Raw genomic sequence first — 57301 nt, 5'->3', positions numbered from 1 at the left:
CGCAGCACCAAGCCTGCCGCAGGCAGCGGCTTCGCCGACGCATCTGTCGCCCCCGCAGTCCCACGCCGTGGACCCCGTGCCGCCCGACCGGCCATACGAACCACTGCCCGAGCCCTACCGCGGACGGCTCGCCACCATCTGCGCCACCGCCAACCACAACCTCTTCGCCGAAGCCGGCCGCGCCGCCGATCAACTACTCGCAGAGCTGTCCGCCCAATTCGGCCCGAACCACCTCTACACCCTGGCGGTCGGCCTCGTACGCGCTGACATCGCCTGGCTCAGCCACGACTTCCAATACGGCCTGAAGAGTTGGGTCTTCATGGCTCGGGCGTGGCACCTCCACCTCGGGCCCCAGCACAGCACCACCGTTCGCGCCGTCGGCAACGCACTCGGCTGCTGGCGTCGACTTCAACCCACCGAAGCAGCCGAATCAGCCCCCTACATGGTCACGTTTCTCCACGACGTCGAATTCCCAGACGGCGAGGAGGCGGTGCGGACCATCAACCGGCGGGCGCGAAGAATCGCCCTGGCCAAGTAGCCGACAAATAGGGATACTTGACCCATGGATCCCATCCGTCGCGGCCGTGCCGTCCTCTTCTTCCTGCCGTACCTCCTTGTCGTCTCCGGAGCCCTTGCCGCGTCAAAGGCCGCTGGCGCGCCCGGAGGTACCGGCGCTGCCTTCGGGGCTCTGGGAGTGGCCGCTATCGGTGCGTTCTGGGCTTGGCGACGCGGCCGGCGAAGCGGCTTCTGACGGCTCACGCCGAAACGACCGTCATGCCCTTGCGTGGGCCAACAGGCACGCACACGGCTGATGTACGTCAGACGATGAACTCGCAGATCATCCGCGCATTTTCAGCGAGTTCGAGCATTTCCTCGATCTCGTTCGCCTCCACAACCGGATACCCATAGATCCAGGGGCCAGCGCCGCCACCGCGTGGGAGGTAGCCGTTGTACGACACGCGCCGTACGCGAACGAGACGGTCGTTCCGCTGTTGTCTCCAGAGGCTGCGGACGTGAGATCACCATCGTGCGGTGGGCCGAAGGGATCCGGCGGCCACCGCGCGTCGGGCCAGATCACCAGGCTGACTGTGCTGGTGCATTTGCCGAGTCCTGCGCAGTACTGAAGGAGTAAGCGGATCCTGCGGGCGCCCGCCAAAGAGACGCGTCAGCGTCGGCTACGCGGCGGGACGTCCTGGCCGGGCCAGGGTCAGGAGTTGCTCGGCGGCCTGCTCCCATGTCGTGTCGGCGTCGCTGCTGCCTGCGGCTGCCTCCAACTCGGCCACGATGGCGGCGCCTTGGGGGTAGTGGCCGAGGGTCAGGTCCAGCCAGACCAGGCTCAGCCGTTCGTCGGCAATGGGGTCGCGGGCCCCCACTACGGTGTAGGCCGCCCATGCGGCTCGCATGACACCGGCGTCGCGGGCGGGCAGGACGCCGCCGACGGCACGCAATCGGGCACCGGCCTTCTGTACAGCGGCCAACGAGGCCGCGTCAGCCAGTGCCGACGAATTCACTGCGGTTGTCATGAGGTCGATTTCTGCCAGCTCGTGCCACAGGGCCCACCGTGTACGGATCGACTCGCCGGCATCTGGTGACGCGGGACCTTCAATACATCCGTGGGCAAGGAAGAGGTGGGAGGTTTCTGTGCTGGCGCCACGAGCGGTGGCGACGCTGCCGAGTGGGTACAGCCAGGTGGCCGTTAGGCCGGTTTCTTCGGCGAGTTCACGGCGCGCGGCGTCGGCGGGCGCCTCGCGGTCGTCGACTAGGCCACCAGGTTAACTCGACCGTGCGCCGGAGATGCCGGCCCAGTAGTACACCGTCCGGCCCGGAAAGGATGATGCCGACGCCGAGTGCCGCGTGTGCTATGGGGGGTCGGGTGGTGCGCGGGCGGGACGTGACGCGTACGGGGCGGCGGACCTGGAAGAGCCGGTAGGAGGCGTGGTTGTCCTCTTCCGGGGCGTCGAGGATGGTGATGGTCTCCACCCTCAGCCCGTTCTGGACCAGCAGGTCCTCCCACAGTTCGGGCGTGAGGACCCACATCTGGACGGTCAGTTCCGGGCCGTCGGCCAGACGCAAGGTTTCTGGCCGCGGGACGAGCGCGGTGGAGGGGCCATCGCCGTGGGAGTTGGTGTGCAGGACGGTGAAGCACAGCCTGCCGCCAGGTTTGAGCGCCGCGCTCAGGGCGGGCAGCAGCCGGTGCGGGTCGATGTAGGGAACGGAGTGGACGGAGTAGACCACGTCGTACGGGGCTGCGGCGTGCAGGTGCTCGACGGCGTCCGCGAGCACCACGTTCAGACCAGGCAGCGCGTCGTAACGGGCGTGGGCGCGTTCGATCTGCGTGGGTGAGGAATCGACGGCGTCCACGAGTGCGCCGTGGTCGCGGGCGAGGTGGGCGGCGTGCCGGGCAGGCCCGCACCCGAGGTCCAGCACCCGCCGGCCTTCGAGGTCACCGAGGATCGCGGTACCCGGCCCGGTGCCTCCGGGGCCCCAGTCGATCTGCACCACCTCCGCCAGTGGTGTACCGCGCTGGAGATGGTGGCGGCCGTAGGCGGTCCACGTCTCGGTGTTGGTCTCCTCGGGCGTCATCGCGTCGTCCTCCCCGTCAGCTTCGACCAGACGAAGCCCGGCTGCAGCTGCCCGGCGTCTGGCTCACGTCGTTCGGTCGTCATCACAGTTCCTTCGGGAAGGGGAAATCCGAGATGGGTGCGAAAGCGGGTGCCGCTCCGCCGCATGACGGGGCGGCACCCGGGCGGTCAGCGGTCTTGTGACAGGGCGAGAAGCCGCGCGAAGGTTCCGCCGCCAGCGGCGAGGTTCTCGTAGGTGCCGTGCTCGGTGATCCGGCCCTCCTCCATCACGACGATCTCGTCAGCGATCTTGGTGTTCTCCAGCCGGTGCGTCACCACGATCGTGATGCGGTCCGCCGCCATGGCTTTGAGCGTCTCGAACGCCCGGTGCTCGCCTTCCGGGTCGACCTGGGAGGTCGGCTCGTCCATGATCAGCAGCTCCGGGAGCCGGTGCAGACCTCGGGCGCACGCGACCCGCTGCCACTGTCCGCCGGACAGTTCCACCCCGCTGAAGATCTCCCGCGCCAGCAGGGTGTCGAGCTGGTCGGGCAGGTCCTCGACCGCCTCGCGCAGTCCGACGGCCTCGATCGCCTCCCACACCGGCACGTCGCCGCCGGGACGGGGCTGGCCGAGGTTGACGTTCTCCCGCAGCCGTAGCGGCCACTGCGCGAAGACCTGTGGGACCAGGCCGGTTAGCGCCCACACGATGTCCGGGTCCACTTTGGCGAGGTCGGTTCCGTTCCAGGTCACCGTGCCCTTGTCGGCCAGGAGGATCCCGGCGAGCAGGCGGGTCAGGGTGGTCTTGCCGGAGCCGTTGACTCCGACCAGCGCCAGGATCTGCCCGCGCCGCAGGGTCAGCGATACCCCGTCGACGGCCGGCTTGTCCTTGCCCGGGTAGCGGTACACCGCCTCCTGCACACGGACCTCGTCGATTGGCGCCTGAACGGTCAACTCGCCGCGGTGTGGGGCCTTTTCCTGGGCTTCATCGAGGAAGGTAGTCATGTCGCCGAGGTAGAGGCTGGTGTGGAAGACCGCGGCGGCGCTGCGGACCAGCTGGGTCAGCGCGCCCAGGGTTGTCCGCACGGCGAAGACCGCGGTCGCGGCGATCGCCACCGCGATCTGGCTGGTGGCCGCCAGCCAGTACAGTGCCGCCCAGGTGGCCACCAGGAACAGCCCGCCGCACGCCGCCGACCCCAGGCTGATCCGCAAGATTCGAGGAGCCGCGGCCAGTGAGCGCTCGTCCGCCTGCTGCGACAGGGTCCGGTACCAGTACAGCAGGTAGCTGGCCATCGAGTTGGCGCGGACCTCGTCCCCGTACTTCGGGCTCGTCGCCCACCAGCGCATCATCCCCCGGGCGTTGCGGTTGGCGATGTTCGCGTAGTGGATCTCGTAGTCCACGCGCGCGGTGAGCACCGAGCCGACGCCAGCCGGGAGGACGGCCAGCAACAGGAACGGCAGCAGCCGCCAGTCCAGCACTGCCAGGACCCCGCACGCTGTGACCAGCTGGATCAGCGAGGACATCAGCTGCTGGGCGTCGGCGACCATCACGTGGGTGCGGATCACGCCCATCTCGGCGGCTTCCTGCCGGTCGTGGAACCCGTCCTCGCTGTGGGCGGCGGCCTCCACCCGGCACACCGAGGAGACCAGCGTCGTGTCGGCCTCCGTGGTCAGCTTCGGTGTGATGCGCCGGTCACCGTAGGCCGAGACCGCACTCGCGGTACGCGACAAGGAGGCCATCACCGCGACGAGGATCAGCGCCGGCAGCGCCTGGTGCAGCCGCTCCTGCACACTGCCGTCCCCGAGGAGCGAGCGCATGACCTGCGACGTGGCGGTCAGCTGTCCGGCCGCCGCGAGGCCGACCGTCATCTGGCAGACCAGCAGCAGGACGATCGCCGCCCGGTCGACCGCCCACGACATGCCCGCGATCCGTTTCATCACCGACGGGATCCGGGCACACAACGCGCGGAACGACACCCCGTCCATGGGGTTGACCGAGTACTGCCCGGTGTACTTGATCTCCGCGGGCGCAGGCGGCGTAACCGTCTTCCCTGCGGCGTCGGTCGCGGGCCGGGAGCCCTGCGCAGGCACGGTCGGCTGCGTCATGACGCGCGCCCGTTCGCCGTCACGGTGAGGGTGGTGTACAGCCGCCCGACGGTGAAACTTCCCAGGACCTCCCGGGTATAGGGGTGGCAGTCCGGGGGCGGGCTTCCGGGATCGATCCACAAGACTGCGTCATGCTTGCCGGGCTCGGCGTTGTGAGCCTCGCCCTGCCAGCGCTGTGCCGTGAACACTGTCCCGATCACCCGCACACCATCCGTGTCCAGGTAGTGCACCAGCTGGCAGAACTCCAGGTCCTCGGGCGCGACGCGGACACCAGTTTCTTCGGCGAGCTCACGCTGTGCCCCCTCGTCCACGAACTCGCCAGCCTCCAACTTGCCTCCGACGATCGTGACTTGATTCGGAGAGGTCTTGGACGTCGCGTTGTGCCGCACCGCCAGGACTCGGCCGTCAGCGCGTACCAGGAGAACCATCACGTTCACCGGACTCGTGTACAGATCGCTCACGCGGTCGGCACCTCCAGCCGGGCCAGCGTCGCCCGCCCGCGCTCGACGATCTCGTGGTCTCCGTTGGGTACGCCCCAGGAGATGGCGCTCGCCGCGTCCAGCGCGGACAGGCAGCGCAGTGCTCGTTCCTCCTCGCTGGTAAGTCCGCGGCCGTACCCGTTCCAGAACGCCTGCTCCAGGTCGGGGCGCCCGACCCAGGGGCCGCAGGCGAGAAGGACGACGTCGGCGACTGCGGCGTGCGGGCGGGCCCGTTCAAGGTCCACAGCCCCGAACACGCTGGGCACGCGGCTGGTATCCAGCAGCCAGTTGCGGGCCTGGAAGTCGCCGTGGATGTATGCGGCGGGCAGTGGCCCGATCCGGCCGAGTTCGGTGGCGTGCTGCCGGACAGTTCGCTGTTCCTCAGCGCTGATCAGATCCCCGGCCCGTTCCAGGTGCTTGTCGGCACCGGCGGCGGCCCGGGTGATCTCGGTGGCGGCGTCCTTGCGGTCCTGGACCGATAGGTCGCCGGGGCCGCCGTGGAAGCGCCGCAGCCAGTTTCCGGCGTGGCGGTGCAGTGCGCGCTCGCCGCCGGGGGCGAGGGAGAGCGACTTCACTGGGAGGCCGGGGACGAGTGAGAGGAGCAGCGCCTGCTGGTGCGCGTCGGCTCCCCTAAGCAAGGGGACGGTGCCTGGTTCCAGACCGGGTGCCACTTCGCGCAGGGCGCGCGTCTCTCGACCAAAGGACGTCGGGTTCGGGGACAACTTCGCGAAGGCCCGACCGGTGTCATAGGTCAGTTCCCACACACGGGAGTTGGGGCGGTCGTGGGAGACGTTGCGTTCGGACACGGGGCCGACGATGCCCTGGGCCCATTCCCGCAGCGCGGGTGGAATCGGAGCGGTGACGCTCATGCCCCCCACCTCGGTTCCGGGCGTGACGTATCCGCGATGCCGGCCGAGGCGCTGTCGCGCATCGTCACCAGGGATCGAGCAGCAGTCGCCCGGACGACCCCGGGCTGTCCAGGGAGAGGATGGGCGGTGCCGAGGGTGGGATTCATGGAGTCTCCTTAGGTTGACCGGACGAGAGAGCGAGAAGCGTGCCGGTGGCGGCGCGGACGGCGGCTACCAGCACGCATCACCAACAGCGCGGCCCGTAGGCCGGATTGGGGATGACTGATGATGACCGGGACAACGAGCCGGCCACCGCTTTCGAACACGCGTGTTTGAGTCGCATCCGTGCCGTGTAATCCCGGGGCATGTAGGTCGCGCACCCCCGTGTTGCGGGACCGGCGGGGGCGTCGGCCGTGGCCGAATCGCCGCGAACCGATGCCCCCGTGGCCCACCGGGACGGGGCGCATCGTCGGACTAGGGCGGCGTCCGCGGGGAGCGCGGTTTGTGTAAGAGGCGGCGGTAGGGGCGCCCGTGCCCAGATCGTGCGGTGTTGCCGGGCCTCTTTGCCATGCTTCGTCCCGGTCATGCGGCGGTGCTCAGCATCTGCTGCACCGCAGGGAGGCTGAAGTGGGCGATGAGGAGAGCGTGGTCGGTCACCCGTCGTACGTCTTTGGTGTTGATGACCTCGACGCGCAGGAGCGCTTGATTCCAGTCGGGGGTACCGAGGATCCAGTCGATGCGCTGCGGGGGGCCTTGGTCCGTGCGTCGCAGGCTGGCGGTGGCGGCCAGGGCGTCCTTCTGCTTCAGGACGGTGCCCGCGTGGTGGGCGAAGTCGGTGAAGACCGCTTTCGGGCCGCCGGTGAGGATCTCGCTCGGCTGGGTGTCGGAGACTCGTTTGCCGTCCCGTTCGATGGTGCGGTGCTGGAAGTGAACGGGGTCTTCGACCTGGGCCCAGTCGAGGAGTTCGGCGGTCTCGTCCGCTGTGCGGTGGGGGTAGCTGTTGGCGTCCATGCCGATCAGGGCGGTGCGGCCGTGGTCAGCGAGCGTGGTGAGCCTGCGGGCCTCCGTCGCACGCAGGGAGGGATCGAAGTGGCACAGATGGCCCGACGCCAGGTCGATCAGCTTGGGGCAGCCTCGCAGGCGGACTTGCACATGGCAGATCCGTTTCCACGGAAGGTCGTGATCGGTGTGGGCTTTGATCTGGAAGACACGGGGATCAACTATCACCCCGGTCGGATTGCGGCTGCGGCCCTCGCTCGGCTCGGCCATGAAGGGGAACAGCCCTCCGAGCGCCTCCGCCTCCGCGAAGAGGTCGCGCTTGCCGTGCTCCCAGGCGCCGGTCAGCTCCTGTCGGAACACGATGTGCGGCTTGTATGCGGCCAGGATGCGGTTCGACAGGCCGCCGTCGCCGCGGGCGTTGTGCTCCTTGTTCCAGGACGCCACGCACAGCGTGCCGCTGTTGATTGTCAAGGGAGCTCCTTCGTGCTGGTCCGGGACGGCGATCGGTGCAGCGGGGCCGGGGTGGCGGGTGGCCCATCCAGCGGGTTCGCGGCGGCGGACTGCTGATGGCCGGCGAGCAGGGACGGCACGGAGAGCCAGGAGGCACCGCCGTCGCTCCTGGTGATCTGCTGGCGGACTACTCACGGTGGTGCTCCGCGTCGTGCCAGAGGGGATCGATTCGTGCCAGTCGCCGCTGCGCAGCGGCTGGGAGCTTCCCCTGCCGGAATTTCTTGCGCTGCTGGTAGAGCCAGGCGTACAGCACACCGGGGCCACGCACGTTGAGGTGGCCGTGGGCGGTGCGGAACCGTGCGAGTTCGGCGCAGCGGGTGTCCCAGCGCTCCTGGGCGGGGTCCCAGGGGAAGCCAATGGCATCGAGCAGCTTCTCGTGCTCGGAAGACAGGGTGCCTTTGCGCCTGGCGCTGCGCTGGCTCTTCAGCCACGAGGCGACCTTGACGCCGTCGGTAATGGTGAGGTCATGGGGGACAGCCCAATGACCGTGTTCGGCGTGAAAGATCTTGAGCGTGTCGTAGGTGTTGCGCCAGGCGGCGTCTCGTCGGTCGGTGAAGTCGATGCCGACGGCCTTCATCAGCTTGATCTGCCACGGTGCGAGCCGGCCGCCGCGCTGGGCGACGCGCTGGTTCTCCAGCCAGACAGCCTCCGGATCGCCCGCCGGAAGGCGCAGCAGGCTCCCGCGGCGGTCGTAGACCGTCTTCAGTTCGCGGTAGCGGCGCATCCACCGGTCCTGTGCACCGTCCCAGGGGAAGCCGATCGCATCCAGCTGCGCGATGCGCGTATCCGAGACTTTGCCCTTGCGGCGCTGGGTGCGCTGGTTTTTGCACCAGTGCAGGACGACCACGCCGTGGGGGGTGAGGACGCTCTCGTCGAAAACGAAGTGGCCCTGTTCCTCAGCGAGGCGCTTGACCTCCTCGAAGGTGGCCGTCCAGGACGCGCGTTGCTGGTCCCAGACGATGCCGAGCTTCTCCAGCAAAGCCCGACGCTGTGGGTCCAGGCTCCCGCTGTTGTAGGCGACGCGCTGTTTGGTCCACCAAGCTCCCAGCCGTAGCCCCGCAGGGGTGCTCCAGTCGACGGGGATGTCGGCGTTGCCCTGGGACTGCTGGTAGGCGACGGCGGCGCCGTAGTACTCGTCCCAGGAGCTGGTGGAGGTGCGCACGGTCTGCACCGTGATCGCGTCGGCGAACCCGGGCGGGACAGGAACCCCGTCGATCCTCAGCCACTCCGGCATCCCTAGGAGATCCCCCTCGCCAGCAGTCTCCGCCGCGGGGTCGTGGTCGTGGCTGTCGCGGTCCGCTCCTGCGCGGCGGGTCCCGAGTGCCTGTCGCGTCTGGGCCAGGCGATGGCTGAGGCCGTCGTCGTGCGCGCACAGGGCCCGCACCACCTGCCACACGGGAGCGTATGCGGAGGTGTCCAGGGCGGTTTCGGGGTCCTCGCCGGGCCGGAGGAGGACGGGCACGATGACGGACGCGGTCTTGGGCCCGGGGTGGCGGCTACGCCGCAGGGCACGGCCGACGGCCTGGATGCAGTCAATGGCCGAGCCGCGGTTGTCGACGAAGGCGATGGAGTCCACGGCCGGCACGTCGATGCCTTCGCCGAGGCACTTCGCGTTGGTGATCACTATGAGCGAGCTGTCCTCGGTGCGCATCTGGTCGAGGGTCTGCCGACGTCCGGCCAGGGGCTGCTGGCCGTGGACGTGGCCGACCGACAGGTTCGCGGGACGCTCCGGCGGTTCCAGGTGCGCGACGGCGTGCGGCAGCGTGTCGGCGAACCAGCGCGCCGAGTCGACCCGATTGTGGAACGTGATCATCCTGCGCAGCCCGTACGTGTGGGCGGCGCGCAGGAGGGCGATCTGCGTGGCGAGTACTGCGGGCGATATCGCGGTGCGCCCGCTCTGGTAGAAGTCGCCTTCCTGGCTGCTGGCAGCGGCGCGCACCTGTTCGTCCGTGACGACCGGCACGATGATGCGGTAGTCGGCCAGCAGCCCCAGGGCGATCGCGCGGGAGAATCCCAGGCGGTAGGCCACCTCGCCGTAGATCTTGGTGTCGTCCATGCTGACGGCGTCTTCGCTCGCCCCGGTGATGATCTTCGGGGTGGCCGTCAGGTATAGCCGGCGCGCGGCGGGGATGAAGACGTTGCTGTGGATCATGCCGGATGCCTTGTCCGCCCGGCCGGCACTGCGGTGAGCCTCGTCAGCGATGATCAGGTCCCACATGGGCACGCGGTGCGCATCATGGGCTGAGGCGATCACCGGCAGGCTGGCGTAGGTGGCCGCGACCGTGACGCGGCCCGGCCCGGCGGTCAGGCGGGCGAGGTCTGCGGCGCTGGTTGTCACGGCAGCGTGCTGCGCGTGCAGTTCCGGTTGATGATCACGCAGGACGTCCTTGTCGGAGCACACCGCGACGACCCGGCCCAGTCCGGTGTGACCGAGGACGTCCCGCCATTCCCGGAGCGTCTGAGTGATCAGTTCCAGGAAGGGCACGACGATCAGGACGCGGTTGACCGCTGACCGTTCGGCCAGAGCTCCGACAGTGGCCGCCGCGGTTCGTGTTTTCCCGGTACCGCACGCCATGACGGCAGTGGCGCGTTCGGCGTCGCCGCACGCCATGACCAAGGCGTCAACGGCTTCTTGTTGGTGAGGCCACAGAGGGGGCCCTGGCATAGTCAACAACGCTTTCTCTGAAACGGACGACGTTCGGGGGGCAAGGTGGGGTTACGGTTGGCCGGGCAGCCGGTCCGCGGCCGCACACACGGCATCGGCGAGGTGCAGGCGCGCTTCAGCGTCGTCCAGGCGGATCGCGTGCCACAGGTCCTCAAGGGCGGCCAGGAGGGCGAAGTCGCCGAGCCAGAATCGCTCCAGTTCATCCAGGGGCCGGCCGTATCCTCGGGCGAAGGCGTCCTGCAGAGCGGGCCGGTCGGTCCACAGCAGCGACGGCCGGGCGAAATCGACCACGGTGGCCAGCAGTTGCGAGCGAGTGAACCCGGTCAGGGCCAAGGACCGTGTGGGACGCTGCCACCGCCAGGCCCCGGATCCGAACGACCCGTGGCAGAAAGCGAACGGCAGCTGCGACAGCGCCTCCCGCAGGACGGCCAGGCGGCGCCGGATGACCGCACGACGTCCGGCCAGCACCGGAGAATCGATCCGTTCCAGCACCCGGTCGATGTGGTCGATGTACCGCAGGGTGTTCGCGGCGGCCTGAGCCTGCCGGTCGCCAGCCCCGAGTGTGCTCTCGTGCAGTCTGCGCAGCAGCTGCCCGGCCTGCTCGTGGACGGATTCCTTCAGGTGAAGGCCCTTGTCCGGAGTGTCGTCCACGCGTTCGCCGCGTGGCTCACGCGTCAGCAGCGCCCGCAGTCTGGGGTCGAACCCGACCATGCGTGGCGCAAGTCCGGCGTCAAGCCGACTGATGGCGTGCCGGTATGCGGTCACCTCGCGCTGGAGGTCGCCGTGGGTCCGGGGAATCCGCAGCTCGATGATCCCTTCCGGCGAGGACATCCGCCAAGAGCGGGCACCGGAAACGTCGTTGGGCAGTGCCCATGCCTGGTGGCGTCCTATGTGATTGTTGATCCAGGTGGCCAACTCCGGCGGGATCGGCGCCGCGTCCTTCTGCACGTTTCGGTCTGATTCGGTCGGGCCGGGTGCCGGGACAGCCGGGCTGCTGGCAGGGCTTCGGCGTGCGGATACCGCCGACGGCTGCGGAGGCGTGGCGGGCAGGAGGATGCCGGTGCCCGTAGCGGTCATGTGGAACGGAGGCAGGCCGGACAACGGACTGGAGGGAAAGCGCGGAGAGACGGCGTAGCAGGTCACCGCCTCCACCAGCACGGCGTGAGCGGCGAGTTGGCACCGGTTGTCCGCGCGCAACGCGAAGGCCAGCCGCGTAACGCTGGTGAGTACTGGGGCGACGTCACACTGGAGCCGGGCCGCGATACGCGGTCCGTTCAGCCCGGCGACGATCAGATCGAGGACCTGCTGATCGTCCTCGTCCACGTGGGGCGGTGTGCTGGGCGCTCCGGGCAGGTGGTCGCGCGTGACCAGACCGTACACGGTGCCGAGGGCAGCGAGGTGCTCGCTGTTGTCCGCCGCGAGCACGTGGCACAGTCGCCGCCTTCGCGTGTCGGTCTTGGTCGTGCTGCTGAAGGTGACGTCGGCGATGTCGATGCGCCGCCGACCGGCGGCGATCAGACGCAGGATGCTCAGGTCCTCCTCTTCCAAGAGGACCGGTGCACCGGCGGCCGGTGCCGCTGGATGGGGTGGATCGGCGGACAGGTTGTCGAGGTTTTCGCAGGCTAGGGGCATGAGTTTTCGCTGTCAGGAGGTTCCGGTGAGGTTGGACGGCAGGCTTGACGAAGGGGGCCAGCTCCGCCCGCGACGGGGGGCGCGGACGGAACTGGCGGACCAGGGCCGGACAGCTCTGGCGGAGACATGGATCAGGCAGTGAGAGCGAAGCGGGCACGGTAGAGATCGACGACCATGTCGAGGTCGTACGTCACCACTACCGTGTGGTGATCGCTCAGGCCCTTCATGTCGGCGACCTCGACGTGCACCACGGCGGGCAACAGCCAGTCGGTGGTGCAGACGCGGTCCACGCGGTGGGCCGGTCCGTGCGTGTCGCACTCGTCGACGGTCGGCGCGACAGCCGCCAGACCGGGACCGCCGGGCAGCAGTGCGGCGTGCCGGGCGACGTCCTCCAGCCCGGCGGTCAGCAGGATCCGGTCCGGACGAGAGTCCATCACCCGCTCTCCGGATGCGGTCTCGTAGCTGCGGTGTGCCCGGTGTGGCGGGTCCTTGATCTCCTCCAGCCGGGGAATCGCCAGCTCGCCGGGAACCAGTCGGTCGGGGTCGACATAGCTGTTGGTGTCCATGCCGAGCGCGAGCACGGGGAGCTTCCGCTTCCTCGGGCCGTGTTCACTCTCGTAGGTCTCGACGCGGTCGGCGAACCGCGTCAGGTCCTCGGCCTCGGTCCACCGCTTGGTGGGTGAGTTGTAGGACAGGTGGGCGCAGCCCACCACCATGTCGACGTCCCGTGTACCGCACACTCGGAGGGTCATGGCGGTGGGGTGCAGGAGCCAGCCGGGCCACTCGGTGTCCCACAGAGTGATCTGTTCAAATACCTCGGGGTCGTAGTACAGGGCGGTGGCGTGCTTGCCCGGGCCGAGGTCGCCGACGAGCTTCGTGATGCTCTTGGACTCGCCGAACAGGGTGGATCCGCGCCCTGTTGGGGCATAGCCGAAGGTCTCCTGACGGCACAGGATCGTCGGGCGCAGCCCGGCCAACCGCTGCTGCATGGCCAGCCACGTCGCGTGGTCACCATTGCCGTTGAGTTCAAAGTTGCTGCTGACGACCGTGATGTGCCGAGGCATGGGCATGGCCTTCCTTGGAGTTGCGGGCGGGTACGGAGCTGTGATCGATCAGGACGGCGAGGGCCTTTGCCGCCAACAGCCAGCGATGGGAGTGGCAGGAGTGAGCTTTGGCACGGTGCAGTAGGTGATTGACTCGGAGGGAGGACTGTTCAGGCACAGGCGTTGTCCACTGGCTGCGTTCGCTGTACCTGCCGCAGGAGGTCGAGGAGATCGGTAGCCTGCCGGTGTGACTTCTGAGGCATCTGCACCGGACGTGTCCACTGACCTTGCGCTCCTGGTAAAGGCGTACGGCCTGGGCCAGGTCCACGAGGTGCGCTACTTGACCGAGGGCCTGATGAATCGCAACTGGCGCGTCTCCACGGCGCGTGGCGATTTCGCGCTCAAACAGATCCTTGACGTCTCGCTGCCCCTGGCACGGCGCAACCTGGCGGTCGTGGCCGCGCTTGCGAAGGCGGGTGTGCCGGCTGCCACGGCCACGCCGACGATGGCCGGGGAGTTCGTCTTTGAGACCGATGACCGCGGCTACGCCCTGTTCCCGTGGGTGGAGGGCGAGCACATCGCCGGGACCGACCTGACCGAGGAGCAGGTGTACGCGCTCGGCGCCGTGCTCGGCCGCATCCACGGGGCTCTCAATGAGGTCGGGCAGGAGCTGCTGCCGGTGAAGCCCGCTGGCCTGACCGCCTCGGTGGCCAGCCTGGAGAAGGCGCGCTCCGAGGCGGAGCGCTTCCTGGCGCTGGCTGCGGCAGACGGCAGCGGTTTCGCCCGGGAGGTGACTGGCTTTGTGCAGCAGCGCCTGGTGCTCCTCGACAAGTACGCCGGCCAGCGGCCGACCAGCGACAAGCCGCTCGGTCCGTTCGGCTGGCGGCACGGAGACTTCCAGCACCTGAACGTGAAGTGGCACGAGGGCCGGATCAGCGCGGTGCTGGACTGGGACCGGATCAGGGTCGGCTCGTTCGTTGAGGAGGTTGCCCGCTCGGCGACCCTGCTCTTTGGACGCGAGCAGGGTGACTTGGACCTGGCCCGGGTGACCGTCTTCGTCCACGGCTACCGGTCCGTGCGCCCTCTGACCGATGAGGACCTCACGGACGCGGTGCTGCGCCTGTGGTGGAAGCGGATGTGCGACTACTGGCACCTGGAGTTCCATTACGACCGCGGCGATCACTCGTGTGATCACCTGTTCCTCTCGGCTTCGCTGTTCTTGGAGTGGTGGACGAGTCACTTCGACGAGGTCCAGGCGGCATTCGTGGCCTAGAACCGGATCAGCGCGCGCACGCCGGCACGCTCCGCGGCGTCCCCGAGCGCGTCGTTGATGCCCTTCAAGGGCCGTGTCGAGGTGATCAGCGGCTCGGCGTGCAGCACGCCGCGCAGCAGCATGTCGGCGTAGCGGGGGATGTCGGCCTGGGTCCGTACGGAGCCCATCACGGTGCCGGAAAGGGAACGGCCTGCGCGAAGGAGGCGGCCGGGCACGCTGATGTCGGTGTCGGCCGGCACCATGCCGATGATGGTGGCCCGCCCGCCCGGGGCGAGGCAGTGGAAAGCCTGCTCGGCGGTGTCGATCGAGCCGACGGCTTCGATCGCGTGATCCACGCCGATGCCGGTGAGTTCCTTGATGTCGGCGGCCGTGGCCACGCTGGCGAGCACCGTGTCGGTGGCGCCGAGCTCCTGGGCTATGGCAAGGCGGTGCTGGTGTTCGTCGACCGCGATGATGCGGGAGGCCCCGGCGATCCGTGCGCCCTGGATGGCGCCCAGGCCGACACCGCCGGTGCCGATGACGGCGACGGTGGAGCCCGGAGCGGGCCGGTTGACGTTGAAGACGGTGGCCAGTCCGGTGGTCAGACAGCACGAGAGCAGCGCTGCGGCCTCGAACGAGATGCCGCCGGGCAGCGGGACGAGGGCGTGTGCGTCGACGACCATGAGTTCGGCGAAGGCCGAGACGCCCAGGTACTGGCGGATCGGCTTGCCGCCCAGCCGCATCCGCTGGTGCTGGCGCTGTTTGGCCGATGGGTCGGTGCAGTAGACCATCGCGCCGCTGAGGCAGGCGGCGCACTGGCCGCAGAACGTCTGGTCGCAGACGATGACCCGGTCCCCGGGGGCCACGGTGGTGACGCCCGCGCCGACGGCTGCGACGGTGCCGCTGGCCTCGTGTCCGAGCACGGTGGGGGTGGGGTAGGGGAACGCGCCGAGGGCGAAGTGGAGATCGGTGCCGCAGATCCCGGCGGCGGCGGTGCGCACCAGGACCTCGCCGGGCTGAGGCTCGGTGAGCTGGATGTCGCGGATCTCCAGGGGCTGGCCGGGGGCCGGCAGGACGGCGGCCTGGCAGGTGATGGTCACGCAGATCTCCTTGGAGAGGGCGGTCAGGGGTTGAGGTGCCGGTTGAGGATGTCGGCGAGCGTGCGGCCGACGGCGTGCATGTAGTCGGCTGCGGCCACCATGGGCACTTTGATCACCAGGGTCTGTCGGCGGGCGCGGTAGTAGTGGGGCAGCGCGTCAGGCTCCGGCGGGGCATACGGGGACAGACGGACGTGCGGCCACAACTGCCGCAACAGATCCGGCTGTTGGAAGAGGGGGGCTTTGACCCAGTCGTCGTACATCGGCCGCAGCGGGATACCAGCGGAGGCAGCCGCGGCGCGCAGGGCCTGCGGCTCGCTGAGCGGTTCGGTGACCGTGAGCGGCGTTCCGTACCAGCCGCGTCGGGTGCCGTCGGCCAACTCGGGCGCCGTGATGGGGGCTTTGCGGTCGGCGAGCGTGCTGGTGAGGACGGCCAGGTTGGTCTCGGCCACGCACGCGCGTTCAGCCAGGGTGCGCAGCTGCTCGCGGGCGATGAGCGCGGAGAGCACCGGCATCCGGAACTTGTAGCCGGCTCCGGTCTGGGCGAGCGGTCGCAGGTCGGGTAGGGAGAGTTCGGCTTGCAGGCGGTGGGGATGGTGGCCCAGGGTGAGGGCGCGTTCGTAGACGGCGCGGGTGCTGGTGGTCAGGATGCCGCCCTCGCCACCGGAGACGGATTTGGCGTCCTGGAGGCTGAAGCAGCCGGCCGCACCGAGGGAGCCGGCCGGGCGGCCGAGATAGAGAGCCCCGTGCGCGTGCGAGTCGTCCTCGACCAGGGCGACTGGCTCATCGATATGGCCGAGTGCGTCCATCGGCGCGGGGATGCCCCAGGCGTGCGTCACGACCGCTGCCGAACAGCCCGGTGCTGCCGCGGCCAGGGCGGCGGGCGCCAGGTTCACTCCGTTCGGTTCCACATCGCAGAAGACCGGGAAGCTCCCGGCGTGCAGCGTCGCGGTGAGCGCCGAGATCCAGGTCATCGGCGAGACGGCGATCCCGGCCTCCGGGTGGGCGCCGGTGGCGTGCAGAGCCGCGTGCAGTGCGGACGTCCCGGAGTTGAACGCCAGCGCGTAGCGGGCCCCGGTCAGGTCGGTGAAGGCGTCCTCCAGCGACTGGATCGCCGGGCCCCGGTTGGTATCGGAGAGGCGCCCGGAACGGAGCCGCTCCACGACCGCCGACTCGGCGGCGGCGTACTTGTTCTCGCGAGGAAAGGGCAGTCCGACCAGCCCTGTTGAAGTATCAGGCATGATCGTCTCCCTGCCGCTGGTCGCGGACGGGGACGGGGTGCTTGACAGCCGCCTCCGGGGTCTTGTGCAAGTGGTGGGGCGAGGCTCCCGGCGGCAGCTCGGCGGAGAGATAGAAGATGTGCAGTTCCTCGGCGACGTCGAGGACGTCGTGCTCCAGCCCGGGGGCTGTGTACAGGATGTCGCCGGCCTCGACCTGGTGGGCAACGTCGCCGATGAGTACGGTGCCGCGGCCCGCGGCAACGAACCAGAACTCGGCGAACTCGTGGTAATGGCGGTCGAATCGGGCGGTGCCGTCGGCGCGGATGACGAACTTGCCCGCGGCGGAGGCCGGGCAGGTCTCGGGGCGGTTGCCCCCCGTGAGTTTCTGGCGGTCGCGGGTACGGATCAGGGTCATCGGGGAACTCCTTGAGGACCGGGCGACGTACGCGTCGCGGAAAGCTGAAGAATGCGCGGCACGAGACGGGGCTGGCCGGCGGCGAGGTCCTGGAGATCGGCGGCGATCTGATGTCCGCGCAGGGTCACCAGGTCCTCCTGACCACGGGAGGCGTGGAAGGCGAGCAGGAACAGGGCGATGCGCACCCGGTACACGGCCAGGACGGTCCGCTGATGCTTCTCCGGCGGGTGGGTGAAGTAGGTGCTCGCGAGGGCTTCGGTCAGGTAGCCGGGCTCTTGGAGGCTCCAGCCGGCCACGTCCGCCAGTGGATCGCCGCCGCGGACGCTTTCCAGGTCGATGACGCCGGTGATGGTCGTGTCGGTGTGCAGGACGTGGCGGGCGGTCCAGTCACCGTGCAGCAGGCGGGCGGACACCCCGGCAACCAGCGGTGCTCGCACACGCAGGGCGGTCGTCACCACGGGTGTCAGGGCGTGCAGCAGGCCGTGGCCCGAGTCTTGGGAGGGCGTGCGCAGCAGCCAGGCTTCGATGCTGGTGTGCTCGACCGATCCGTCCGCTCTTAGTCGCCCGTACCCGGTGACCGGCACGCTGTGGATGCGGCGCAGGATCATCCCAGCCTGCTCAGCGGCACGGACGGCCACCGCTCGGTCCGTCGTCGAACCGAGGGGTCGGCCCGGGCAGAGGGTCTCCACCGCGAAGTCATCGGTCTGCCACAGGGATACCGGCACGGGAACATTGGCGGCAGCAAGCTCTGTGGCGGCCCAGGCGGCGATGGCATACCGGGGAATCCGGCCGGGCACCGGCACCTTCACGATCAGCTCCCGGCCGTTCGCGCCCTCGACGCGGAAGGCATGGTTGTCCACCCCTCCCGTCAGCGGCACGGGGCGACAACCGGGAGCGGCCAGCCCGTCGGCCACCAACCTGTCCAACGTGGCCTGGAGTTCAGTAGGCGGTGGGAGGTCACTGGGCTGCATCGAGGGCCTCCGGCAGCGGGTCTGGTAGGTCGACAGGGCACGGACGGGCGAGGGAGGCGGAGCGAAGTGCCCCGTCCAGCAGGGCGATCGAGCCGAGGTTTTGTTCGGCGGCCAGCTCCGGGCAGGAGCCGCCGTGTAGCACGTCGACCATGGTCTTGATGACGAGCTGATAGCCCGCGGGCGCCTGCGGTAAGGGCTCCTGACTCTCGGGGAGTTCGCCGATGGCACCGTGGGTCAGCTGGTTCTCGCCGTCCCACGCAATGGCGAGGTCCGTGCCGACGGCGCCCCATCGACCGCTTGCGGGGGTGTGCAGGCCGCCGGAGGTGTAGCCACCGCGGTAAGAGAACACGGAGCCGTCGGTGAAGCGGAGCAGCAGGGTGGCCAGCGCGCAATGGGCGCCCTGGTGGGGCAGTGGGACCTCTGCGGCCTGGATGTCGAGGGCGGCGGCCGGGATGAGCCTGCGTATCTGGTCGAAGGCGTGGATGGCCAGATCGGTCAGGACGGGCCGGCGCATCCGCGTGCGGAAGCCCGGCCGGTGGAGCGTGACCAGGGTGTCGGCGGTGACGGCCCACGGCCCGGTGCCGGCGCGGACGGCGTCGCGGAAGGCAAGGAAGCTCGGGTCCATCGCCCGGTTCTGCATCACCAGAAGGTGCCGCCCGGCAGACCGGGCCTGGTGCACCAGGCCTGTCGCCTCGCGCAGGCTGACAGCGAGGGGCTTCTCGGTCAGCACGTGCAGACCGGCATCGAGCGCGGCAGCGGACACGGCGGCGTGACGGGCGGGCGGGGTGAGGTTCACCACCGCGTCCAGGCCCGCGATCTCCAACGCCTGCTGCCAGCCGGTCAGCCGGGGCACGGTCAGCTGATAGCGGCGGGCAAGACGCTCAGCGGCATCCGAATCCGGGTCGGCCAGCGCCCCGATGGTGATGCGCGGGTCGTCGGCCAGCGTGCGCACCCAGCGCGAAGCGATCAGCCCGCAGCCAAGAACGGCGACCTTCATGCCGCCCTCCTTGCCGTGGGCCCGGAGGGCCCGGGGCCCTCCGGAGGATGGCCCGCTGCGCGTCGGGCCTGCTGGATGTGCCGAACAGCGCGGGGTACCAGGGCGGCGGTCGGCGGCGTGGAGTCCAGCCAGATGCAGCGCGGAGTGAGCGGCGAAGCGAAGTGCGCGTTGAAATGCCGTGCGAAATCGGGGGCGTAGAAGATGGGCGGCATCCCCGGCCGTTTGGCCGCCCGCACCGCGAGAACGTCCGGGCTTGTGTGAAGCAGCAGGGTGAGGGCGGGAAGCAGGGGACGGGCGTCCAGAATGAGCTGGCGCGCCTGGCTGATGATCGGGTAGCCGTGGAGTTCGGCCACTGCGTGGGCATGAGCGAGGAGCGTGTCGACCGTCCGGTCGAAGATCACGTCGCGCCCCTGGGCGTGCGCCTCCTCGGCTCGCCGACGCCGTATCTGCTCGACCTCCAGGAGGATGTGGAGGCCGGCGAGCTGCTCGTCTGCCGACGGTGCAACCGGAGCGGGCAGCAGAGCCGGGTCGGGGGCGGTGTGGTAGTAGCAGGGCACGACGAGCGGGTCGTCGAGGACTTGGGCCAGGGCGCGGGCCAGGGAGGATTTCCCGGCACAGCTGACGCCTTCAATGCCGATAATCACCGTGCCTCCCGTGACGGTGCAGAGGGGGTGCCGCCCGAGGTCAGGCGCCGGTTGGTCTTGGGGGCCATCGCCCGTTCGGCACCGGGGCGTGCCGGGGGGTGGACGAAGGCGAGCGCGGGCCCGGCACTGCTGACGAGATAGGCCAGCAGCAGTTCGAAGCTCGCCTGCGCCCGCTCGCACGGACTGAGCAACCGGCCCTCAGCGGCGGCGAGTTGACCGATGGGGGTGACCAGGCCCAGCCAGAGGGCGGTGGCAGCCGTCGCCCTCATCGGCAGGCGGGTCGAGGGCCGCAACAGCAGATACAGGCACGTGACGGTGGCAGGGGTGCGGGCCAGCCACGTCGCTCCCCGGTACCACCCCGCCGCGAGTGCCGTCGCGCGCCGAGCCGGAGTGCCACGGCCGCAGCGAGTCGACTCAGCCCAGCAGGCGGAGTAGTCGAGGTAGTTGGCGAACCAGCGCCGTCCCTGCTCCAACAGCGTGCGGGCGTCCTCTGGCCCGGGCGCGGTGGCGGTGTGGTCCACGACGTGCACCGGCACGTGCTCGACGGTGGCCCGGAAGCCGAAGGGGAGGTCGTCCAGCACCGTGTAGGTGGGCAGTCCGTCGAGCTCACCGAAGACATCCAGACGGACCCACAGGCCGTGGCCGACCGTCTGGGCCAGAGCGCCGCCACCGGCCAGCATCCGCACCGGCCCGTGTCCGCCGAGGACGGCCCGGGTGTAGCGGCGGAAGGCGGGGATCTCACGGCGCAGGGTCCACAGCGTCTGCAGACGGGCCGCTCCCAGGCACAGGGCGCGCTCCCAACGGTGCGGGCTCGCCCCCGAGCTGGTGAACCGGGCGGACTGCTGGACCACTCCGGGCAGGCTCCCCTGCCGCGCCGCGTACTCGACGATGCTCGCCCAGGTCCGCTCAATCAGTTCCGGGCCGGGCCGGGAGTCGATGTCGTAGACCGCCAGGTAGGCCGGCTCCGGGGTGCGGGGCAGCCCGGCTGCGGCCTGGTTGACCTGGGCGGCCTTGCGTCCGGTGCCGGTGTAGTGGACGTGCCGGATCGGCAGCGCCGCAAGGGCGGGATCGGCGAGGACCGCATCAACGACCTGGTCGGTGGTCGCCACGCTATCCAGTGCTCCGGCCACCTCCTGGGCGCTGACCGGGCCGGGCCGCTGAAGGCGGCACCGTACGGCCCGCAGCTCGTCGTCGGCCAGCTCCGGGAACATGCCGGCGGCCATGGCGTGCGGCTGACGGACACTGCGCGCGGCGATCTGCTCGGCTATCAGGATCCGTTCGGCGCGCTCACGGGCGGTGGTCACCAAGGTCAACGTTGAGCCTGGCCACTGCTTCAAGAGGGGAACGAACCAGTCCACCGCGGCACGGATGTGCGGCTGCTCGCGGAGCACGGGGACGACGAAGTGGACGATGCCCGCGACCATCTCCTCCTCGGGCGGGGCGGGCTGGTCGACGGTCGCCAGGGTGCGGCGCATCGCGCACAGTCCCGCCGTATGCCGTACCGCTGCGGCCACCGCCACGGCGCCGGCCGCACAGCGCATGATCCGGCGGGGGTTCATCGGTCCTCCCCGGGCGCGAAGGCAGGCATGTGCCGCAGGTAGAGGTCGCCGAGCCGGCCGCCGGGGTAGTTGGCCTGCCAGGGCTTCAGCGGGCCCGCGAAGTGCACGATCGAGGCCGTCTGCTCGTCCTCCAGCAACGTGGCCAGCGGCATGGCGGGCTCGGCGTGGTGGACGAAGTCGGGCTGGGCCGCAAGCGGGGAGAGCGCGAAGGTGTTCCACGTCCGCTCCAGGCGCAGCCACTGGTCGTCGGCCGCCCAGTTCAGCGCGCACTGGTCCCAGAACCGCACGTGCTCTGGGCGCTCGTGGAGGAAGCGCCGGGCCTGCTCGAACAGCCGCTGCTCACGGCAGGCCGCCAGATCCAGCAGCATCACCCCGCTGTTGAAGTACTCGCGCGCGCCGTCCAGGCCCAGCCGGTCCCATCCGGGCAGCGCGATCCCGCCCCCGAGGAGAGGGTTCTGCGGGTCGCGTACGGCCGCCAGCGCGAAGCCGTGCAGATCCTGTCGCAGCAGCGGTCGGAGACTGCGCAGGACGAGCACGTCGCTGTCGAGGTAGAGCGCCCGCGCATCGTCGACCAGTTCCGGGATGGACAGCCGCAGATACACCGCGCCGCTGATCCATCCCGAGACAGGGAAGCCGGCCGAGGCCGGGGCGGGCAGCTGGCGCAGGTCCATGCTCAGTCCGAGGCGGTCGGCCTGGCGGCGGAGGGAGTCCTGTCCGTGGGCGGAGAGGTCCTCGTGCAGCACGATCAGACGCAGATCGGCAAGGTCGTCCAGGTGAGCCGCGGCGAGGGACTGCATGACAATCCCCAGCGGGAGCAGGTAATGGTCGTCGACACCGCACACGATCGGCGGCAACGTCTCCGTGGGGCTCACCGGGCATCGCCCGCCAACGCCGGGCCCGCCGTGGCCGCGCGGGCGGCGTCGATCGTGCGGGACAGCCCCGCCGACAGGTCCACCAGGGGTGTCCAGCCCAGCGCTTGCCGAGCGCGGGTGATGTCCGGGCAACGGCGTCGCGGATCGTCCGCGGGCAGCGGCGTGTGGGTGATCGAAGACGCCGATCCGGTCAACTCCCGGATCATGTCGGCCAGCTGCAGCACGGTGATTTCGTGGGGGTTGCCGATGTTCACCGGCTCCCGCTCCCCGCTTGTGGCCAGGGCCAGCAGCCCGCTGACGGTGTCGTCGACGAAGCACAGCGACCTCGTCTGACTGCCGTCCCCGGCAACCGTCAGCGGCTGGCCGGCCAGGGCCTGCGCGATGAAGGTCGGCACCACCCGGCCGTCGTACGGCCGCATCCGCGGACCATAGGTGTTGAAGATCCGCACGATGGCCGTGTCCACCTGCGCGGTCCGGCCGAACGCCGCTGTCAGGGCCTCGGCGTAGCGCTTGGCCTCGTCGTACACGCTGCGCGGGCCGACCGGGTTGACGTTGCCCCAGTAGCTCTCCCGCTGTGGATGCTCCAGCGGGTCCCCGTACACCTCGGAGGTGGAGGCCACCACGATGCGCGCCTGCTTCTGCGCGGCCAGGGTCAGCGCGTTCAGGGTGCCGGCGGAACCGGTCACGAGCGTCCGCACCGGCTGCTTGCCGTAGTCCAGGGGCGAGGCGGGCGAGGCGAGATGGAACACGTAGTCGACCTGCCCGGAGACGTGGAAAGGCAACGTCACGTCGTGGAGCAGCAGTTCGAACGCGTCGGCTTCGTCGAGCGCGGCAAGGTTCTCCCCCCGGCCAGTCGAGAGATCATCCACGCCCACCACGTGTGAGCCGTAGGCGATCAGGCGCTCGCAAAGATGGGAGCCGAGGAAGCCTGCGGCCCCGGTCACCACGGTCCGGCTGCTGCGGAGCGCGACAGCCTGCGCCGGAGTACACCCGTCGTTGGGGAGTGGCATGGTGCTGGGCATCCTGTTCAACTCCTCACGGTTACAGGGGAATGCGTGCGCGATGCGGGGTGGAAGGTGCTCAGCCAGGCGTCGGCGATGTGATGTCGCAGGTCGGCGGAGAGTTCGTAGAAGCCCGGCGGGTGCGCAACGTTCACCAACTGGGTGAGCGCGAGCAACATCTCGGCCTGGACCAGGTGGATCGACGGGCCCAGGGCGGAGCCGTGCAGGAAGTTCACGGCGTTGCCCTCGTTGAGGAGGTGGAAGCTGCCGCCGCGGTGTCGGTAGCGCGTGATGTGCTCAGCGACCGGTTCGCCCGTGAACGCCTCGGCCATGCCGGTCAGGTCGAGTTCGTCGTCGGCCGAGGTCACGCTCGCCACGTACGCGCCCTCGCGTAGCAGTCGCATGTCGGCCGTGGTCAGGCAGCGGTCGCCGGTGGCGCAGAACACCAATTCGGCTTCCGCGAGGGCGTCGTGGAGCCGTGCCGCCGGGTAGCCCGCGCTGAGTGCGTTGACCAGGCGTATGGGATTGCGCTCGACCACGGTCACGGGAACGCGGCGGCCGTGCAGCGCGTCGGCGATGCTGGAGCCGATCTTCCCGTAGCCGATCACACAGGTCTGGCGGCCGGTCAGCACCTCACCCGTGCTGCGCAGCAGCGCTTCGGTGGAGAACACGATGCTCTCGCCGACGCCCCGGTCCTCCGCCTCCTTCAGCGGGCTGCGGGCCACGTTGTAAACGGCACACGGCGGCTTGTCGAGCGACTCGTAGCGACGCAGCCCGTTCTCGGTGTCCTCGACCACGCCCAGGATCTGGCCGGAGAAGCCCGTACAAGCCCTTGCCAGGCCGGGAGCGAAGTAGCCGCCCACGTCGAGGGGAACCACCGGCTGGCCGCCTGCCCGCAACTCCAGGTACTCCAGCAACGCCTCCGGCCGGGTCAGTTCGCTGCGGCTGAGGTCGTCACAGCGGGTCAGCCCTTCCAGCGGTTGGCGGATCGACTGCTGTACCGAGTTGGGCTTGGGAACCACGGAGGCCAGCGTCGAAATACGGCGCAGCGACTGGAGGAACGTCGGCTGGCTCGGCAGCAGATGGGCGACCAGAAGGGAGGTGACCTGCCTCGTCGGCGAGGCGGCTTCCAACACGGTGTCGAAGAACGCCTCCACGGGATTCGCGGCCATCGCGACTGAGGCACCTCGCTGGAGAACGGCTCTCTGCAACGGCGGGTGGCCGGAACGGCCTTGCCGTCCATGGGTAATGGATGCGATGCCGAGCGCAGGCGCGAGTTGATCGTCCAAGGCGTGCCCTTCTGGGGTAGTGGTCTGCCTGTGCCATCCGTGATCGGAGGCCGCGTGGCACTCCGCGCCGGGAGACGGTCCGCCCCTGTGCCGCAGAACCCCACGCACGGCGAGCACAGGGACGGGTGTCCGGGTCGGCCGCCGGTTTCCCGGATCACCGACTATCCGGGGTACTAGCAACCGGCCGGCCGGACCCGTGCACGGCACTGTGGACTCACGGGGGATGCCGTGCACGGGAGTCATAGGAGGACGCCGACTTACGAGTTGAAGCTGATCAAGGGGTGGGAGACCGCAGTGACCTGACCGAGAACACCGGCATCACCCAAGGTGGTGCAGTTGGTGTCGTGCATGGGCAGCTGTCGCACGGTCAGCAGGGCTCCGGAGAGCAGGGCCCGGCGGGTGGGCGGGTCGAGCATGACCCTGAGGACAAGGGGACTGGTGTGCTCCTCAGTGTTGTCAGCGGCGAGGAGCGGGCATCCAACGTGTTGCAGGGGAGGGATCTGCGGGCCGTTCGTGTCGCCAGTGAGGATGCGGTACGAGCGGGGAAGGCCAGGGTCAGCCGAGATGAGCCCTTTCTCTTCCAGCTGTTTGAGCTGGTAGGCGATGGAGGACGTGCTCCTTAGTCCCACCGCGTCGCCGATCTCCCGCATGGAGGGCGGGTATCCCCTCACCTGCACTGACTGCCGCAAGAATTGGAAGATCCGCAGTTGCCGATCTGTCAGTTGTAAATCCAGCGCGACGGCAGCGTCTTCATCGGACGCGACGGCAGCGTCCTCGGGGGCCGGAGCCGGACTCCCGTTGGGTGTCGGCAGATCATCGTTCGTCATGGGTGTCCTGGACTGTTCGTGTGGTGGGTGGGTCAGTGCTCGAAGGGACGGACGACGGTGGCTCCGGCCGTGGGGGTGTCGGAGACACGAGGTTGCGGCTAGGTGCTCGGGCCAGCGGCCGAGGCCGCGCTGAGGACGGCTCTGGCCAGGTGGATGCGCTGGAATTCGCCGGTGCCGGCGGGCGCGTAGGTGTGCTGGATGTCCCGTATCAGGCGTTGGAGCGGGTAGTCGGGATCGAGGGCGTTGGCGCCGTGGAGTTCCATGGCGTCCTGGCTCGACTGCATGGCCCATGCGTGGTTGCTGTACTTGGCGTTGACAAGTTCGGCATCGCAGTCGATGCCTTGGTCGAGGAGATGGGCGGCGTGGTAGAGGAGGACGCGGGCGGCGTGCAGCCGGTGCGTGATCGCGCCGAGACGGTCCTGGAGGACGGGCAGATCGAGCAGAGTCGCTCCGTAGCGGGGCCGAGCCTTGAGGAAGCTGGTGGTCAGGCTCATGACCGCGTCGTGTATGCCGAGGCTGACGGCGGCCAGGTTCGGCCGTCCGTACCTGATGCTGCTGCGCTGGGCGACCTCCATACCCTGTCCGACCTCGCCGAGGACCTGGTCGGCTGAGACGCGGACTTGGTCGAGGTCGAGCCGGCCCGCAGAAAATCCCCGCAGTCCGTGCCCCGCTCGGTACGGCGTCACGTTCACTCCCGGCAGGTCGTTGGCGACGAGGAAGGCGGTCAGGGCCTGCGAGGGGCTGTCATCCACTTCGCCGGTGCGGGCGACGACGACGTGCAGGTCCGCGATGTGCAGGTTGCCGATGTGGGCCTTGCTCCCGGTGATCACCCACTCGTCCCCGTCCCGCTCGGCGACCGCATCCATCCCGCCGATGTGACCGCCCGCCGTTGGTTCGGTGACTGCGATCGACATCAGCACCGATCCGTCAGCGACCCGTGGCAGCCACTGTGTTTTCTGCTCGTGGGTGCCGAAGTGGTCCAGTGCGCCGACGGGGATGAGGGTGGCCTGGAGGATCGCCCCCGCGGCGGCGGACATCACGGAGATCCTGTGGATCAGGATCGTCTTGGCGACGTGCCCGAGCTCCATTCCGCCGTAGGCGGCGGGCACGGTCACCCCGAACCAGCCGCGTTCGCCCATCAGCTGCGCCAGGCGCCGGTCGAACTTGCTCGTCGAGTGCTCCAGACGCGGTACGCGCGGCCCGACGTACTGATCGGCGAACAACTCTGTTTCCTGCCACAGCAGTTCATGGCGGGGAGTGAGGTAGGGGCGGAGCGTCTCGGGGGGTGGGGTGGGTGTGGCGGGCATGGTCGTCTCCCTCTCCCCGTGTGGGGTCGCAAGGCGGGGCGCGGCCGGTACCGCGGGGTGTGGGGGTCCCGGGTAGGCGGCAGATCAGGAGGCGGGCTGCGGGATCTTGAGGATGTCGGCGACGACCCGGCTGCCGTCTTGGGTGATGGCCTGGAGCCGGGCCGCGTCGTTCAAGGTGCGTGGTTCGGGGTCGATGAGGCAGACGGTGACCAGGACGAGGCCGGTGACGGCGTCGATGACCGGGCTGCCGAAGTAGCTCTGGATGCCGATGGCATCCACGACGTGGTTGCTCTGGAATCGGGGGGAGGCGGCGACGTCCCACAGGGGCAGGCCCCGTCTGCGCTGCACGACTTCGGGGCAGTAGCCGTGGCCGCGGCTCATGGTGCGGCCGACGATGGGGTAGCCGGCATCGGGTGCCGGATTGTGCATGCCGAGGAACGTCTGCTCTTCGCCGAACGCGTTCGCCATGGAGTAGAGGAAGCCGCTGCGCTGGGCGATGTCGTCGGCGACATCGTCGAGGTACTCCTGGGCTTCCAGCGGGATGCCCAGTTCGCTGAACCGGCGCAGACGGACTTCCATCTCCGCGACTTCGGTTTCCGGGTCATCGGTGAAGGTCTCGATCTGGCGTTGTGTGCTGCCGGGGCCCGGGAGGGGCGAAGCCAGGCGATGGCTGCTGGGGAAATGGGTCATCAGGCGTCCAGGAGGGCAGAGTTGGCGGATGCGACGGTCGCGGCGTACTCGGCCAGGGTGATCAGGACCCGGGCCACGGAGTCGGCGTTGCGGGCGTCGCAGAACAGGACCGGCACCTGTGTGTCCACGGCGAAAGCCTCGCGGACCTCGTCCGGGGGACGGCGCCTGGTCCCCGGGAACACGTTGATGGCGATGACGAAGGGCAGGCCGCGCTGTTCGAAGAAGTCGACCGCGGGGAAGCTCGACTTCAGCCGGCGGGTGTCGGCCAGGACCACAGCGCCGTGCGCCCCTTCGGACAGGTCATGCCAGAAGTCCCAGAAGCGGGGCTGTCCGGGAGTGCCGAAGAGATACAGCTCCACCGGTGTGGGAGCGTCCCAGCCGACACGGCCGAAGTCGAAGGCGACCGTGGTGGTCGTCTTGTCCTCGATACCCGCCAGGCTGTCGATGGCCGTGCTTTGCGCGGTGAGCACTTCCTCCGTGCGCAGCGGGGTGATGTCGCTGACGGAGCCGATGGCGGTGGTCTTGCCGACGCCGAAGCCTCCGGCGATGAGCAGTTTGGCGATCGCCCTGGCCGGTTGCGGGGATGGGGTCATGACGTCACCCGGCCTTCGCAGTCGCTTTGGGGTGCCTCCGCTTGAGACCGGCAACGACCGCATGGAGCAGCTGCAGGTCGCTGTTCCCGCTCCCCCTCTCCGGCAGGGACACGGCCAGGACGCCTGCGTCGATCAAGTCGGAGACGAGGACCCCCACCAAGGTCACGGGCAGGCCCAGGGTGCCGGCCAGCTCGACGAGCGGACGGTGCCGCTGACGGCACAACTCCACAAGCCGAACGCTCTCCTCGGACAGCCCCGGCCTGGGTGCGCGACGCCCCAGCTCCAGGACGGCGTGGAGGCTGAGCGTGTGACGGGCGTGGGTGACGCCGTTGGTCACCGCATACAGCCGGACGATGCTGGTCGTCTCGTCCAAGGCCTCGGTCTGCGATGAGTCTTGGCCTGTCGGGGAGTTCACGCGACACCGTCGACCTGACCCAGCAAGCGGATCGGGGTGGTCATGAACGGGGCGAACCGCTGCACCATGCGCCCCGTCTCGTAGGCGACCTGGCCCATGTTCGCGTCCGTGGCGGCCAGCACGAGCAGCACAGTCGCGACGCTCTTGCCGGAATCGGTGAACGCGTTGCCGACCCCGGCCTCGGTGAGGAGGAACAGGCTGTCGCTCCGCTCGATGAGGAGCTGCTGTACTGGCCGCTTGTCTCCCGTCGGCCCGGTGGTCCCCTTTGCCAGGGACATCAATCCCGAGGCCGCCGCAGCCAGTTCATCAAGCCAGTCGATGTCGGCCTTGGAGGTCATGTGCGAGGGGTGGACCTGCTTGATGCCGTCGCGTGAGGCCAGCACCGCGTGCGTGACGCCGGTGGTGTCCTTCACGAACTCGTCGAGCAGGCCGGTCATCTGCTCCCTGGTCTTCTCAAGGGAGTGCGCTGAGGTTGACGTAGTCACGTCATTAGTCATGGCGGAGAACTCCACGCAAAGTAGTGGGGGGTCAGGAATGAGGGGTCGGGGGCGTGCCGGGGCTAGGTTCTGTGCCGATCCCGGCACGGAGGCCCTCACGCCAGTCGGCCACGTTCTGGGGGTTCGCAGCCGTGGCCGGCGCGGCAGGCTCGTTGGTCACGCTGGCAGGCATCGGTCTGGTCACAGGGGTCCGTCGAGGCAGCGGGTCCGAATCCGCGAGGACGGGCTGTGCTGCGGGGCCGTCCTCGCTCGGTGCGGGGGGCGCGGCGCCTGCGTACGCCAGTTGCGGAGCGGGGGGCGCTGCGGTGGGGACCGTGATGGTGCCGACCGTGGGGGTGACGGCGAGGAGGTACTGCCGGGGGATGACGACGTGGGCGGTGGTGCCGCCCATCTTGTTCATCTCCAGCCAGACCTTCAGGCCGTACCTCGCGGCGATCTTCGAAGTGGTGATCAGACCGAAGTTCCCGTCACGGACCTGGCCCGCGACATCGGCCTCCTCCGGGTGGGCGAGGAGATGATTCAGCCGCTCCCGCTTGGCCGGGGCCATCAGGTGACTGGCCCGGTCCTCCACCTCGATCAGCAGGCCCTGTGCCACTTCTTGAGCGCGGACGGTGACCTTGGTCGCGGCACTGGAGTGCTCCAGACCGTTGTCGATCAGCTCGGCGAGCAGGTGAGTGATGTCAGGGTGGATGTGCGCAGGCAGTGCGAATCTGTTGCCGACGTCACCCGGAACCGTGTCGACGCGCTCGTATTTGACCACCTCGGACTTCGCTCCGCGCAGCACGATGGCCACTGGCATGGAGGACCGTGTCTCGCGAAGCGACTGGCCGCCCAGGACGACGGACACGCTCTCCACCATGCGGCGCAGCCGCGTCGCGAGGTGGTCGATCCGGAAGCATCGGTGCAGCAGCACCGCATCCTCCGTCGACATCTGCAGGAGCGTCATGTGCTCCAACAAGGCACCGATCAGCCCGTGTTGGCGCCGCGTCAAAGCCCGATGCATCGCGACGAGCACCGCCGCCTGAGACTCGTCGTGCGTCCGTTGCAGACTGAACGCACCCTGCACCTGCAAGTTACCGATCAGCGCGATGACTTCCTCAACCGGATCGTCGCCAGCTGGCTGAGGCTCGGGAGGGAGCGGCGGCCGGGTGCCTTTGCACAGCTGATCCGCCGTCCAGATCATGGTCTGTTCAGCCGCGCCCACGGCTTCCTTGATCTGCTCGAACTCGGCAATGCGGCGCTGCTGAAGCGAAACAGCCACGGCCCGTATTCGTAGGCAGCCCGCTAACCCGGCGATGACCACGCTGCCACCGAGCGCCAACGCGAGCCGCATGATCGTGAACTCGTACAGCCACGCGGCCAAGAGCGTCACACTCCACGAGGCAACGAGACACAACAGCGGTACGGCCAGCACACCAGTAAGTTCGTCGAGGAGGTAGCGGTCCACCCGTGGGCGGCGGTCTCGTCTGCGGCGATGGGTGACCGGGCGGGTGGGGGGCACACGGTCGGACATTTGGGAAAGTCCTCAATAGTCGATTTGAAAAGGTTAAATAGGTGCATTAACTACCTTTCAGGCCTGCATCAGCCGAATCTGTGCCTGGATGGACTTTCCGCCACCGATGGGCGAAGCGTCCCAATCGATGTCGCATCCCAAAGCACGGATGAGACCCAGCCCCGTCTTCCCTTCCTCAGCCACAGCGGCTTCGTATCCGCCGAACTCAGGGCTCGGGTCCGTCACCTCGATAAGGAGTTCCTCGTCTTCACCGATGACCAAGGCGAGCGTTACTTCACCAGTGCCAACGTGTTTCACCGCGTTGCACACCAGTTCCGTGACCACCCTGGCGGCGATCGATCGATTGCCAGCCCACGCCGCCATAGCCAAGGTCGTGCGCGTGTGCAGGCGAGCTAGCCGGGGGGTGCCTGGCTCCATGAGCCACGTTCTCGCCCATCGCTGAGGGCGGACCGGAACGCATCCTTGAGTAGTTGCCTGCTCCCAGGTAGGGCCCGACGGGGATGGCACGTGCGGGATCATTGGGGAGGCTCCCGCCATACGCGATCGCTGTGTGATGAGCTGAGCGGCACCTCGCACCAAGCAACTGCCCCGTCCTCGGAGAATCCCCAGGACCCGCCCAACTCTTGGGTGACGAAGGCCTTGACCAGAAACAGGCCGCGGCCACTCTCGTTCATCGGGCCGACGGATCGCGGCCGGGGAGCGGCCGAAGGAGACCAGTCGTGTACCTCAATCCGAACGTGTCCGTCGGATTTCAGACGGCCGCGTAGTCCGAACGCTTCGGCCTGGGCGTGCAGGATGGCATTGGTGCAGAGCTCGGACACCACGAGCAGTACGAGGTCGGCCCGCTCGCCCTCCATCCCGCACAGAAGCTTCAGCCACACTCCGGTGAGGCGACGGACGTGCCCAACGTAGGACGGGTCGGCTTCCACAGCGGTGTCGAAGACTGGGAGCACGGTCGTTGGTGCTTCCACTGCGGAGTGCGGGGACGCCTCCAACAGGCTGGTCAGCCCGGTATCGGCAGCTCCGAAGAGCATGGGGACTCCCTACTTACGGCCGGGTTCGGGCGTGCACCCGCTGTTTGATGGGGCGAGAGAGCACAAGAGAGCTGCGCGACGATTGCGCTGCAACGGCGGGCGCCGGAGGAAAGGGGCGTCTATACCGACCAAGGCGGGGGCATTCGCGGCGTCAGCGAGGGCGAGCCGGCGCATGCGGTCGCCCGCTGTCCGGCGCGGGGCAGTCATGACGCCGCCTCCGCAGTCGGAGCTGACTCGGCCGAACGGCTCGGGTAGAGCACCGCGCCGATCTCCTCGTAGAAGCTCTCCGTCTGTTCAGCGGTGAGGACGAGCGCCACTACTTCTACGGTCTCCGCTCCGCTCATCACGGTGAGCGGAATGGCAATGCGGCCAGCCTGCGTGTGGTGTATCGGTCGGCCCTCCGCACGCTCGACCCACAGGGCGGGCAGAGGCGCAGCGGAGGACTTGGCTCGGAGGTGACCCTTCGTCATAACGCTTTAACGTAGGGCCATTTGACAAGATCACCCCTGAATGCGATTCAGGGCTGATTGGGATTCAGGGTCAGGAACAGAAATTCAGGGTGCCCCACGGATCACGCGGCGATCCCGAGGTGAGTGGCCACCGCCCTCAAGTCGTCCCGGAACAAGGGCTTCTCCCTCTTCAATAGATCGGTCACCGCCTCCCTGACCAGGGGAGAGAACACGATCTCCTCCGGCGACTGCTGCCGGAGCTTGGTCAGCACGTGCACCGTGGCGTAGTCGTCGCGTGCGATGCGGTTGCAGTTCATGACCTCGATCAAGTACCGGGTCCGGCGCTCCAGTGGCAGTTCCGGATTGATCTCTACAGTGTCGGCCAGGCGCAGAGCCTCGCTCGCGTTGCCTTCTTCGGCGGTCAGATGCACCTCGTGCATGGATACGTTCGTCGGCCCGAAGCACGTGTGCCAGTGGTTGCGGTCCCCACCTACGCGCGCAGCCGCCGCCTTCGCGCCGCGGTAGAGGTCCCATGCGACGGGGCCCTTCGCGGCGCGTACGGCGGCGACCGCCGCCTGAAGGTGCAGCGCGCCGTACGCCGACCAGTGCTCGGCGGGCGAGTCGTCGGTGGGCGCACAACTAGCGATCGTCTGGCGTGCGAGCTCCACGCTGTCGTGCACCTCGCCGACCGATGTGAGGACACAAGAGAGGCTCCAGGCTGCGGCCGCCATGAGGGCCGGGTCTCCGGTGTTGTCGGCAAGCGACAGACCGCGGTCAGCGGCGATCCGAGCAAGGGTCGGCTCGCCGACGCGACGCAGCCAAATCTGGTGGAGACCGTAGAGGCTGATGAGCTGACGAAGCGCCACCTGCTCCTCGTTGCCGCTCGCATCGCGCAAGACCGCGTGCCCTTGACGCAGGAGCACTGGCAGGCGGGCTCCGACGTCTTGGTACCGCCCCTTGGCCTGCGTCTCGTAGACCTTCCACGCGTCGTCGACAGAATCCGTGAAGTCCTGGACACTCACTGCTCCCACCGTGTTGGGCAGCAGTGAGGACGGTAGGGACAGGGCGCTTCGGATCTCGGGAACGTGCTCGTGCTCCGAGTCCAAGCCAGCGCCGACGCTGGACAGGAAGCCGCCCGTCAGATCCTCCAGCTCACAGCGGAGCACCCGCTTGAGCTCGAAGAGCAATGAGAGCTTGTCGATCGGGATCTGCTCATGCTCTACCTTGTAGACCCAGTTCTCCGAGCGGCCGATCAGCTCTCCAAGACCCTTCTGCGACAGGCCTCGTCGCTCGCGAAAGTACTTGACTCGCATACCGATGGTGAGCAACTCGCGTGCATTAAACATGAATTGACCTGTTCTCCGCGTGGGTTGGGCACTCAGATCAAGCGTAGGCCCGTTCGCCGTCCTGAAGGGGAGTACTCGAAGTCTCTCCCCCGTACTGCAGCCCGATACTCGACTGCGTCTGATTGCCTGATGATGGGCAACTCACGGTGATTTTTCATAGATTGACCCGTTATCCACGTGGGTTGGCGCTCAGATCAAGCGTAGGTCTGCACTCCGTCCAGAAGGGGGGATACTGGGTGTCTCTCCCCCTCCGGGAGGGTGCTCAAGGTCCCTCACCAGACCGGCGGGGAGACCGCCTTACGACGTGCGTCTCGCAAGGAGCCCCTTTGTCCTCCTCCTACCGCGGCCTGATCCTCGACTTCGGCGGAGTCCTCACCACGCGAATGCGGCTCAACGGCGAGGCCTTCGAACGCTCCGAAGGACTTGAGCCTGGCGCCTACTTTCACGCCCTCAACGAGAACCCTGAAGGCGTGCGTGTCTACTCTGCGCTCGAAGTCGGTAAGGCTACCCAGGAGGACTGGAACCGGGTCATCGGCGGGATCCTCGGCATCGACTCCACCGACCTCATGCGCCGAGCACTGGCGAACCTTAGGCCGGAACCGGCCATCGTGGCGGCCACGGAGAAGGCTCGTGCCACTGGGATTAGGGTCGCGATGTTGTCGAACAGCTTCGGCTTGACTCCTTACAATCCGTACGAGGCGCTCGGCATGTGGGAGGACGCGTTCGACGCGGTGATCCTGTCCGAGCGGGAGGGCGTGCGCAAGCCGTCGCCGGCCATCTACCTACGAGCACTGGCTGAATTGGGGTTGTCCGGGCCCGAGTGCGTCTTCGTCGACGACCACGCCGAAAACCTTCCACCAGCCGAGGCGCTCGGGATCCGTACCATCCACCACACGACCGATCCCGAGGCCACCGCGACTCAGCTTGATGCACTTCTGGCGCGTGCGGCTGCCTAGGGCCCGTCCGGTGGGTCGGTGACGATCTGAAGATCGACTTCCACCCAACTGCAGAACCGTCGGCGACGACGCCCAGCACGTTTCTGCCGAACGGCGGAACGCACACCGGGTGCTGGCCTCAAGCGCATGACCCCGGCCAGCCAGTCGGGACATCGCGCTCATGAGATCGATGGCAGAGACCGTCCAGCAGGCCCTGCAAGGTGCGCTGGCCGGTCGAAACACGGTCAGCATCCGCAGCACCCTGATCGAGATGCTGGAACGAGGTCTCAGCGGCCCACAAGGCGGCCCGCAGGATCGCCGAGGACGGGGACGCGGCCCTCATCTCTCTACTTCCTGACCAGGCCGGCGCCAACGCCTACGGGTCGCGGGGCTACAAGTCGGGCCTCGAACTACTTGACCGTGAACGAGAAGATCATCAAGGATTTACCCTGCCGCGTCGAGCTTGCCACAGAGAAATAGGACGCGATCATCGACGAAGGCATGCGGCTTACTCAGGAGAAGATCGCAAGCGACCCATTGCTAAAGTGCGCTGCGTGCGCCCACCTGCCGCGACGTCGAGAAGCCGGCGACCGCTCTAATCGCGGAGCCACGCGGAACTCAGGAAACGAATTCCTCTTCCAGGAGAGTCGCGATCTCCCTGTCATATCCTTCAGGTGTGGTTACCAGTTGCCTACCTGTTGCGGCTTTCGACAGCCCGAAGTACGCCTCTATGTGCGCCAGAGGCTCTCCGTTCCTCACTGCTGCTATTGCGGCTCGGCGTAGATCGGACACCGTTACATCGAGACCAGCTTCTCGCGTCCGCACCCGAAAAAGTCGCGATAGTGAATAGGAATTCCTAGCCGTCTGCAATCCCAATAGCAGTGGTTCATCCGGCTCGGCCTGCGCCACCGCCAGCTGAGCGTCGACAGCATCGGCGGCAGTTGCTGCTACTCGAATATCCCGAACTCGCCGCCTCCCTCGTATCGTCACGCGGGGTTCGGTGCCTGAGGACCAGTCCCCAACAAGAAGCCCCGTCACCTCCCCCTCCGTAGTCCAGAAAGCAGCAATAGCGAAGATGCCGCATATAGAAGTTGGTCGCTTCGGGTGCTCTGAAGGGCGGCTCGCGCGACCGTTATAGGTAGGAGGGGATTCTGCTCTGCTTTGCTCGTTGTCATGTCGCGACCCTAGCTTGTTTGCGTCACCGAGCGATAGCGAATCCGAGCTTGATGTCTTTCAAATTACGCGCCCTCCCCTTTCGCTCCCTGCTGCTCAGCCGGCCAGCCAGGTACCTGAGGCGTGCCCCATGGAGGTGCAGCCTCCACCGCTGACGGCCTACGCGGGCGGCGTAGGCCGCACCTCCAATCTGACCCCGCCACACCCTCTCCCTCGCAGTCGCATCGACTTTCATCTACAAGCGTTTACGGCAAAAGCTAGCTAAACGGGCTAAATAGGACTCTAGATGCCTGTTGCATCATGCTCGACTGGGTTACCGTCTACCTCGATCATCTACACCTGTTGATGGCGTGGCGACGGTGCTCCCATGCGTGATGCCTGCGCCGGGCCCGTCCATCCAGGGGGAGGACCGCTAGGTAAAGGGAGGCGTGATCTTGTCGGACTACGGGTTGGTGCACAGGTGGTTTCCCGACTCGGATTCATTCGCAGTATCGGTCTCGGTACGGCCATGATGAAAGCGGGAAAGGCTTCCGAAGCCCCTTCTTTTAATTCACCAGACCGATATATGATGCCCCGTGAGGTGGAACGCCGGCTTGGCATTTCGCCTTCGACGCGGCGGCGGTGGACGAATCGTGGTCTGCTGCGCGCTGTTCCTCTGGGTCCGTACTACCGGCCCGGCCCAGGAGACAATCGGGGAGGGAACAGGAATGGCAGTCGGGTGCGCTATAGCGAACATGAGGTCAACGACCTCTTCGAGCGCATCAAGAAGGGTGAGCTTGCCAGATCGCCTAAGCCCCTGGATCCCTAGGTATCGCAGGCCCAGAGGAACTGGAGATCTCCCACGGAAGGGGCACATGGCCGAGTCCGACGCACCGTTTGACCGGTGGCACAAGAAGCATCCGAAAACAGGTGACATGCAGTGCAAATGCGGCACCAAGAAGAACCCACTGTACCCGTCCGCCGATCACGGGAGGGGGTTGCAGTGGCAGGCTCGTTACACGGATCCGAAGGGCAAGCCTCGTCGGCCGATGTTCGGCACATGGGAGGAGGCCCGGGATCACCTGGACAAGATACGAGTAGCCTTGCGCAGCAACTCGTGGGTGGACCCCGAGCCCGGAAAGAAGCCTGTCGCGTTCTATGCGGACGAGATGATCGCAAGGCGGAAAAAGAAGAAGAAGAATGACAACACGATTGGCAACTATGAGAGCCATCTCAAGTGCCACATCAAGCCCTTCGCGGGAACCAGACCTTCGCAGTCCCTGACCCGTCGGGACACGATGGCCTTCATCGATTTCCTGTTGGAGCAGCCGGGGCTCAACGAGGGGTCCAGTGTCATCCAGGTATACAAGACCTGGCGCATTCTCATGAACTACATGATTGACGCGGACGTTCCACTGCCCGCCAACATCTGTGCCCGCATCGAACTCCCAGACGTCGATCCGCGCGTCAGTGTTGCACTGTCTCCTGAGCAAGTGGCGGACCTTGCCGCGGCCATGCGCGAAGTGGACCCGAGGCTGGAGATCCTGGTGTGGATCGGATCCTGTGCCGGGCTTCGCGAGGGGGAGGCCTTCGGGCTCACCAGGCAGGCCGTGAACTGGGACCAGGATCTGCTCTACGTGAAGGAGCAGCGACAGCGAGGCAAGTCCGCGAAGCTCAAGACCAAGGCCAGCTACGCGACGCTGCCGGTGGATCATTTTCTGATCATGCGCCTGAAGGAGCATCTTGAGACCTTCCCTCAGGTGGCTCCGGTCTGCGCGGACACCGAGCGCCAGCGGAGGGCAAGGGGCTACACCCCGCCGCCAGACGAAGGCCTCATCGTCACCAACAGACTCGGCCGGCCCCTTACGCGGGCGGCTTTCCGGTACCACTGGAAGCCTGCCGTGGAGCTGGCGGGCCTTCCGGACGAGACCCGCTTCCATGACCTCAAGCACTTCTACACGACGCGGCTCGGCGCTTCTGGCGAGTTTGACCCCAAGACGGTGCAGGCTCTCTCGCGTCACGCAAACTTCAACGAGACGTGGGACACGTACGCCCACCCCCCGCTTGCTGTTCAGGGGGTCAAGGTGAGCACCTTCGGATCCTTGTTCGCAGCGCCGTGACCAACGTCCCCCAGCGCGCATATGTCGCGCCGTGGGGACTTGACCCGACCCGACCTTGTTGTGCAAGACTCACTGTCAGTTCGAGGCTACCCATCGCGACGCGAGGGGGGTACCGGTCCGTGGAACGATCGGTGCACTCGATTCGACCCCGATTCGACCCCGTAAGTACCGGCAGAGCGGATCAACGCTCTGACCAGGGAAGATGGGGTGCAGCAGAGGCTACTGGCCTTTACCGCCAGTACTCGGCCGTCGAGCTCGCGCAGACCCGCGGGTTCGAGGATGTCTGGCATCTCCTGGTCCACGGCGAACTGCCGGACGCCGGACGGGCTGTGGCCTTCCGTGCCGAGACCGCGGCGCTGCGGCGGCTGCCGGACGAGGTGCGGGTCGCGTTGCCTGCGATCGCGGCGGCGAGCGGACGGTCCGGGCCGCTGGCCGGCATGCGGACCGCGTTGTCGCTGCTCGGTGCGGCGAAGGGGTTCCGGCCGGTGTACGACATCGACCCCGACGAGCGGCGACGGGACACGCTGGTGGCGGCCGCAGCCGTGCCGACGCTGCTCACCGCGTTGCACCGGCTCGGCAAGGGGCTCGATCCGGTGGAGCCGCGGGAGGATCTCTCGTACGCGGCGAACTATCTCTACATGTTGACGGGCGCGGAGCCGGAGCCGCAGCGGGCCCGGGCGGTCGAGCAGTACTTGATCTCAACCATTGATCACGGCTTCAATGCATCAACCTTCACGGCGCGGGTCATCGCGTCGACCGGGGCGGACGTGGCGGCGTGCCTCGTGGGGGCCGTGGGGGCGCTGTCCGGGCCGCTGCACGGGGGCGCGCCCAGTAGGGCGCTGGACACCCTGGATGCGATCGGCACACCCGACCGCATCGACCCCTGGATTCGTGAGCGTGTACTCGCCGGTGAGCGGATCATGGGCTTCGGCCACGCCGTCTACCGCACGGAGGACCCGCGTTCCCGGATGCTCCGGGAGGTCGCGCAGCGGTTCGGCGGACCCCGCGTGGACTTCGCCGTCGAGGTGGAACGCCATGTCGAGGCGATCCTGGCGGAGTTGAAGCCGGGGCGGGAGCTGCACACCAACGTCGAGTTCTACGCGGGCGTGGTCATGGAGCTGTGCGGACTGCCTCGCGAGATGTTCACTCCGACGTTCGCGTCGGGGCGGGTGGTGGGGTGGAGCGCCAACATTCTGGAGCAGGCGGCGGACTCGAAGATCATCCGACCGGTGGCGCGGTATGTGGGGCCGGGGGCGCCGGTGGCGGTGCCGGTGGGGTGACAGAACCTTGTCAGGCAGGGGGTGGAGGTACATCGGGCTGCTGCGCGTTTCGAATCGCTCTCTCGAAGATCCTGAACAACCGCCCTTCGTCAGTGTCGGGCGGCAGCACTTCCTTGGCGCTGCGAGAGGCCTCCCAATACCGAGTGAAGGCAGGACTTTGAACCAGGGTCCCTGCCCGTGCGATCAGCTCGGTCTCGGTGATGCCTCCCCACTTGTAGACCAACAAGTAGTGACTGAAGGTCAAGTTGGCGAAGAGATTCTGCCGGAGGGTCTGTGCCGACTCGCCTGGAAAGTCGTTCCAGACCTCGGCCAGGCCGGGATCGGCCATGGCCATCTGTGTCAGTTGCACATGCAGGGACCGTAAGTCAGCCTCTGCGCTCCGGTGCAACTCGTTGCGAGAGGAGACAAGTTCCTCGCGTTGCATGGCGAGTTCGTGACGCTGCATCCGTAGCTCGCGCTGCTGGAGCAGAAGGGTGGCCACCAGCAGGAGCAGTGCCAGGCCCGAGAAGACCGCGCTCACTCCACCGAAGTATTCCCCGAGAGAGCTGCGCTCCAGGGCCGTACGTCTGTCGCCGTTGGCTTCCTCCACGCCACGGGCGAGCCACCCGCTCACCACAACGGATGCGGCACCGACGGCACCGGTGACGACAAGCGCGACGGAACCCCACGCGCACGCGACAACTACCGAACGCCATATGCGATGTGTCGCCATCCGTGCCTCCCCCGAGAGCCTGCGACATCCTTCCCATGGCTCGGAACGGGGAAACGGCGTTGCCGAAGGCCTGCGTACGGCGGATGCCCGCACCGGATTGCGAGTGCGGGCATCCTTCGGTCAGCTGTTGGGGATGAAGGCCTTGGCGCAGGTGAGAGTGTCGCGGTCGACGACCACAACAATCTCGGACGGGGCCAGCGCACGCAGCCTCGGGTAGTCCCTTCGGATCTCCGCAGTCCTCTCTGTACCGATCACCGCGAATCGGCCGTCGTGGAGTTCGAAGATGTCGGGGCAGTGGGCGCCGCAGGTGCTGCCCCTCGCTTGAGGGGGAAGGCCGATGCGTCGCTTTATGTGGAGGCGGGAGGCGGACAGCCGACAGGCGGCTTTGCGACCCAAGTGGATGGTCATCCTTATCCCTTCGGGTGTTGACGAGGTGAGAGAGAACCGGCTCGGGGCCTCTGGCGTACGGCCTGGGACGGACCGTTCGTCAGACGCGTCGCCAGTGGCGAAGGGAGTTCCGGACGCTCATGCCTCCGGAATGTCACCCTTGGCCCTGATGAGTGTGTCCCGGGTGATGACGACGATCCGCTCGTAGTCCGCTCGCGACGCGTCGGCGGGGAGTTCGCCGTCGAGTTGCTCCGTGACGTCCCTGCCGATCACGGCGAAGCTTCCGTCGGCCAATTCGAAGATGTCAGGGCAGTTGCCCCCGCCCCCGCTCCCCCGAGCGCTGGGAGGTACACCGATCCGACGGATGATCTGACTCACTGTTGATTCCTCTGGTCTCACGTCTGAAGAGCTTGCGCACAACGACTGCGGGGTGGAGGCGGCCCTGTGGGGTGCGCTTGCCATCCGGCGGCGTGAGCGACGTCTTGTGGAGTCGCTCTACGCGATCGAGCGTGAGTCAACCCCAGCGACGTCCGGGACAACTGGGGACTTCATCCGTTCGTTATGGCCCGAGGGTGTGAATCACGAGAGTGCGATGCCGTCAGTCACCTGGAAGGTCGCCGACCACCCACCACTCGTCCCCGTCTGCTTCATCCAGTTGCCGAAGCAACTCGTCCACCATCCGGCCGAGCTCGGCTTCGTCCGACTCTTCGGGGAGAGTCGCCCGTTGCCCCCGAGTGGCATGCCAGTACTCCCTGACGACGGGATTCTGTACGAGACCGCGGATCAACCCGAAGAACTCTTCACGGCTGATGTTGCCGATGCGGTAGTAGAACAGCAGGTTGGTGTACAGCGCGTTTGCGAAGAGGTACTGGCGCCGTTTCTGCTGTGCTGTCGGCACCTCGAAGATGTCCAGGACCTCGGCCAGCTCAGGACTGTCGATGGCCTTGCTCAGGAGTTCCCAGTGCAGGCGCTGCTGATTGGCCAGGTTGGCGTGGCGCTGGCCGTCCACCACCCGCTCCTCCAGGAGGGCGAGGCGTAGGCGCAGGGTGTGAAGCGCGCGTTGTTGTGCGGTCAGAGCGGCGAGCGCTCCTGTCACCAGGCCGAGGCCGGCTGCCAAAGGAGCGGCGAGCCCCCGTACTCCACGCTTCCGTGTGGCCATGTCAACCCCCGATTCAGGCGGCCGTCCGCCGGTCGTCGGGGTGCGGGTCGACTGATGGGGACCGGCGAGCGGTGGGCGGCGCTTGCCGTCTCCCAGGGTGCCGAGCGGCTCTGATCGGCGGGGGAGGCGGAGAGGAGGCGCACGGAGGGAAGTGAGGGTCGCACGAACCGGCGCCTTGCCCAACGTCTGCCCCGCAAGTGCTGCTAACAATCGTTCACTTCGCAGTGATTATTCCGGCTCGTATCCTGGTCCGGCACGGAAACCTTCGCCGTGCGCCGGGATCGCGATCCGGTGCACGCAGCAGCGCGAAAGAGGTCGCACGTTGAGCAAGCCGAGCGGGAGCCCCCGGCAGATCCCGGTCGTCGTGCTTGCCGGATTCCTGGGTTCCGGCAAGACCACCCTCCTCAACCATCTCCTGCACCGCAGCGGCGGCAGCCGTATCGGCGCCGTCGTCAACGACTTCGGCGCCATCGAGATCGACGCCATGGCCGTCGCCGGCGCCCTCGGCGACTCCACCGTCTCCCTCGGCAACGGCTGCCTCTGCTGCGCCGTCGACGTCACCGAACTCGACGGCTACCTCGCCAGGCTCGCCCACCCCGACACCGGCATCGATGTCATCGTCATCGAGGCCAGCGGCCTCGCCGAGCCGCAGGAACTCGTGCGCATGGTGCTCGCCAGTGAGCAGCCGGGGATCGTCTACGGCGGTCTCGTCGAGGTCGTGGACGCCGCCGAATTCGACGACACCCGCGCCAAGCACCCCGAGCTCGACCGGCATCTCGCCCTCGCCGACCTCGTCGTGGTCAACAAGCTCGACCGGGCCGCCGACGCCGAGCGCGTCCAGAAGACCGTCCGGTCTCTCGTCGACCGCGCCGCCGTCGTCCCCGCCACCTACGGCCGCATCGACCCCGAGTTCCTCTTCGACTGCCGGCCCAGCGAGGAGCGCATCGGACAGCTCTCCTTCGACGACCTCCACGATCACACCCACGATCTCAAAGACCAGAGCGGCCACCTGCACACCGGCTACGACACCCTCTCCTTCACCTCCGACGCCCCCCTCGACCCCCGTCGGTTCATGGCCTTCCTCGACAGCAGGCCCGAGGGTCTCTACCGGATCAAGGGATACGTCGACTTCGGGCCGTGCGACGTCCGCAACCGTTACGCCGTGCACGCCGTGGGACGGTTCCTGCGCTTCTACCCGGAGGCCTGGGCGCCCGGCGACGCCCGTCTCACCCAGCTCGTCCTCATCGGCACCGGCATCGACGCCCCCGCCCTCGGCAAGGAGCTGGAGGCGTGCAAGCGGGACGCGAACGCCCCGCAGGCCGATGAGCACGGCATGTGGGGCGTCCTTCGCTACGTACAGGATCCCGACGACCAGGACCCCGGGTTCTAGACCGGTCCCGCCACCACCGACACCGTCTTCGCCAGCGACACGCCAGAGCCGTCACGACGAGGGTCGATCTCCGGGAGGTCGGCCGGTGTGCCGTTCTTCTGCGCGGCACGGGCCGGGACGGCGCCCGCCCAGGCCAGGGACAGGCAGTCCTCGCCCTTCAGGAACCGCTGGCAGCGGACACCGCCCGTGGCGCGGCCCTTGCGCGGGTACTGGTCGAACGGAGTGAGCTTGGCCGTCGTCTGGACGGAGTCGTCGAGCGTGCCGCGCGACCCCGCGACCGTGAAGACGACCGCGTCCGCTGCCGGGTCCACCGCCGTGAAGGAGATGACCTTCGCGCCCTCGGTGAGCTTGATGCCCGCCATACCGCCCGCCGGACGACCCTGCGGGCGGACCTGCGCCGCCTGGTAGCGCAGGAGTTGAGCGTCGTCGGTGATGAAGACCAGGTCCTCCTCACCGGTGCGCAGCTCGACCGCGCCGACGATCCGGTCGCCCTCCTTGAGGGTGATGACCTCCAACTCCTCCTTGTTGGTCGGGTAGTCGGGCACCACACGCTTGACGACGCCCTGCTCGGTGCCGAGCGCCAACCCGGGGGAGGACTCGTCGAGCGTGATGAGGCAGACCAGCGTCTCGCCGTCCTCCAGGGAGAGGAACTCCGACAACGGGGCGCCGCCCGAGAGGTTCGCGGCCGCCTCCGGGAGCTGCGGCAGGTCGATGACGTTCAGGCGGAGCAGACGCCCGGACGACGTGACCGCGCCGATCTCGCCCCGCGCGGTGGCCTGCACCGCCGAGATGATCACGTCATGCTTGGCGCGCTTGCCGCCGGGCTCCTCCGGGAACGGCTCGCCGTTCGCCGTACGGGCCAGCAGCCCCGTCGAGGACAGCAGCACCCGGCACGGGTCGTCCGCCACCTGGAGCGGCACGGCGGCCACGGGGGCCGTCGCTCCGGCCTCCAGCAGGACCGTACGCCGCTCGGTGCCGTACTTCTTGGCGACCGCGGCCAGTTCGGCGGAGACCAGCTTGCGCAGCTCGGAGTCCGACTCCAGGATCCGGGTCAGCTCGGCGATCTCCGCGTTCAGCCGGTCCTGCTCCGACTCCAGCTCGATGCGGTCGAACCTGGTCAGGCGCCGCAGGGGCGTGTCCAGGATGTACTGCGTCTGGATCTCGCTCAGCGAGAAGCGCTCGATCAGGCGCTCCTTCGCCTGCGCGGAGTTGTCGCTGGAGCGGATGATCCGGATGACCTCGTCGATGTCGACGAGCGCCGTGAGCAGGCCCTCGACCAGGTGCAGCCGGTCGCGCCGCTTGGTGCGCCGGAACTCGCTGCGGCGGCGCACCACTTCGAAGCGGTGGTCGAGATAGACCTCGAGGAGCTCCTTGAGGCCCAGGGTGAGGGGCTGTCCGTCCACCAGCGCCACGTTGTTGACGCCGAAGGACTCCTCCATCGGCGTCAGCTTGTAGAGCTGCTCCAGGACCGCCTCCGGCACGAAGCCGTTCTTGATCTCGATGACCAGGCGCAGGCCGTGGGCACGGTCGGTGAGGTCCTTGACGTCGGCGATGCCCTGGAGCTTCTTCGAACCGACCAGGTCCTTGATCTTGGCGATCACCTTCTCCGGGCCGACCGTGAAGGGCAGCTCGGTGACGACCAGGCCCTTGCGGCGGGCCGTCACCGTCTCGACGGCGACCGTCGCGCGGATCTTGAAGGTGCCGCGGCCCGTCTCGTAGGCGTCCCGGATGCCGGAGAGGCCGACGATCCGGCCGCCGGTGGGCAGGTCGGGGCCCGGGATGTGTTTCATCAGGGCGTCCAGATCCGCGTTCGGGTAGCGGATCAGGTGGCGGGCGGCCGCGATGACCTCGTTGAGATTGTGCGGCGCCATGTTGGTGGCCATGCCGACCGCGATGCCCGAGGCGCCGTTCACCAGGAGGTTGGGGAAGGCGGCGGGCAGCGCTCCCGGCTCCTGCTCCTGGCCGTCGTAGTTCGGGGCGAAGTCGACGGTGTCCTCGTCGATGGACTCCGTCATCAGGGTCGCGGCCTCGGCGGCGCGGCACTCTGTGTACCGCATGGCGGCCGGCGGGTCGTCGTTGCCCAGCGAGCCGAAGTTGCCGTGGCCGTCGACCAGCGGCACGCTCATCGAGAAGGGCTGGGCCATGCGCACCAGGGCGTCGTAGATCGACGCGTCGCCGTGCGGGTGCAGCTTGCCCATGACCTCGCCGACCACGCGGGCGCACTTCACATAGCCGCGGTCGGGGCGCAGGCCCATCTCGTTCATCTGGTAGACGATGCGGCGGTGCACCGGCTTGAGGCCGTCGCGGGCGTCCGGGAGCGCGCGGGAGTAGATGACCGAGTACGCGTACTCGAGGTACGAGCCCTTCATCTCGTCCACGACGTCGATGTCGAGGATCCGCTCCTCGTACGAGTCGTCGGGCGGCGGGGTCTTCGTGCTGCGGCGGGCCATCGCTGCCGGCTCCTCTTTTCTGGTCGCTCGCCTACGGGTCGCTCACATCGGCCCTTTGGCTCACTCTTGCTGAAGCGTGAACGGGTTCTGACGCGGACCATTGTGGACCGCGGCACTGACAGTCCGGGCCGGGACCCGGCTGAGCCGCAGGGCCGGCGCGCACTGAGCCGCCCGGCCCGGCGCCCACGCAGCGCCTTGCTCACGGTTGCCCGCAGGCTACGCGATCCGCTGTGGGCGTACGCGCCCCGGGAACTTCACCGAGGGTCCGCACGCTTGCATACAGTGGCAGGACCGGCAGGAAAACAGCTCTACAAACCGCGGTTGCCACGACCGCGACCGCGATCGAAGGGACGTACATGCCCATGGGTCACACGGCCACAGACCAGGCAGGCACCGGGGGCCTGACAGCGACCGAGCACCGCCTGGCCAACGGCCTGCGCGTGGTGCTCTCCGAGGACCATCTGACCCCGGTCGCGGCGGTGTGCCTCTGGTACGACGTCGGTTCGCGCCACGAGGTCAAGGGGCGTACCGGCCTTGCTCACCTCTTCGAGCACCTGATGTTCCAGGGTTCGAAGCAGGTGCACGGCAACGGGCACTTCGAGCTCGTCCAGGGCGCGGGCGGCTCGCTCAACGGCACCACCAGCTTCGAGCGCACCAACTACTTCGAGACCATGCCGACCCACCAGCTGGAGCTCGCCCTCTGGCTGGAGGCCGACCGCATGGGCTCCCTGCTGGCGGCTCTCGACGACGAGTCGATGGAGAACCAGCGCGACGTCGTCAAGAACGAGCGTCGTCAGCGCTACGACAACGTCCCCTACGGCACCGCGTTCGAAAAACTGACCGCGCTCGCCTACCCGGAGGGCCACCCCTACCACCACACCCCGATCGGCTCGATGGCCGACCTGGACGCGGCCACGCTTGAGGATGCGCGCGCGTTCTTCCGCACGTACTACGCGCCCAACAACGCCGTCCTGTCGGTCGTCGGCGACATCGACCCGGAGCAGACGCTCGCCTGGATCGAGAAGTACTTCGGCTCCATCCCCTCGCACGACGGCAAGCCCGCGCCCCGCGACGGCACCCTGCCCGAGGTCATCGGCGAGCAGCTGCGCGAGGTCGTCGAGGAGGAGGTCCCCGCGCGCGCGTTGATGGCCGCCTACCGGCTGCCGCACGACGGCACGCGTGAGGCGGACGCGGCCGACCTGGCCCTCACCGTCCTCGGTGGCGGTGAGTCCTCCCGCCTCTACAACCGGCTCGTACGGCGCGACCGTACGGCCGTCGCGGCCGGGTTCGGACTGCTCCGGCTGGCCGGTGCGCCCTCCCTGGGCTGGCTCGACGTGAAGACCTCCGGTGACGTCGAGGTGCCGGTCATCGAGGCCGCCATCGACGAGGAGCTCGCCCGGTTCGCCGAGGAGGGCCCCACCGCCGAGGAGATGGAGCGCGCCCAGGCCCAGTTGGAGCGCGAGTGGCTGGACCGGCTCGGCACCGTCGCGGGCCGCGCCGACGAACTGTGCCGCTACGCCGTCCTGTTCGGCGACCCCCAGCTCGCCCTCACCGCCGTGCAGCGCGTCCTGGAGGTGAGCGCCGAGGAGGTCCAGGCGGTCGCCAAGGCCAAGCTGCGTCCCGACAACCGCGCGGTGCTCGTCTACGAGCCCACCGCACCGGCCGAGATCGCCGACAGTGCCGAGGATGCCGCCGAGGACCCGGAAGCCGCGGCGACCGTAGAAGCCACCGACGAGAACGAGGAGGCGGCCAAGTGACCGAGCTCGCCGCGATGGAATTCCACCCGCAGCCGCAGGCGGGCGAGCCCAAGGTCTGGGCCTTCCCCGCCCCCGAGCGCGGGACGCTCGACAACGGCCTCACCGTCCTGCGCTGCCACCGCCCCGGCCAGCAGGTCGTCGCCGTCGAGGTGCTCCTGGACGCGCCCCTGGACGCCGAGCCGGCCGGACTGGACGGCGTGGCCACGATCATGGCGCGCGCCTTCTCCGAGGGCACCGACAAGCACTCCGCCGAGGAGTTCGCCGCCGAGCTGGAGCGCTGTGGCGCCACCCTCGACGCGCACGCCGACCACCCGGGCGTCCGCCTCAGCCTCGAAGTGCCGGCCTCCCGGCTCGCCAAGGCGCTCGGTCTGCTGGCCGACGCCCTCAGGGCGCCCGCTTTCGCGGACAGCGAGGTGGAGCGGCTCGTCAACAACCGCCTGGACGAGATCCCCCACGAGCTGGCCAACCCGTCCCGCCGCGCCGCCAAGGAGCTCTCCAGGGAGCTGTTCCCGGCGGACTCGCGCATGTCGCGCCCGCGCCAGGGCACCGAGGAGACGGTCGAGAACATCGACTCGGCGGCCGTGCGCGGCTTCTACGAGAAGCACGTGCGCCCCGCCACCGCGACCGCCGTGGTCGTCGGCGACCTGACCGACATCGACCTGGACGCACTGCTGGGCGACACCCTCGGCTCCTGGACCGGTTCCACGGGCAAGCCGCGGCCCGTGCCGCCGGTGACCGCCGACGACACCGGCCGGGTCGTCATCGTGGACCGTCCCGGCGCCGTCCAGACGCAGTTGCTGATCGGCCGCATCGGCGCCGACCGGCACGCACGCGTGTGGCCAGCCCAGGTGCTCGGCACCTACTGCCTCGGCGGCACCCTCACCTCCCGCCTGGACCGCGTCCTGCGTGAGGAGAAGGGCTACACCTACGGCGTGCGCTCGTTCGGGCAGGTCCTCAGGTCCGCCCCGGACGGCTCGGGCGCCGCGATGCTCGCCATCAGCGGCTCCGTCGACACCCCGAACACCGGTCCCGCCCTGGACGACCTGTGGAAGGTGCTGCGCACGCTCGCCGAGGGCGGTCTCACCGACGCCGAGCGGGATGTCGCCGTACAGAACCTCGTCGGTGTGGCGCCGCTCAAGTACGAGACCGCTGCGGCCGTCGCGAGCACGCTGGCCGACCAGGTCGAGCAGCACCTGCCGGACGACTACCAGGCGACGCTGTACCAGCAGCTCGCCGCGACCGGCACGGTGGAGGCCACCGCGGCCGTCGTGAACGCCTTCCCGGTGGACCGCCTCGTGACGATCCTGGTCGGCGACGCGGCTGCCATCAAGGAGCCCGTCGAGGCCCTCGGCATCGGTGAAGTGAAGGTCGTGACGGCCGAGTAGAGCGAGCGCCGTACAGGGGCCCTGGTGACGGAGGCGTCACCAGGGCCCCTTGGATGTCCGAGTCTCTTAGATGTCCGAATTGGGCAGGAGGTTGCCTGTCTGCCCTGTGGGATGCGCTACAAAAACCGTGATCGGTTTGGGGATTGAAAGTGTGCCCGCTTAGCGTCCTCTGGGCTGTCCGTCAGGCACCGCGCCGCGCCCGCGGCACCGGACAGTCATCGCCGAGTCCCCGCATGGCGCGAGCCAGGGGAGCCGGGGACCCAAATGGTAAGTCCCTGGGGTGAATCGGACGCCCGCGCGAGCCGCGAGGGGGTCCGTAGGAGACCTTCCTGCTCCGAACCCGTCAGCTAACCCGGTAGGCGAGAAGGAAGGAAAGGACCAGCCACTACATGGCGTTCACCTGCGCCACCGGGAAGCACCGTCGTCCCAGCCGGATGAAGCGCACCACCGCCCGCGCGGCGGGAGTCGCGGCCCTCGCCACCACCGGCGTCATCGGCACCATCGCAGCACCGGCGTTCGCCGCCGACAACTCCGTCAACTCCGTCGAACAGACCGGCCTCATGCCCGTCGTCAGCGCCGGCGCCTCGCTGGCCGAGCAGATCGACGCGCAGGCCGTCGCCCAGGAGCAGGCCGCCGCGCAGAAGAAGGCGGCGGCGGAGGCCAAGCGCAAGGCCGAGGCACGCGCCAAGGAGATACGCGAGGCCAAGGAGCGGGCCGCGCGCGAGGCCGAGCGCAAGCGCCTCAACGCCTTCGTCGCCCCGATCTCCGGCTCCTACATCTCCACCGGCTACAAGACCGGCGGCTCCCTCTGGTCCTCCGGCAGCCACACCGGTGTCGACTTCCACGCCGCCAGCGGCACCTCCGTGCACGCGGTCGGCCGTGGCACCGTCGTGGAGGCCGGCTGGGGCGGGTCGTACGGCAACGAGATCGTGATCAGGATGGCCGACGGGACGTACACGCAGTACGGCCACCTCTCGTCCATCGGCGTCTCGGTCGGCCAGTCGGTCACCCCGGGCCAGCAGATCGGCCTGTCCGGCGCGACCGGCAACGTCACCGGAGCGCATCTGCACTTCGAGGCCCGCACCACCGCCGAGTACGGCTCGGACATCGACCCCGTCGCCTACCTGCGCTCGCACGGCGTGAACGTCTGACGACGTACCGCGAGACCCCCGAGGCCCCGGCTCCCCGTGAGCCGGGGTTTTCGTCGTTTCAGTCCCTCCGCTGTCCAAAAAATATCCCTGGATTCCGGTCCGGCGTCGGAAATTCCCGCTGATTGCAATAGAGTCACTGAACACACGTCAATCGGAGACGTTTCACGGGGATTAAGGCGGAGGTCGGACATGCGTATTCCGGCGCACTCGGTATGCACGGCGATCCGGGACGACATCGTCGCCGGTGTCTACGAGCGCGGCAGCCGGCTCACCGAGGAACTGCTCGCCCGCCGCTACGGCGTCTCCCGCGTCCCCGTCCGGGAGGCCCTGCGCACGCTGGAGGCCGAGGGCTTCGTCGTGACGCGGCGGCACGCGGGCGCGTGCGTCGCGGAACCGACCGAGCAGGAGGGCGCCGACCTCCTGGAGATGCGCATGCTCCTCGAACCGCTCGGCGCCTCCCGGGCCGCCCAGCGGCGCACCGAGGCCCATCTGAAGGTGCTGCGCGGCCTGGTCCGACTGGGCCAGGAACGGGCCAGGCGGGGCAACAGCGAGGATCTGCGCTCCCTGGGGGGCTGGTTCCACGAGACGCTCGCCCAGTCCTCCGGCAGCCCGGCGCTGACCTCGATGCTGACCCAGCTGCGGCACAAGATCGCCTGGATGTACGTGGTGGAGGCGCCCGCCAACCCGGCGGAGTCCTGGGCCGAGCACGGCGCGATCGTGGACGCGGTGGCACGCGGGGACGGGGACCGCGCGCGGGCGATCACGGCGCTGCACACCGAGCGCTCCAGTGCGGCGCACCGTCTGAGGTTCCCCTCGGGGCCCGACCGCACGGACCGTGTGAGGACCTCGCAACCTCCTGTAAACGTGACGGGTCTGCGGCATTAACACGGGCGCCGTATACAAAGAGGAGTAATTCGCGGGGGAGTATTTCTGCTGCCTGTGAAAGGGAAATGCGAAGGGCCCGTCCGATAATTCGGACGAGCCCCTCGGTGCTTTTCAGGGCACCGGCACTCAGACGGTCTCGGGAAGCTCCTCAAGACCCTCGGCGACCAGTTTCGCGAGCCGGTCGAGAGCCGCGTCCGCGCCGTCGGCGTCGGAGGCGAGCACGATCTCCTCGCCGCCCTGGGCGCCCAGGCCGAGCACGGCCAGCATGGAGGCCGCATTGACGGGGTTGCCGTCGGCCTTGGCGATCGTCACCGGGATACCTGCGGCCGTGGCGGCCCGGACGAAGATGGAAGCGGGGCGGGCGTGGAGGCCCTCGGCCCAGCCGACGTTGACGCGGCGCTCAGCCATGTGATGCTGCCCTTCGGTGTTCAGGGTTGTCTAGACCAGTTTCCCACACGTGAAGCTCCTCCGGACAGGACCCGAAGACCCTTCCGGGGTGGGGTCGTCGGACCGCGGCCTCGGCCCGACATCCGTCCTTGCCTTCTTGCGCGTTCTCCACAGACTGCATCGCGCCGTTGTCGTACGCGAGCCGTACTCTGGGGCCCATGCAGAGCGCGTCGGACCGGCACGAGTACCCCGCCCACTGGGAGGCCGACGTAGTGCTGCGCGACGGCGGCACCGCGCGCATCAGGCCCATCACCGTCGACGACGCCGATCGCCTGGTCAGCTTCTATGAGCAGGTCTCGGACGAGTCGAAGTACTACCGCTTCTTCGCGCCCTACCCACGCCTGTCCGCCAAGGACGTCCACCGCTTCACGCACCACGACTTTGTGGACCGGGTGGGACTCGCCGCCACGGTCGGCGGTGAGTTCATCGCCACCGTACGCTACGACCGCATCGGCGAGGACGGCATGCCCGCCTCGGCTCCGGCCGACGAGGCCGAGGTCGCCTTCCTCGTCCAGGACGCCCATCAGGGGCGCGGTGTGGCCTCCGCCCTCCTCGAACACATCGGGGCCGTCGCGCGCGAGCGGGGCATCCGGCGCTTCGCCGCCGAGGTGCTGCCCGCCAACGTCAAGATGATCAAGGTGTTCACCGACGCCGGGTACACCCAGAAGCGCAGTTTCGAGGACGGCGTCGTACGCCTGGAGTTCGACCTGGAGCCCACCGACCGCTCGCTCGCCGTGCAGTACGCGCGCGAGCAGCGTGCCGAGTCGCGATCGGTGCAGCGGCTGCTCACCCCGGGTGCCGTGGCCGTCGTCGGCGTCGGACGTGCCCCGGGCGGCGTGGGCCGCAGTGTCCTCGGCAACATCCGGGACTACGGCTTCAACGGCCGCCTGTACGCCGTGAACAAGGCGTTCCCCGAGGAGCAGAAGGAGCTGGACGGGATCCCCGCGCACCGGTCGGTGCGGGACATCGACGGTCCGGTCGACCTCGCGGTCGTAGCCGTACCGGCCGAACACGTCCCCGAGGTCGTCGCCGAGTGCGGGGCCCACGGCGTGCAGGGCCTCGTCGTGCTCTCCGCCGGGTACGCCGAGAGCGGCCCCGAAGGACGTGAGCGCCAGCGTGAACTCGTGCGGCACGCACGCGCGTACGGGATGCGGATCATCGGCCCCAACGCCTTCGGGATCATCAACACCAACCCGGACGTCCGGCTGAACGCCTCCCTGGCACCCGAGACCCCCCGCCCCGGCAGGATCGGCCTGTTCGCCCAGTCCGGCGCCATCGGCATCGCCCTGCTCTCCCGGCTGCACCGGCGCGGCGGCGGCGTCACCGGCGTGACCGGCGTCTCCACCTTCGTCTCCTCCGGCAACCGCGCGGACGTCTCCGGCAACGACGTCCTGCAGTACTGGTACGACGACCCGGACACCGACGTCGTCCTCATGTACCTGGAGTCCATCGGCAACCCCCGCAAGTTCACCCGCCTCGCCAGGCGTACGGCGGCGGCGAAGCCCCTGGTGGTCGTGCAGGGCTCGGGAACCGCCCCGCAGGGCCACGCCGTCCGCGCCACGCGGCTGCCGCACGCCACGGTGTCCGCACTGCTCAGGCAGGCCGGTGTGATCCGGGTCGACACCATCACCGAACTCGTGGACACCGGCCTGCTGCTGGCCCGCCAGCCGCTGCCCACCGGCCCCAAGGTGGCGATCCTCGGCAACTCCGAGTCGCTGGGGCTGCTGACGTACGACGCGTGCGTGGCCGAAGGACTCAGGCCGACCCACCCGCTGGACCTGACGACGGCCGCCTCCCCGGACGACTTCCACGCCGCCCTCTCGCGCGCGCTGGCCGACGACGGCTGCGACGCGGTGATCGTGACGGCGATCCCGGCGGTGGGGGAGGGCATCGCCGAAGCGTCCGGCACAGCGGGGGCCACCGGGGACGCGGCGCTGGCGGAGGCTCTGCGCTCGGCGGCCGAGCGGGTGCCGGGCAAGCCGGTCCTGGTGGTGCACGTCGAACTGGGCGGCCTCGCGGAGGCCTTGTCGGCGGCGACGAGCACGGCACCATCGACAGCGAGCGGCACGACAGCGAGCGTGACGACAGCGTCGGGCACGGCCGCCACATCATCGTCGACGACCGGCACGGAACCCTCGCCGACGACCGGCACCGCAGCCCCGCGCACCGCCGGTGACGCGGCACGGACCGTCGGCGGGACCGCGAGGCCCTCTCCCGCCCCGGCGCCCGGAGCCATCCGCGCCGACCACCCCTTCCGCGCCCTGGACCGGCTGCGAGCCCCGACCCCAGCCGCGACCAGGACCGGCCCCGGAACACCCGCCTCCGCGACCGGAGCGCAAGCTCCCGGAGCCGGTCCCGCCCCTGCCACCGCCCCCCGCCTCATCCCCGCCTACCCCGCCGCCGAACGCGCGGTGCGCGCCCTCGCCGACGCCGTGCAGTACGCCCAGTGGCGCCGGGAGGCCGCCGAACCCGGCAAGGTGCCCGAGTACGAGAACATCGACGAGAAGGGCGCCGCGTCTCTGATCGACGGCCTCCTCGCGCGTGGGCAGGGCCTCACCCTCGGCACCGAGGAGACCTGCGACCTGCTCGGCAAGTACGGCGTCCAGGTCCACCGCGCGCTGCCCGCCCAGACCGCCGACGCCGCCGCGGAGGCCGCCAGCACCCTCGGCTACCCGGTCGCCCTCAAGGCCACCGCCCCGCACCTGCGCCACCGCGCCGACCTCGGCGGCGTACGCCTCGATCTCGCGGACGAGGAGCAGCTGCGGCGGGCGTACTCCGAGCTGACCGAACTGTTCGGCACGCCCGACGAACTGCGGCCCGTGGTGCAGGGCATGGCCCCGCGCGGAGTCGACACAGTGATCCGGGCCGTCATCGACCCCGCCGCCGGCGCCGTGCTCTCCTTCGGGCTCGCCGGAGCCGCCTCGCAGCTGCTCGGTGACACCGCGCACCGGCTGATTCCGGTCACCGACCGGGAGGCGACGACCCTCGTCCGCTCGATCCGGACCGCACCGCTCCTCTTCGGCTGGCGGGGTTCCACACCGGTCGACACACCCGCCCTGGAAGAGCTTCTGCTGAGGGTGTCCCGGCTGGTCGACGACCATCCCGAGGTCGTCGCGGTAACCCTGGAGCCGGTCGTCGTCGCCCCGCGCGGCCTGAGCGTCCTCGGCGCCTCCGTACGGCTCGCGCCGCCGCCCGCCCGCGACGACCTCGGCCCGCGGACCCTCCCCGCGTACTGAGCTGCGGCGAGCGGTGCCTCGCAGTCAGTGGTCCACCGTAGGATGGACGTCATGGCCAAGACCAGTACGACGACCCAGGGGCTGCGAGCGGCGATCGAGCGCAGCGGCTACTACCCGGCCCTCGTTGCCGAGGCGGTGGAGGCCGCCCTGGGCGGCGAGCCCATCCGGTCTTACCTGGTCCACCAGGAGACGACGTTCGACCAGAACGAGGTGCGGCGGCACGTGACCGTGCTCGTCCTCACCGGCAACCGCTTCATCGTCAGCCACACCGACGAGCAGGCCGCCGACAGCACGTCCCCGACGCCGTACGCCACCACCTCCACCGAGTCCGTGAAGCTTGGCCGGATCTCGTCGGTCGTGGTCAGCCGGGTCGTCGCCAACCCCGAGCAGTACCAGCCGGGCACCGTGCCCCGCGAGGTCGTGCTGACCATCGGCTGGGGCGCGGTCTCCCGTATCGACCTGGAACCCGCCGCCTGCGGCGACCCCAACTGCGAGGCGGACCACGGCTACACCGGCAGCTCCACGGCCGACGATCTCAGCCTGCGCGTCAGCGAGGCAGGCGACGGCCCGGACACCGTGCGCCAGGCGCTCGCCTTCGCCCAGGCCATCTCCGAGGCGACCGCGGACGTCACCCGCTGATGGCGGCGCAGCCCGCCTCCGCCTGGGACCACCCGGAACCACTCGCCCTCGACACCGCCCCCGTCCCCGAGTACGGCACCGGCTCCCTCACCGACCTGCTGCCCACCCTGGCCGCCGGCATGGCCGTACCCGGGATGACCGCCGCGATCCCCGAGCTCACGCCCGCCGACCGGAACTGCGTGTTCCTGATCGACGGTCTCGGCTGGGAGCAGCTGAGGGCGCATCCGGACGAGGCACCCTTCATGACCTCCCTGCTCGGCAGCTCGCGCGGCGGCACCGGGCGCCCCCTGACCACCGGCTATCCGGCGACCACCGCGACCTCCCTCGCCTCCGTGGGGACCGGACAGCCGCCCGGCGCCCACGGCCTGCCCGGCTACACCGTGCGCAACCCGGCCACCGGCGAGCTGATGAACCAGCTGCGCTGGCAGCCCTGGACCAAGCCCCAGGCCTGGCAGCCGTACCCCACCGTCTTCCAACTCGCCGACCAGGCCGGGGTGCACGCGGCCCAGGTTTCCTCGCCCACCTTCCAGAACACCCCGCTGACCAAGGTCGCGCTCAGCGGCGGCACCTTCCACGGGCGGCTGTCCGGCGAGGACCGCATGGACCTCGCGGCCGAGCAACTGGCCGCGGGTGACCGCTCGTTGGTCTACACCTACTACTCCGAGGTCGACGGCGCGGGCCACCGCTTCGGCGTCGACTCCGACACCTGGCGCGGCCAACTGATGTACGTGGACCGGCTGGTCCAGCGCCTGGCCGGGCAACTGCCCCCGCGTACCGCGCTCTACGTCACCGCTGACCACGGCATGGTCGACATCCCCTTCGACGAACAGCACCGCATCGACTTCGACGAGGACTGGGAACTGCGCGCCGGCGTCGCCCTGTTGGGCGGCGAGGGCCGCGCCCGCCATGTCTACGCGGTCCCCGGTGCCGCGAACGACGTCCTGACCTGCTGGCGCGAGGTCCTCGGCGAGCAGTTCTGGATCGCGTCCCGGGACGAGGCGATCGCGGCGGGCTGGTTCGGGCCGCCGGACCGCTTCGAGGCGCAGGTGTACGACCGGATCGGCGACGTGGTCGCCGCCGCCCGCGACGACGTGCTCATCGTCGCCTCCGAGCGGGAGCCGAAGGAGTCGGCGATGGTCGGCAACCACGGCTCGATGACCCCTGCCGAGCAGCTGGTGCCCCTGCTCGAAGTACGCTCCTGACGCCCACCTGTCCTCCCCTCGCCGAAAGGTGCTCGATCCACCATGTCCGAGCTGGTGTTCTTCTCCGGAACGATGGACTGCGGGAAGTCGACGCTGGCTCTCCAGATCGAGCACAACCGCTCGGCGCGCGGCCTGACGGGCATGATCTTCACCCGTGACGACCGGGCGGGCGAGGGCAAACTGTCCTCACGACTGGGCCTGGTCACGGACGCGGTCGAGGTCGAGGACGGCCAGGACCTGTACGCCTACCTCGTCGACCACCTCTCCCGCGGCGGCCGCGCGGACTACGTGATCGCGGACGAGGCACAGTTCCTGGTGCCGGAGCAGATCGACCAGCTCGCCCGTGTGGTCGACGACCTGGACCTCGACGTCTACGCCTTCGGCATCACGACCGACTTCCGCTCCAAGCTGTTCCCCGGCTCCCAGCGGCTCGTCGAACTGGCAGACCGGGTCGAGGTCCTCCAGGTCGAGGCCCTGTGCTGGTGCGGGGCCCGGGCCACGCACAACGCCCGCACCATAAGCGGTGTGATGGTGGTCGAGGGCGCCCAGGTCGTCGTCGGGGACGTCGACCAGGGCGACGACATCGGCTACGAGGTCCTGTGCCGCCGGCACCACCGCCGCCGTATGACCGCGGCGACGGCCCGGGCGGCGGCCCTGTCCCCGGACGTCCTGCCGGTGCCGGCAGCCGGCTCACCCGTCTGACCCACCCCGGGCGCAGGGGCGAACTCGCCGACTCCTGGCGGGCATCCCCACGCTACGTCCCCTGCAAAGGCGGCGGCCGGCTGCCCGACTGGCTCACCGCCGGCCTAGTCCCCGGTTCCTCAGCGCGGGTTCTCGATCAGCGAGAACCGCGCCCCCTCCGGGTCCGTCACCGTGGCCACGCGGCCGTGGGGGCTGTCGTGGGGTGGGTCGAGGACGTGGCCGCCGAGGTCGACGAGGAGGTGGGTGGAGGTGTCCGCGTCGGCCACCTCGAAGTACGTCATCCAGTGCGGGCCCCGGTCGCGCGGCAGCCCCTGGCCGATGCCGCGGAGGCCGGCCACCGGACGGCCGCCGGCACGGAGGGTGACGTAGTCGAAGTCGGCGGAGACCACCGGCTCTTCCTCGTGACCGAACACCGTCTCGTAGAACTTGGCGACGCCCACGGTCTCGTAGGTGAGCAGTTCGTGCCAGGCCGGTGTGCCCGGTACACCCGCGACGGACGTGCCGAGGTGTGCCGCCGCCTGCCAGACGCCGAAGACGGCGCCGGAGGGGTCCGAGCCGATGACGAGCCGGCCGGCGTCACCGGCGTCCAGGGGTCCCACCCCGACCGTGCCGCCGCACAGCCGTACCGTTTCGGCTGTCAGGTCGATGTCGTCCGAGGCGAGGTAGGGCGTCCAGGCGACCGGCAGATGTCGGTCGGGCGGCAGCTGGCCGATCCCGGCGACGTCCTGGCCGTCGAGCAGGGCACGGACGTAGGGCCCGAGCTGCTGCGGTCCCGGCACGAACTCCCAGCCGAACAGCGATCCGTAGAACTCCTGGGTCGCGGCCATCCCGTGCACCATCAGACTCACCCAGCAGGGTGTACCGGGCGTGTGCCGAGCGGGCGGGCCGGCCGACCCCCTTGCCTCGGTCATCGTCACTCTCTCCTCGGCCCTTCACGCAGGCCGTGTCGTGTCCGTTGTCCGGACCTCCGTGCCGATGCTCGCACCACCCGCGGTGCCGCGCGCTCCGGGCGCGCCGCCGCACGGTCTCCCGTGCCCGGAGGATGCCCGCCGCGTGGCTGGCTTTCCGTTGCCGCGCGATGGCGGACGGAGGGCGATCGGCTGTACAGCATGTGCCCGTTCCCGTACGCCTGGTGATCGGGCCTGTCCGGCCGAGCAGAGTAGCCGGACATGGCGGATGCGGCCACCCCGTGCGCAAGGATGGTGGGCATGAACGCCATCATCTCCGCATCCGAACTGGCGAGCGACCTCGCGGGTCCGAACCCGCCCGTCCTGCTCGACGTCCGCTGGCAGTTGAGCGTGGCCAAGGCGGCCGGTGAACCGCCCTTCGACGGCCGCGCCGAGTACGCGGCCGGGCACATCCCCGGCGCCGTCTACGTCGACCTGGACCGGGAGCTCGCCGGCCAGGTGGGCATCGGCGGCCGGCACCCGCTTCCCGACCTCGCGGAGTTCGGCGCCGCGATGCGCCGCGCGGGTGTCTCCGCG

51 protein-coding genes, 3 pseudogenes and 1 riboswitch (2 of these 55 only partly in view) are annotated in these 57301 nt (G+C 68.9%); of the genes and pseudogenes, 15 read left to right on the top strand and 39 right to left on the bottom strand.

The features are described 5' to 3' along the window. On the top strand, positions 1-538 hold the 3' portion of the coding sequence (locus AB0D34_RS12240; protein ID WP_362660405.1) for a hypothetical protein. 233 nt of this gene lie to the left of the window's left edge; 538 of the gene's 771 nt are visible here — the last part of the coding sequence; its start codon lies off the left edge, out of view; it ends in the stop codon at positions 536-538. 280 nt (positions 539-818) lie between these two features. On the opposite strand, the gene AB0D34_RS12235 is transcribed toward AB0D34_RS12240, so the two are convergent. From AB0D34_RS12235 to AB0D34_RS12185, 11 genes and pseudogenes are all read right to left on the bottom strand, one after another. Next, positions 819-959, bottom strand: coding sequence for a hypothetical protein (locus tag AB0D34_RS12235; protein WP_362660402.1), 141 nt, complete (start codon positions 957-959; stop codon positions 819-821). 216 nt (positions 960-1175) lie between these two features. Beyond that, a complete protein-coding gene (locus AB0D34_RS12230; protein ID WP_362660399.1) occupies positions 1176-1523 on the bottom strand; it encodes a hypothetical protein in 348 nt (115 codons plus the stop codon). 66 nt (positions 1524-1589) lie between these two features. Further along, positions 1590-1712: pseudogene (locus AB0D34_RS12225) on the bottom strand (NUDIX hydrolase); the annotation flags it as partial. Between the two features lie 7 nt (positions 1713-1719). Beyond that, positions 1720-2583, bottom strand: a complete 864-nt coding sequence (locus AB0D34_RS12220; RefSeq protein ID WP_362660396.1) for a class I SAM-dependent methyltransferase — start codon at positions 2581-2583, stop codon at positions 1720-1722. 167 nt (positions 2584-2750) lie between these two features. Further along, positions 2751-4544, bottom strand: coding sequence for an ABC transporter ATP-binding protein (locus tag AB0D34_RS12215; RefSeq protein ID WP_362661005.1), 1794 nt, complete (start codon positions 4542-4544; stop codon positions 2751-2753). A gap of 116 nt (positions 4545-4660) precedes the next feature. Next, entirely contained in the window at positions 4661-5125 is a 465-nt protein-coding gene (locus tag AB0D34_RS12210; protein ID WP_362660393.1) for an NUDIX domain-containing protein, read from the bottom strand. Then, positions 5122-6012 (bottom strand): aminoglycoside phosphotransferase family protein, encoded by an 891-nt coding sequence (locus tag AB0D34_RS12205; protein ID WP_362660390.1) that lies wholly within the window; start codon positions 6010-6012, stop codon positions 5122-5124. Before AB0D34_RS12205 ends, AB0D34_RS12210 begins: the two co-directional genes overlap by 4 nt. 561 nt (positions 6013-6573) lie before the next feature. After that, entirely contained in the window at positions 6574-7461 is an 888-nt protein-coding gene (locus AB0D34_RS12200; protein WP_362660388.1) for an endonuclease/exonuclease/phosphatase family protein, read from the bottom strand. A 166-nt stretch (positions 7462-7627) separates the two neighbouring features. After that, the gene (locus AB0D34_RS12195) at positions 7628-10165 is read right to left on the bottom strand and encodes a Helicase associated domain protein (protein WP_362660385.1); all 2538 of its coding nucleotides are present in this window, start codon (positions 10163-10165) and stop codon (positions 7628-7630) included. 51 nt (positions 10166-10216) lie between these two features. Next, complete coding sequence (locus AB0D34_RS12190) at positions 10217-11713, bottom strand: hypothetical protein (RefSeq protein ID WP_362660383.1); 1497 nt, start codon at positions 11711-11713, stop codon at positions 10217-10219. 215 nt (positions 11714-11928) lie between these two features. Then, the gene (locus tag AB0D34_RS12185) at positions 11929-12861 is read right to left on the bottom strand and encodes a hypothetical protein (protein ID WP_362660380.1); all 933 of its coding nucleotides are present in this window, start codon (positions 12859-12861) and stop codon (positions 11929-11931) included. Positions 12862-13180: 319 nt separating this feature from the next. On the opposite strand from AB0D34_RS12185, the gene AB0D34_RS12180 reads away from it, so the two are divergent. Next, on the top strand, positions 13181-14113 hold the full coding sequence (locus AB0D34_RS12180; protein ID WP_362660377.1) for a phosphotransferase: 933 nt from the start codon (positions 13181-13183) through the stop codon (positions 14111-14113). On the opposite strand, the gene AB0D34_RS12175 is transcribed toward AB0D34_RS12180, so the two are convergent. The 21 genes and pseudogenes from AB0D34_RS12175 to AB0D34_RS12075 form a co-directional block, all read right to left on the bottom strand. Beyond that, positions 14110-15192 (bottom strand): zinc-binding dehydrogenase, encoded by a 1083-nt coding sequence (locus tag AB0D34_RS12175; protein ID WP_362660374.1) that lies wholly within the window; start codon positions 15190-15192, stop codon positions 14110-14112. The genes AB0D34_RS12180 and AB0D34_RS12175 overlap by 4 nt on opposite strands. Positions 15193-15215: 23 nt before the next feature. Continuing rightward, positions 15216-16430: a DegT/DnrJ/EryC1/StrS family aminotransferase gene (locus tag AB0D34_RS12170; protein WP_362660371.1), complete on the bottom strand. Its 1215-nt coding sequence runs from the start codon at positions 16428-16430 to the stop codon at positions 15216-15218. Continuing rightward, positions 16423-16824 carry a cupin domain-containing protein gene (locus AB0D34_RS12165; RefSeq protein ID WP_362660369.1) on the bottom strand — a complete coding sequence of 134 codons (402 nt, stop codon included), beginning with the start codon at positions 16822-16824 and terminating at the stop codon, positions 16423-16425. Before AB0D34_RS12165 ends, AB0D34_RS12170 begins: the two co-directional genes overlap by 8 nt. Further along, the gene (locus AB0D34_RS12160) at positions 16821-17795 is read right to left on the bottom strand and encodes an aminoglycoside phosphotransferase family protein (protein ID WP_362660366.1); all 975 of its coding nucleotides are present in this window, start codon (positions 17793-17795) and stop codon (positions 16821-16823) included. Before AB0D34_RS12160 ends, AB0D34_RS12165 begins: the two co-directional genes overlap by 4 nt. Next, positions 17782-18792 (bottom strand): Gfo/Idh/MocA family oxidoreductase, encoded by a 1011-nt coding sequence (locus AB0D34_RS12155; RefSeq protein ID WP_362660363.1) that lies wholly within the window; start codon positions 18790-18792, stop codon positions 17782-17784. The genes AB0D34_RS12160 and AB0D34_RS12155 overlap by 14 nt, the downstream gene beginning before the upstream one ends. Further along, positions 18789-19436: a hypothetical protein gene (locus AB0D34_RS12150; RefSeq protein ID WP_362660361.1), complete on the bottom strand. Its 648-nt coding sequence runs from the start codon at positions 19434-19436 to the stop codon at positions 18789-18791. The genes AB0D34_RS12155 and AB0D34_RS12150 overlap by 4 nt, the downstream gene beginning before the upstream one ends. Then, on the bottom strand, positions 19433-20995 hold the full coding sequence (locus AB0D34_RS12145; RefSeq protein WP_362660359.1) for a hypothetical protein: 1563 nt from the start codon (positions 20993-20995) through the stop codon (positions 19433-19435). Before AB0D34_RS12145 ends, AB0D34_RS12150 begins: the two co-directional genes overlap by 4 nt. Next, positions 20992-21867, bottom strand: coding sequence for a glycosyltransferase family 8 protein (locus tag AB0D34_RS12140; protein WP_362660356.1), 876 nt, complete (start codon positions 21865-21867; stop codon positions 20992-20994). The genes AB0D34_RS12145 and AB0D34_RS12140 overlap by 4 nt, the downstream gene beginning before the upstream one ends. Beyond that, positions 21864-22889, bottom strand: a complete 1026-nt coding sequence (locus AB0D34_RS12135; RefSeq protein WP_362660353.1) for a UDP-glucuronic acid decarboxylase family protein — start codon at positions 22887-22889, stop codon at positions 21864-21866. The genes AB0D34_RS12140 and AB0D34_RS12135 overlap by 4 nt, the downstream gene beginning before the upstream one ends. A 5-nt stretch (positions 22890-22894) precedes the next feature. After that, complete coding sequence (locus AB0D34_RS12130) at positions 22895-24040, bottom strand: adenosylhomocysteinase (RefSeq protein WP_362660350.1); 1146 nt, start codon at positions 24038-24040, stop codon at positions 22895-22897. A 644-nt stretch (positions 24041-24684) separates the two neighbouring features. Then, positions 24685-24879: pseudogene (locus AB0D34_RS12125) on the bottom strand (repressor LexA); the annotation flags it as partial. Between the two features lie 203 nt (positions 24880-25082). After that, positions 25083-26291 carry an acyl-CoA dehydrogenase family protein gene (locus AB0D34_RS12120; protein WP_362660347.1) on the bottom strand — a complete coding sequence of 403 codons (1209 nt, stop codon included), beginning with the start codon at positions 26289-26291 and terminating at the stop codon, positions 25083-25085. A gap of 84 nt (positions 26292-26375) precedes the next feature. Then, a complete protein-coding gene (locus AB0D34_RS12115; protein WP_362660344.1) occupies positions 26376-26981 on the bottom strand; it encodes a GAF domain-containing protein in 606 nt (201 codons plus the stop codon). After that, on the bottom strand, positions 26981-27574 hold the full coding sequence (locus tag AB0D34_RS12110) for an ATP/GTP-binding protein (protein ID WP_362660341.1): 594 nt from the start codon (positions 27572-27574) through the stop codon (positions 26981-26983). Before AB0D34_RS12110 ends, AB0D34_RS12115 begins: the two co-directional genes overlap by 1 nt. A gap of 4 nt (positions 27575-27578) precedes the next feature. Beyond that, positions 27579-27947, bottom strand: a complete 369-nt coding sequence (locus AB0D34_RS12105) for a DUF742 domain-containing protein (protein ID WP_362660339.1) — start codon at positions 27945-27947, stop codon at positions 27579-27581. Between the two features lie 38 nt (positions 27948-27985). Continuing rightward, on the bottom strand, positions 27986-28426 hold the full coding sequence (locus AB0D34_RS12100; protein ID WP_362660336.1) for a roadblock/LC7 domain-containing protein: 441 nt from the start codon (positions 28424-28426) through the stop codon (positions 27986-27988). A 91-nt stretch (positions 28427-28517) separates the two neighbouring features. After that, positions 28518-29999 (bottom strand): ATP-binding protein, encoded by a 1482-nt coding sequence (locus tag AB0D34_RS12095; RefSeq protein ID WP_362660333.1) that lies wholly within the window; start codon positions 29997-29999, stop codon positions 28518-28520. A gap of 57 nt (positions 30000-30056) precedes the next feature. Further along, complete coding sequence (locus AB0D34_RS12090) at positions 30057-30416, bottom strand: ATP-binding protein (protein ID WP_362660330.1); 360 nt, start codon at positions 30414-30416, stop codon at positions 30057-30059. A 98-nt stretch (positions 30417-30514) separates the two neighbouring features. Beyond that, entirely contained in the window at positions 30515-31033 is a 519-nt protein-coding gene (locus AB0D34_RS12085) for an ATP-binding protein (RefSeq protein WP_362660327.1), read from the bottom strand. Positions 31034-31236: 203 nt separating this feature from the next. Next, positions 31237-31377, bottom strand: a complete 141-nt coding sequence (locus tag AB0D34_RS12080; protein WP_362660325.1) for a hypothetical protein — start codon at positions 31375-31377, stop codon at positions 31237-31239. A gap of 227 nt (positions 31378-31604) precedes the next feature. After that, a complete protein-coding gene (locus AB0D34_RS12075; protein ID WP_362660322.1) occupies positions 31605-32828 on the bottom strand; it encodes a helix-turn-helix transcriptional regulator in 1224 nt (407 codons plus the stop codon). Positions 32829-33154: 326 nt separating this feature from the next. Here AB0D34_RS12075 and AB0D34_RS12070 point away from each other — a divergent pair, with 326 nt between their 5' ends. The 3 genes and pseudogenes from AB0D34_RS12070 to AB0D34_RS12060 form a co-directional block, all read left to right on the top strand. Then, entirely contained in the window at positions 33155-33784 is a 630-nt protein-coding gene (locus AB0D34_RS12070; RefSeq protein WP_362660319.1) for an HAD family phosphatase, read from the top strand. A gap of 2006 nt (positions 33785-35790) precedes the next feature. Next, positions 35791-37035, top strand: a complete 1245-nt coding sequence (locus AB0D34_RS12065) for a tyrosine-type recombinase/integrase (RefSeq protein WP_362660316.1) — start codon at positions 35791-35793, stop codon at positions 37033-37035. 230 nt (positions 37036-37265) lie between these two features. Continuing rightward, positions 37266-38315: pseudogene (locus AB0D34_RS12060) on the top strand (citrate synthase/methylcitrate synthase); the annotation flags it as partial. Positions 38316-38325: 10 nt separating this feature from the next. On the opposite strand, the gene AB0D34_RS12055 reads toward AB0D34_RS12060, so the two are convergent. From AB0D34_RS12055 to AB0D34_RS12040, 4 genes are all read right to left on the bottom strand, one after another. Continuing rightward, positions 38326-39027 (bottom strand): DUF6082 family protein, encoded by a 702-nt coding sequence (locus tag AB0D34_RS12055; RefSeq protein ID WP_362660313.1) that lies wholly within the window; start codon positions 39025-39027, stop codon positions 38326-38328. A 120-nt stretch (positions 39028-39147) separates the two neighbouring features. Further along, on the bottom strand, positions 39148-39435 hold the full coding sequence (locus AB0D34_RS12050) for a hypothetical protein (protein ID WP_362660311.1): 288 nt from the start codon (positions 39433-39435) through the stop codon (positions 39148-39150). 117 nt (positions 39436-39552) lie between these two features. Continuing rightward, positions 39553-39792 carry a hypothetical protein gene (locus tag AB0D34_RS12045; RefSeq protein ID WP_362660308.1) on the bottom strand — a complete coding sequence of 80 codons (240 nt, stop codon included), beginning with the start codon at positions 39790-39792 and terminating at the stop codon, positions 39553-39555. Positions 39793-40012: 220 nt separating this feature from the next. Continuing rightward, positions 40013-40573: a DUF6082 family protein gene (locus AB0D34_RS12040; RefSeq protein ID WP_362660306.1), complete on the bottom strand. Its 561-nt coding sequence runs from the start codon at positions 40571-40573 to the stop codon at positions 40013-40015. Positions 40574-40895: 322 nt separating this feature from the next. On the opposite strand from AB0D34_RS12040, the gene AB0D34_RS12035 reads away from it, so the two are divergent. Then, positions 40896-41963: a GTP-binding protein gene (locus tag AB0D34_RS12035; RefSeq protein WP_362660303.1), complete on the top strand. Its 1068-nt coding sequence runs from the start codon at positions 40896-40898 to the stop codon at positions 41961-41963. Here AB0D34_RS12035 and AB0D34_RS12030 read toward each other — a convergent pair. Further along, positions 41960-44413: a DNA topoisomerase IV subunit A gene (locus AB0D34_RS12030; protein WP_362660300.1), complete on the bottom strand. Its 2454-nt coding sequence runs from the start codon at positions 44411-44413 to the stop codon at positions 41960-41962. The genes AB0D34_RS12035 and AB0D34_RS12030 overlap by 4 nt on opposite strands. A gap of 362 nt (positions 44414-44775) precedes the next feature. Here AB0D34_RS12030 and AB0D34_RS12025 point away from each other — a divergent pair, with 362 nt between their 5' ends. From AB0D34_RS12025 to AB0D34_RS12010, 4 genes are all read left to right on the top strand, one after another. Further along, positions 44776-46170 carry a pitrilysin family protein gene (locus AB0D34_RS12025; protein WP_362660297.1) on the top strand — a complete coding sequence of 465 codons (1395 nt, stop codon included), beginning with the start codon at positions 44776-44778 and terminating at the stop codon, positions 46168-46170. Further along, complete coding sequence (locus AB0D34_RS12020) at positions 46167-47555, top strand: pitrilysin family protein (protein ID WP_362660294.1); 1389 nt, start codon at positions 46167-46169, stop codon at positions 47553-47555. The genes AB0D34_RS12025 and AB0D34_RS12020 overlap by 4 nt, the downstream gene beginning before the upstream one ends. A 209-nt stretch (positions 47556-47764) precedes the next feature. Continuing rightward, a riboswitch (cyclic di-AMP (ydaO/yuaA leader) is annotated at positions 47765-47931 on the top strand. Between the two features lie 13 nt (positions 47932-47944). Beyond that, positions 47945-48706, top strand: coding sequence for a M23 family metallopeptidase (locus AB0D34_RS12015; RefSeq protein ID WP_362660292.1), 762 nt, complete (start codon positions 47945-47947; stop codon positions 48704-48706). 189 nt (positions 48707-48895) lie between these two features. Continuing rightward, a complete protein-coding gene (locus AB0D34_RS12010; RefSeq protein ID WP_362660289.1) occupies positions 48896-49591 on the top strand; it encodes a GntR family transcriptional regulator in 696 nt (231 codons plus the stop codon). Between the two features lie 126 nt (positions 49592-49717). Here AB0D34_RS12010 and AB0D34_RS12005 read toward each other — a convergent pair whose 3' ends face one another. Beyond that, on the bottom strand, positions 49718-49999 hold the full coding sequence (locus AB0D34_RS12005) for an HPr family phosphocarrier protein (protein ID WP_359810598.1): 282 nt from the start codon (positions 49997-49999) through the stop codon (positions 49718-49720). A 197-nt stretch (positions 50000-50196) separates the two neighbouring features. Here AB0D34_RS12005 and AB0D34_RS12000 point away from each other — a divergent pair, with 197 nt between their 5' ends. From AB0D34_RS12000 to AB0D34_RS11985, 4 genes are read left to right on the top strand one after another with little or no spacing between them, the layout of a single operon-like run. After that, positions 50197-53274 carry a GNAT family N-acetyltransferase gene (locus AB0D34_RS12000; RefSeq protein WP_362660286.1) on the top strand — a complete coding sequence of 1026 codons (3078 nt, stop codon included), beginning with the start codon at positions 50197-50199 and terminating at the stop codon, positions 53272-53274. A gap of 42 nt (positions 53275-53316) precedes the next feature. Then, positions 53317-53913, top strand: coding sequence for a DUF5998 family protein (locus tag AB0D34_RS11995; RefSeq protein ID WP_362661003.1), 597 nt, complete (start codon positions 53317-53319; stop codon positions 53911-53913). Then, complete coding sequence (locus AB0D34_RS11990; protein WP_362660283.1) at positions 53913-55115, top strand: nucleotide pyrophosphatase/phosphodiesterase family protein; 1203 nt, start codon at positions 53913-53915, stop codon at positions 55113-55115. Before AB0D34_RS11995 ends, AB0D34_RS11990 begins: the two co-directional genes overlap by 1 nt. A 42-nt stretch (positions 55116-55157) precedes the next feature. Further along, positions 55158-55817, top strand: coding sequence for a thymidine kinase (locus tag AB0D34_RS11985; RefSeq protein ID WP_362660281.1), 660 nt, complete (start codon positions 55158-55160; stop codon positions 55815-55817). Between the two features lie 119 nt (positions 55818-55936). On the opposite strand, the gene AB0D34_RS11980 is transcribed toward AB0D34_RS11985, so the two are convergent. Continuing rightward, positions 55937-56728, bottom strand: coding sequence for a VOC family protein (locus tag AB0D34_RS11980; RefSeq protein ID WP_362660279.1), 792 nt, complete (start codon positions 56726-56728; stop codon positions 55937-55939). A gap of 297 nt (positions 56729-57025) precedes the next feature. Between AB0D34_RS11980 and AB0D34_RS11975 the strand changes: the two genes are divergently transcribed. Then, positions 57026-57301: the 5' portion of a sulfurtransferase gene (locus AB0D34_RS11975; protein WP_362660277.1), read on the top strand. It continues 582 nt past the right edge of the window; 276 of the gene's 858 nt are visible here — the first part of the coding sequence; it begins with the start codon at positions 57026-57028; its stop codon lies beyond the right edge, outside the window.

The organism is Streptomyces sp. NPDC048420, assembly GCF_040651535.1.
Classification (GTDB): domain Bacteria; phylum Actinomycetota; class Actinomycetes; order Streptomycetales; family Streptomycetaceae; genus Streptomyces.
This window is presented reverse-complemented; position numbering and strand designations above follow the sequence as displayed.

Coding starts and splice junctions, on each gene's coding strand:
- AB0D34_RS12230 (WP_362660399.1), bottom strand. CDS start 1,523: ATGACAACCGCAGTGAATTCGTCGGCACTGGCTGACGCGGCCTCGTTG.
- AB0D34_RS12220 (WP_362660396.1), bottom strand. CDS start 2,583: ATGACGCCCGAGGAGACCAACACCGAGACGTGGACCGCCTACGGCCGC.
- AB0D34_RS12215 (WP_362661005.1), bottom strand. CDS start 4,544: ATGGACGGGGTGTCGTTCCGCGCGTTGTGTGCCCGGATCCCGTCGGTG.
- AB0D34_RS12205 (WP_362660390.1), bottom strand. CDS start 6,012: ATGAGCGTCACCGCTCCGATTCCACCCGCGCTGCGGGAATGGGCCCAG.
- AB0D34_RS12195 (WP_362660385.1), bottom strand. CDS start 10,165: ATGCCAGGGCCCCCTCTGTGGCCTCACCAACAAGAAGCCGTTGACGCC.
- AB0D34_RS12185 (WP_362660380.1), bottom strand. CDS start 12,861: ATGCCTCGGCACATCACGGTCGTCAGCAGCAACTTTGAACTCAACGGC.
- AB0D34_RS12170 (WP_362660371.1), bottom strand. CDS start 16,430: ATGCCTGATACTTCAACAGGGCTGGTCGGACTGCCCTTTCCTCGCGAG.
- AB0D34_RS12165 (WP_362660369.1), bottom strand. CDS start 16,824: ATGACCCTGATCCGTACCCGCGACCGCCAGAAACTCACGGGGGGCAAC.
- AB0D34_RS12160 (WP_362660366.1), bottom strand. CDS start 17,795: ATGCAGCCCAGTGACCTCCCACCGCCTACTGAACTCCAGGCCACGTTG.
- AB0D34_RS12155 (WP_362660363.1), bottom strand. CDS start 18,792: ATGAAGGTCGCCGTTCTTGGCTGCGGGCTGATCGCTTCGCGCTGGGTG.
- AB0D34_RS12145 (WP_362660359.1), bottom strand. CDS start 20,995: ATGAACCCCCGCCGGATCATGCGCTGTGCGGCCGGCGCCGTGGCGGTG.
- AB0D34_RS12135 (WP_362660353.1), bottom strand. CDS start 22,889: ATGCCCAGCACCATGCCACTCCCCAACGACGGGTGTACTCCGGCGCAG.
- AB0D34_RS12130 (WP_362660350.1), bottom strand. CDS start 24,040: ATGGCCGCGAATCCCGTGGAGGCGTTCTTCGACACCGTGTTGGAAGCC.
- AB0D34_RS12120 (WP_362660347.1), bottom strand. CDS start 26,291: ATGCCCGCCACACCCACCCCACCCCCCGAGACGCTCCGCCCCTACCTC.
- AB0D34_RS12115 (WP_362660344.1), bottom strand. CDS start 26,981: ATGACCCATTTCCCCAGCAGCCATCGCCTGGCTTCGCCCCTCCCGGGC.
- AB0D34_RS12110 (WP_362660341.1), bottom strand. CDS start 27,574: ATGACCCCATCCCCGCAACCGGCCAGGGCGATCGCCAAACTGCTCATC.
- AB0D34_RS12100 (WP_362660336.1), bottom strand. CDS start 28,426: ATGACCGGCCTGCTCGACGAGTTCGTGAAGGACACCACCGGCGTCACG.
- AB0D34_RS12095 (WP_362660333.1), bottom strand. CDS start 29,999: ATGTCCGACCGTGTGCCCCCCACCCGCCCGGTCACCCATCGCCGCAGA.
- AB0D34_RS12090 (WP_362660330.1), bottom strand. CDS start 30,416: ATGGAGCCAGGCACCCCCCGGCTAGCTCGCCTGCACACGCGCACGACC.
- AB0D34_RS12085 (WP_362660327.1), bottom strand. CDS start 31,033: ATGCTCTTCGGAGCTGCCGATACCGGGCTGACCAGCCTGTTGGAGGCG.
- AB0D34_RS12080 (WP_362660325.1), bottom strand. CDS start 31,377: ATGAGCGGAGCGGAGACCGTAGAAGTAGTGGCGCTCGTCCTCACCGCT.
- AB0D34_RS12075 (WP_362660322.1), bottom strand. CDS start 32,828: ATGTTTAATGCACGCGAGTTGCTCACCATCGGTATGCGAGTCAAGTAC.
- AB0D34_RS12065 (WP_362660316.1), top strand. CDS start 35,791: ATGGCCGAGTCCGACGCACCGTTTGACCGGTGGCACAAGAAGCATCCG.
- AB0D34_RS12055 (WP_362660313.1), bottom strand. CDS start 39,027: ATGGCGACACATCGCATATGGCGTTCGGTAGTTGTCGCGTGCGCGTGG.
- AB0D34_RS12050 (WP_362660311.1), bottom strand. CDS start 39,435: ATGACCATCCACTTGGGTCGCAAAGCCGCCTGTCGGCTGTCCGCCTCC.
- AB0D34_RS12040 (WP_362660306.1), bottom strand. CDS start 40,573: ATGGCCACACGGAAGCGTGGAGTACGGGGGCTCGCCGCTCCTTTGGCA.
- AB0D34_RS12030 (WP_362660300.1), bottom strand. CDS start 44,413: ATGGCCCGCCGCAGCACGAAGACCCCGCCGCCCGACGACTCGTACGAG.
- AB0D34_RS12025 (WP_362660297.1), top strand. CDS start 44,776: ATGGGTCACACGGCCACAGACCAGGCAGGCACCGGGGGCCTGACAGCG.
- AB0D34_RS12015 (WP_362660292.1), top strand. CDS start 47,945: ATGGCGTTCACCTGCGCCACCGGGAAGCACCGTCGTCCCAGCCGGATG.
- AB0D34_RS12010 (WP_362660289.1), top strand. CDS start 48,896: ATGCGTATTCCGGCGCACTCGGTATGCACGGCGATCCGGGACGACATC.
- AB0D34_RS12005 (WP_359810598.1), bottom strand. CDS start 49,999: ATGGCTGAGCGCCGCGTCAACGTCGGCTGGGCCGAGGGCCTCCACGCC.
- AB0D34_RS12000 (WP_362660286.1), top strand. CDS start 50,197: ATGCAGAGCGCGTCGGACCGGCACGAGTACCCCGCCCACTGGGAGGCC.
- AB0D34_RS11995 (WP_362661003.1), top strand. CDS start 53,317: ATGGACGTCATGGCCAAGACCAGTACGACGACCCAGGGGCTGCGAGCG.
- AB0D34_RS11990 (WP_362660283.1), top strand. CDS start 53,913: ATGGCGGCGCAGCCCGCCTCCGCCTGGGACCACCCGGAACCACTCGCC.
- AB0D34_RS11985 (WP_362660281.1), top strand. CDS start 55,158: ATGTCCGAGCTGGTGTTCTTCTCCGGAACGATGGACTGCGGGAAGTCG.
- AB0D34_RS11980 (WP_362660279.1), bottom strand. CDS start 56,728: ATGACCGAGGCAAGGGGGTCGGCCGGCCCGCCCGCTCGGCACACGCCC.